The organism is Streptomyces sp. NPDC051109, assembly GCF_044455885.1.
In the GTDB taxonomy this organism is placed as follows: Bacteria; Actinomycetota; Actinomycetes; order Streptomycetales; family Streptomycetaceae; genus Streptomyces.
Genome location: NZ_JBITFF010000015.1, coordinates 114,095 through 169,419, shown reverse-complemented (window position 1 = coordinate 169,419; position 55,325 = coordinate 114,095). Strand labels below are relative to the sequence as shown.

The following is a 55,325-nucleotide window of genomic DNA, read 5'->3' as shown; positions in this document are numbered from 1 at the left end:
GGCGGTTCGGGGTGGGCCGCGAGGGCGATTGTGCTGTGCGACAGCGGGGCGTCCGGGGCGAGCCGGGTCGGTCGGGAACAGCCGGGAGCGGACGGACGGGACCGCCGCCGGCGAGGTCCTGGACGACCTGCGCACCTTCCTCGTCAAGTAGGGACGGACCCGCTCCCGTACGGACGGTAGCCTTGGCCTGTGCCCCGTCTCTCCGAAGTCATCGCCGCGCTGGACGCCCTCTGGCCCCCCTCGCGGGCCGAGCAGTGGGACGCCGTCGGAACCGTGTGCGGCGATCCCGACGCCGAGGTCTCCCGCGTCCTGTTCGCCGTCGACCCCGTGCAGGAGATCGTCGACGAGGCCGTGAAGCTGGGCGCCGACCTGGTCGTCACCCACCACCCCCTCTACCTGCGCGGCACCACCACCGTCGAGGCCGGCACCTTCAAGGGCCGCGTCGTGCACACGCTGATCAAGAACGACATCGCGCTGCACGTCGCCCACACCAACGCGGACACCGCCGACCCCGGCGTCTCCGACGCCCTCGCCGGCGCCCTCGACCTGCGGATCACCGGCCCGCTGGTCCCCGATCCCACCGACCCCGAGGGCCGCCGCGGCCTCGGCCGGATCTGCGAGCTGGACCACCCCGAGACCCTGAGCGCGTTCGCCGCGCGCGCCGCCGCCCGGCTGCCGCAGACCGCCCAGGGCATCCGCGTCGCCGGCGACCCCGAGCAGCTCGTCCGTACCGTCGCCGTCAGCGGCGGCTCCGGAGACAGCCTCTTCGGCCAGGTCCGGGCCGCCGGCGTGGACGTGTTCCTCACCGCCGACCTGCGCCACCACCCCGTCTCCGAGGCCCGCGAGCAGAGCCCGCTCGCCCTCGTGGACGCCGCGCACTGGGCCACCGAGTGGCCCTGGTGCGAGCAGGCCGCCGCGCAGCTCGACGCGATCTCCGAGCGCCACGGCTGGGGTCTGCGCACCCATGTCTCGCGCACGGTCACCGACCCGTGGACGGTGCACGCGCCGTCCGTCACACCCCCTTCTATCTCTGGAGCCCCCAACTGAACGCCGAGCCCGCCGACCAGATCCGACTTCTCGACGTCCAGGCCCTGGACGTCCGGCTGTCTCAGCTCGCCCACAAGCGCAAGTCGCTGCCGGAGCACACCGAGGTCGAGTCCCTGACCAAGGACCTGACGCAGCAGCGCGACCTGCTCGTGGCGGCCCAGACGCAGGCGAGCGACGCCGCCCGCGAGCAGACCAAGGCGGAGCAGGACGTCGACCAGGTGCGCCAGCGCGCCGCGCGCGACCAGCAGCGGCTCGACTCCGGCGCGGGCATCTCCGCCCGCGACCTGGCGAACCTGCAGAGCGAGGTCGTCTCCCTCGCCAAGCGCCAGGCCGACCTGGAGGACGTGGTCCTCGAGGTCATGGAACGCCTGGAGGGTGCCCAGGAGCGGGTCACCGGGCTGACCGAGCGGGTTTCCGCCCTCGAAGCCAAGCTGACGGACGCCACCGCCCGCCGCGACGCGGCCACCGGCGAGCTCGACGCCGAGGCCGCGAAGATCACGAAGGACCGCGAGGTCATCGTCGCCTCGATGCCGGCCGACCTGATGGCCCTGTACGAGAAGATCCGCGTCAAGCAGGGCGGCGTCGGCGCCGCCCGCCTGTACCAGCGCCGCTGCGAGGGCTGCCGTCTGGAGCTCGACATGGCCGAGGTCAACGAGATCAAGGCCGCGGCCCGCGACCAGGTCGTGCGTCACGAGAACTGCGGCCGCATCCTGGTCCGTACGGCCGACTCGGGCATCTGATGCAGAGGCCTGTCCGTTTCGTCGTGGAGGCGGACGGCGGCTCCCGGGGCAACCCGGGGCCCGCCGGCTACGGCGCGGTCGTCATCGACCCGGCGACGGGCGAGACGCTGGCCGAGCGCGCGGAGTACATCGGCGTCGCGACCAACAACGTGGCCGAGTACAAGGGCCTGATCGCCGGCCTCGAGGCGGCCCGCGAGCTGTCCGCGGACGCCGTGGTGCAGGTCCGCATGGACTCCAAGCTGGTCGTCGAGCAGATGTCCGGCCGCTGGAAGATCAAGCACCCGGACATGAAGCCCCTCGCGGCGGAGGCGGCGAAGATCCTGCCGCGCGCGCAGGTGACGTACGAGTGGATCCCGCGCGAGCGGAACAAGCACGCGGACCGGCTCGCCAACGAGGCGATGGACGCGGGCAAGCGCGGCGGGCAGTGGGAGCCGTCGGCCTCTTCGGCGGCCCTGGACGCCTCGGCCGCCCGCGCCCTGGCGACCCCGCCGGCCGGCCCTCCGGGGGATGCCGCGAAGGGGGCCGCGGCCGTACGGGCCGCCCTCGCCACTGCTTCCGGTACGTCGGCCACCGCACCGGCACGCGAGGAGGCTGGGGCCGACACCCTGTTCGCGGAGCAGGGCGCCGGCGCAGCGGGGCGCATCCCCGCCCCGGCGCCGGGCCCGGCCCAGGCCCCCTCGGCCACGCCGGGCTGGGGCCCCGACATGGGGACCCCGGCGACCTTCGTCCTGCTGCGCCACGGGGAGACGGCCCTCACCCCGCAGAAGCGCTTCTCCGGCAGCGGCGGCACCGACCCGGAGCTGTCCCCGGCCGGCCGCCGCCAGGCATCGGCGGTGGCCGGGGCGCTGGCCGCGCGCGGCACCGTCCAGACGATCGTCAGCTCCCCGCTGCGCCGCTGCCGGGAGACCGCGCAGGCCGTCGCCGACCGGCTCGGCCTCACGGTCACGGTCGAGGAGGGCCTGCGCGAGGTGGACTTCGGCGCCTGGGAGGGCCTGACCTTCGCCGAGGTGCGCGAGCGCTTCCCGGACGACCTCCAGGCCTGGCTGGACTCCCCGAAGGCGGCCCCGACGGGCGGCGGCGAGAGCTTCGCGGCCGCCACGCGCCGCATCTCGGCGACCCGGGACCGGCTGCTGGCCGCGCACGCGGGCCGCACGGTGCTGCTGGTCACGCACGTGACCCCGGTCAAGATTTTGGTCCGGCTCGCGCTGGGCGCCCCGCCGGAGGCGCTGTTCAAGATGGAGCTGTCCGCGGCCTCCCTCTCGGCGGTGGCCTACTACGCCGACGGCAACGCCTCGGTGCGTCTGCTGAACGACACCTCGCACCTGCGCTAGCCGGCCGGTTCGAGGACGTACGGCGAAGGGCCCGCCCCTGATGGGGACGGGCCCTTCGGTTTCGTCGAGTGCAGAACAACCGGAGCTGTACGCCGGGTTCTGTCGCCCGGTGACCTCGCGGTCGCCGGGGAGACGGCCATCCATCTAGGACCGGCGTTGCCGCCGGCCTCCTGCGGTCTACCCGCGAACTCGGGCGGGCAGCCCTCGAACGTTCGCGCAGAGCCGTCCGAAGACGACTCCTCTTGACCTTGCTCCGGGTGGGGTTTACCTAGCCGCCTGGGTCGCCCCAGGCGCTGGTGGTCTCTTACACCACCGTTTCACCCTTACCGAGGGCCGAAGCCCCGGCGGTCTGTTTTCTGTGGCACTGTCCCGCGGGTCACCCCGGGTGGCCGTTAGCCACCACCCTGCCCTGTGGAGCCCGGACGTTCCTCGGCGGGATCCGGGGATCCCGACGCGGCCGCCCGCTCCGGTTGTTCTGCGAGTGACCATGCTACCCGCGCCCGGCGCCGCGCTTGACCTTGACGCAGCGGCAGGGTCCCCACCGGAGGGCATGCGGATCGCAGAGGTCGCCGCGCTCGTCGCGGTCACGACCCGGGCGGAAGCCGCAATGTCAGGCCGGGGCGAAGAGGATCTTCGTGGTGCCCGGGTCGGCCTCCAGCAGGCGGACCCGGATGCGGTCGCCCAGCGGCAGCCGCGCGGACGGGGATTCGACCCGGCCGACCACGGCCGGCTCCTCCAGGTGGACCGTGCCCACGAGCGGCTCGTGCTCCTTGACGTCGATCACGGTCGCCTCGAAGGTCTCCCCGACGTGGTCCTTCAGCAGGGCCGCCTCGACGAGGTCCACGCACTCCCGCTCGGCCGTGTTGGCCAGCCTGCTGCCGTCCGCCATCCGCTGCGGGAGTGCGTCCAGCGCGGCCGTCGCCCATCCCGGGGGCTCGGCCCCGGCCACCGCCGCCACGCACAGCTCGCCCGCGTACCGGTCGACGAGCCGGCGCAGGGGGGCGGTGCAGTGCGCGTACGGGGCCGCCACCGCGGAGTGCAGAAGGGGCTCCGGGGTCGCGCCACCGGAGAACACCGTGTAGCCCGCGCCGCGCAGCAGGGCCGTGCACTCCTGGAGGAACGCGGCGTGGGCGGGCAGGTGCGGGTCGAGGGTGCGGACGAGTTCGGCGTAGGGCATGTGGTGCGGCCAGTCGATCCGCAGGGCGGCGGCGGTGCGCCGGAGCCGGCCGACGGCCCCGTCGGGGGCGCTGGGGAGGGTGCGCAGGATGCCGGTGCCGGCGGCGAGCATCAGCTCGGCGGCGGCCATGCCGGCCATCAGGGAGATCTGGGCGTTCCAGCCGTCCGCGGGGAGCGGGGCCCGGTAGGCGAGGGTGTACGAGCCGTCTTGAGCGACGATCTCCTGCTCGGGCACGTTCAGCGAGATGCCGCCGCGCTCCTGCTCCAGGGTCTCGCGGAGCCGGCCGATGTCCTGGAGGAGGGCGAGGGGCTCTTCGGCGGTCCGGGAGTCGATGGCCTGCTGGACGCCGTCGTAGTCCAGCTTGGCCCGGCTGCGGACCAGGGCGCGGCGGACCTCGGTGCTCTCCACGCGTCCGGCGGAGTCCAGGTCGAAGCGCCACAGCAGCGCCGGGTGGGGTTGGCCGGGCAGCAGGCTGGCCGCGCCCTCGGAGAGGACGGGCGGATGGAGGGGGATCCGGCCGTCGGGGAAGTAGAGGGTGGTGACGCGGCGGTGGGCCTCGGTGTCGACTGCGCCGCCGGGGGTGACGAAGGCGGCGACGTCGGCGATGGCGTAGTGCACGCGGTAGCCGCCGCCGCTCGCGCGCTTCGCCAGGTGCATGGCCTGGTCCAGGTCGCGGGAGGCGGGCGGGTCGATGGTGAACAGGGGGAGGTCGGTGGCGTCGAGCTCGGGGAGCCGGGGATCGCGGGCCGCCTCCTCGGCCTCGGCGAGCACCGGCGCCGGAAATTCCCCGGGCACGTCCAGGCTCGTCCGCAGTTCACGCAGCGCGGCCCGCAGGGCAGCCCCGTCTGCGCCGGTCATGTGCATATGACGGCGTGGCATGGATCGAGCGTAGGTCCGGTGGGCGCCGGGGGCGCGGCGAGAGCCTTACCCTGGCTCGGGGGCCGCACCCCCTGCGCCGTGTCGTACTGAAGGAGAACCACCGTGCTCGTGCTGCTGCCGCCGTCCGAGGGAAAGGCCGTCGGCGGCTCCGGCGCGCCCCTGGAGCCGGAGACGCTGTCGCTGCCGGGGCTGGCCGGGGCGCGGGCGGCCGTGCTGGAGGAACTGGTCGAGCTGTGCGCGGGGGACGAGACGAAGGCCCGCGAGGTGCTCGGCCTGAGCGAGGGGCTGCGCGGCGAGGTGGCGAAGAACGCCGGGCTGCGGTCCGCGGTGGCCCGGCCGGCCGGGGAGATCTACACCGGCGTCCTGTACGACGCGCTGGGCCTGGCCGACCTGCCGGCGGCGGCGCGGACAGCGGCGGAGCAGTCCCTGATGGTGTTCTCGGGCCTGTGGGGCGCGGTCCGGGTGACGGACCGGATCCCCTCGTACCGCTGCTCGATGGGGGTGAAGCTGCCGGGGCTGGGCGCGCTGGGGGCGTACTGGCGCGAGCCCATGGCGGCGGTGATGCCGGAGGCGGCGGGGGACGGGCTGGTGCTGGACCTGCGCTCCTCGGCCTATGCGTCGGCGTGGAAGCCCAAGGGCGGGGTGGCGGGACGCACGGCTACGGTGCGGGTGCTGCACTCGCAGATGGTGGACGGGGTGGAGAAGCGGTCGGTGGTGAGCCACTTCAACAAGGCCACGAAGGGGCGGCTGGTGCGGGACCTGCTCGTCGCCGGGGCCGTGCCCGCGACCCCGGCGGAGCTGGTCACGACGCTGCGCGACCTGGGCTACGCCGTGGAGGCGGAAGCCCCCGCGAAGGCGGCCAAGGCCTGGTCCCTGGACGTGGTGGTCACCCAGATCCACTGACCGCCCCGGCCCGGTCCACGAGGCACCACCGGGGGGTGTCCGCAAAGTCCCGCCGGACGCCCGAAGGGCGCCGCCCGCGGGCCGGGCAGGACTTCGCGGACAGCCGCTAGCGGCTCAGGGGCCAGGCCGCCGAGGGGGTTTCGGTGGCCGCGCCCGCGTACGCGGCGCAGGCGTCCGTCAGGGTTTCGAGGAGGGTGAGGGGGTCGGGGAGGGGGTGCTCCATGCCGCGGATCCAGGTCACCGCCAGGTCACCGGGGAGTGCGGCCGGGGGGACCAGCACGTAGCTGCCGCGGCAGTGCCAGCGCAGGCCCGGGTGCTCGTCCATCGTCTCCGGGTGGCAGTCCAGCTCGCAGGGCCACCACTCGTCCTCGTCCTCGGGGGTTCCGCGCGTCGCCGTGAAGAAGAGCATCCGGGCCTGGTCGCCCGAACCGCCCGATTCGGCGACCGGGCCGACCTCCACGCCCGCCGCCAGCAGGCGCTCCAGCGCGCTCGCCCCGGCTTCGAGCGGGACGTCCAGCACGTCGTGGACCATGCCCGTCGCGGTGATGAAGTTCGCCTGGGGCTGGTTGCGCGCCCAGCGCTCGATCTGTGCGCGGTCCGTCGTCGACTGTGTCTGCCAGGCGAAGGAGAGGGGGTGGCGTGCGGGGGTGGGGCAGCCGATCCGGTCGCACGAACACCGGTAGCCGGCGGGATGGGCGGCGGGGGCGAGCGGCAGGCCCGCGGCGGCCGCGGACAGCAGAAGGGCCTCGCGTGCGCGCTCGGGATCTTCGGGGGAGGGTTTGGGCCGCCGGCGCAGCCACTGGGAAATCCTGCTCTGCTCGCCGCGTTTGACGCGGCCGGACTCAGACCCCATCTATCCCCTCACCTCACCGTTTCCCCGGCAGACCCTCACATGCTCCCACCATCCTGCGGTCCGGGTGACCGCTCTCCCCCACCGGGGGGTGGGGGACAGGTGCACGGAGAGCGCACCACGGCAGGCCGAATGCCGTCACATACCGGTGAAATTCCGCCAATTGCCCCCGGCCGGCCACCGGCCCGTCAGTCCTCGGTGACCTTCGACACCCCCGTCACCGCGCCCACCCCGCCCAGTACCCGGTCCACCAGCGCGTCCGCGAACGCGTGCGTCAGCGGTCCCGTCCGCATCAGCCAGCGGTACGTCAGCGGCCCCACCAGCATCTCCGCCGTCAGGCGCAGGTCCACGTCCGGCGCCAGCCCTCCGGCTTCCCGGGCCGCCCGCAACCGCGTCTCGTACAGGGCGAGCTGGGGCTCCAGCAGCTGCTCGGCGAAGCGGGCGCTCAGCTCGGGGTCGGTCGCCCCGGCGGCGGTCAGGGCGCGCGTGGGGGCGGCGTACTTCTCGTCGTTGAACTGGTCCACCGTCACCCGCAGCACCAGCTTGAGGTCCGCGGCGAGGTCGCCGGTGTCCGGGAACCCCGTCCAGTCGGCATCCCTCTCCGCGTCCCCGAAGAGCGCGAGCGACGCGTCCAGCAGGACCGCCGCCTTCGAGGGCCACCAGCGGTAGATCGTCTGCTTGCCGACGCCCGCGCGGGCGGCGATGGCCTCGATGGTCAGCTTGTTGTAGCCGACCTCCGAGACCAGTGCGAGCGCCGCGTCGAGGATGGCCCGCCGGGAGCGGTCGCTGCGGCGGGCGGGGTCGGGGGCCTTCGCGTCAGGTGATCTGCTGCTCATTCGGACAAATTATCAACGCGCGACGTCTCGTCTTTGTGTCATTCCGTAAACCACCCAATCAGTTCACTGCGCGGTTCCCCTTGAGGAGAGACGATTCTCTCGACATCTCTCGTGAGCCGTGAGGAGCCTTCTTTGCGCAGAGTCGCCACACCCCGGCGCTACTTGATGTGCCCACCCGCACACTTCAAGGTCACGTACTCCATCAACCCGTGGATGGACCCCACGAAACCGGTGGACCTGCCCCTCGCACACGCCCAGTGGGAAGACCTCCGGGACCGCTACCGCTCGCTCGGCCACACCGTCGAGACGCTCGTACCGGACCCCGAGCTGCCCGACATGGTCTTCGCCGCCAACGGCGCCCTCGTCGTCGACGGCCGGGTGCTCGGCGCCCGGTTCGCCTACCCGGAGCGCGCCGCCGAGGCGGAGATCCACCTCGACTGGTTCCGCTCCCACGGCTTCGAGCACGTCCACGAGCCGTCCCACGTCAACGAGGGCGAGGGCGATTTCGCCGTCACCGCCACCTACATCCTGGCCGGCCGGGGCTTCCGCTCCAGCCCGCTCTCGCACGACGAGGCCCAGGAGTTCTTCGGCCGCCCGGTCATCGGCCTCGACCTGGTGGACCCGCGCTACTACCACCTGGACACGGCGCTCTGCGTGCTCGACGGCGACGAGGTCATGTACTACCCGCCCGCGTTCTCGCCCGGCAGCCGGGCCGTGCTGGAGCGGCTGTTCCCGGACGCGCTGATCGCCGGCGACGAGGACGCGGCGGCCCTCGGCCTGAACGCGGTCTCGGACGGCCGGAACGTGCTGCTCCCGCAGGCGGCGGCCGGACTGTTCCAGCCCCTGCGGGACCGGGGCTTCGAGCCCGTACCGATGGACCTGGGCGAGCTGCTCAAGGGCGGCGGCAGCGTGAAGTGCTGCACCCAGGAGCTGCGGATGTAGCGGCCGCCGCGCGCCGCGGCCGCGCGGCTACGAGGTGGCCGGCGGCCACTCCTGCCCCCAGTCGGCGTCCCGCGCCGCCTTGTAGAGGTCACCGTGGCGCTTGGTCACGTTGACCCGGGTCAGGCCCTCGCCCTCGGGACCGCACAGTTCCAGCAGGACGAGCCCCTTCCGGATCTGCGGCTTCCGCGTGATCCGGGAGGGGGCCGGCTCCACCGGGAAGCGGGTCGCGGCCACGTAGCTGAACTTCTCGTCCTCGTACGGGAGGGACCCGCCCTTGACCTTCCGGTGCAGGGAGGACCGGCTGACCCGCGCCGAGAAGTGGCACCAGTCCTGGCCGACCTCGATCGGGCAGGTGCCGTCGTGCGGGCACGGGGCGGCGACCTTCAGCCCCGCCGCGATCAGCTGGTCGCGGGCCTCGCGGATGCGCAGGTACCCCTGGGGCGTGCCCGGTTCGATCAGCACCACGGCCTGCCCGGCGTGGGCCGCCTCGGCGACCACGGCCCGGCGGGCCTCCGGCGTCAGCTCGCCCAGTACGTACGAGACCGTCACGAGGTCCGCCTCGGGGAGCGCCAGCCCGGATCCGATGACGGCCCGGCGCCATTCGGCGGTGCGCAGCACCTGCGAGCCGGAGGCGGCCGCGAGCTCCTTGCCGAGGGCCAGCGCCGGCTCCGCCCAGTCCAGGACCGCGGTGTCGCGGGGGCCGTCCCAGATGGCGTCCACCGCCCAGGTCGCCGCGCCCGTGCCGCCGCCGACGTCCACGTGGGAGCGGGGGGACCACTGCGGGGCGGCCTCGGCGAGGGCGTCCAGGGCGGACCGTACGGCCTCGAAGGTGGCCGGCATCCGGTACGCGGCGTACGCCGCCACGTCGGAGCGGTCGCGCAGGACGGGCGCGTCGGTCGGGGTCCGGCCGCGGTAGTTGGCGATCAGCCGGTCGACGGCGGCCGTGGCCTGCTTCGGCGGGAGTCCGTCGAGCAGCCCGCCCAGCGCGGACCGCAGCGTTTCGGCGGTGGTGGGCACGGAGGCGGAGGCGGAGGCGTTCACCAGCGAAGTTTACGGCTCCCGGGGGGTCCGGGACGCCGCGCCGGCGCCCCGGGAGCCCGGATCAGACGGCGGAGTCCCGGTTCTGCCAGGGCCGGCACATACCGGCGAAGCAGGCTGCCGCCAGCAGCGAGCACACCAGCTGGACCAGTGCCATCGGCACCGCCGTGTCCTCGCCCGCGATCCCGACCAGCGGCGAGGCGATCGCCCCGACCAGGAAGGAGGAGGTGCCCAGCAGGGCCGAGGCCGAGCCGGCCGCGTGCGGGGTGCGCATCAGGGCCAGCGCGTTGGTGTTCGGCAGGACCACGCCCATCGCCGACATCAGCACGAACAGCGCCGACGCGATCGGGACCAGCCCGACCTCCCCGAACACCCCGGTGGACATCAGCAGCAGCGAGACCGATGCCGCCGTGATGACGGCGAGCCCGCCGCCGAGCACCTTGTCCAGCCGGACCCGGCCGACCAGCAGCTTGCCGTTGACCTGCCCGGCGGCGATGAGGCCGACGGAGTTGAGGCCGAACAGCAGGCTGAAGGCCTGCGGCGAAGCCCCGTAGATCTCCTGCACCACGAACGGCGAGGCCGAGATGTACGAGAACAGCGTGGCGAAGGCGAAGCCGCCGGCCAGCGTGTACCCGGCGAAGACGCGGTCGGCGAGCAGGCCCCGCATGGTCCGCAGCGCGGAGCCGACGCCGCCGGTCTGCCGCCGCTCGGGGGGCAGGGTCTCGCCGAGGCTGCGCCAGACGACGAGGGTGAGCACGGCGCCGACGCCGGTGAGGACGACGAACACCCCGCGCCAGTCGGCGAAGCGCAGGATCTGGCCGCCGATGAGCGGGGCGATGATCGGGGCCACGCCGGAGATGAGCATCAGGGTGGAGAAGAAGCGGGCCATCTCGACCCCGTCGTACAGGTCGCGTACGACGGCCCGCGCGATGACGATCGCGGCCGACCCGGCCAGGCCCTGGAGCAGCCGGAAGCCGATCAGCAGTTCGGCGGTCGGCGCGAGGGCGCAGATCGCGGTGGCGAGGACGTAGACGACCATGCCGATCAGCAGGGGCCTGCGCCGGCCCCACTTGTCGCTCATCGGGCCGATGACGAGCTGGCCCAGCGCCATGCCGGCGAGGCAGGCGGTGAGGGTGAGCTGGATCGTGGCGGCCGGGCTGTGCAGGGCGCCGGTGACCTGCGGCAGGGCCGGCAGGTACATGTCCATGGACAGCGGGGGGAGGGCGCTGAGCCCACCGAGTATGAAAGTGACGAGCAGTCCGGTACGGCGGGCGGCCGTGAGCGGTGCGGAAGGAGCCCCCGCCGGTACGGCGACGGTCTTCGGCGTGGATGGGGTCTGCGGTGTGGAAGCGGCCTGCGGTGCGGAGGGCGTTTCGGGCGGCGGCTCGTGCGAGGGGGCCGTCGCGGGGCCTCTCTCCGACATGCGGAACTCCAGTCCTCTTGGTCGTCTTTTCACACCCCGACCGGCCCATGCTCTCAGCTATCGGAACGTCCGTGGACCGATGCGACATGTGACGTACCCTGCGGCCCCATGAGCGCAAGTGGGAAGAAGATCGCCGTCGTCACAGGTGCGGGCTCCGGCATCGGCCGCTCCGTCGCCCTGACCCTGGCCGCAGCCGGCTGGTCGGTGGCCCTGGCCGGCCGCCGGACCGAACCGCTGCAGGAGACGGCGAAGTCCGCCGGGGCCGGGGCGGACGTGCTGTGCGTACGGGCGGACGTGAGCGATCCGGAGGACGTGGCCGCGCTGTTCGCCGCGGTCCGCGAGCGGTACGGGCGCCTCGACCTCCTCTTCAACAACGCCGGGACCTTCGGCCCGGGCGGGGTCCCGCTGGAGGACCTCGCGTACGAGGCCTGGCGCCGGGTCGTGGACGTCAACCTGACCGGGGCCTTCCTGTGCGCGCAGGCCGCCTTCCGGCAGATGAAGGCGCAGGACCCGCAGGGCGGCCGGATCATCAACAACGGCTCGATCTCCGCGCACGTGCCGCGGCCGAACTCGATCGCCTACACCGCGACCAAGCACGCGGTGACGGGCCTGACGAAGTCGCTCTCCCTGGACGGAAGGCCGCACCGGATCGCCTGCGGGCAGATCGACATCGGCAACGCGGCCACCGAGATGACCGAGCGGATGCAGACCGGGATCCTCCAGGCGAACGGGCAGCTGGCGGTGGAGCCGGTGATGGACGCCGCGGACGTGGCGCGCACGGTGCTGCACATGGCGGAGCTGCCGCTGGAGGCGAACGTGCAGTTCGCGACGGTGATGGCGACGGCGATGCCGTACATCGGACGCGGCTGATCCCCCGGCCGGAGCCGGACGGGAATGCGCGCGCCGGGCCGGGAGTTGGGGCGATCATGACTGAGGTACTGCGCTACACCGCCTTCTCGGACGACCCGGCCGGGGGCAACCCCGCCGGCGTCGTGCTCGACGCGAGCGGCCTGGACGATGCCCGGATGCTGGAGATCGCGGCCGGGCTGGGCTACAGCGAGACCGCCTTCCTCACCGCCCCGCCGCCGGGCGCGGGCGGGGAGCCGGGCCGGGCCTTCACGCTGCGGTTCTTCAGCCCGAAGGCCGAGGTGTCCTTCTGCGGGCACGCCACCGTGGCCGCCTCCGTGGCGCTGGCGGAGCGGATCGGTCCGGGAGAGCTGGTGTTCGCTACCCCGGCCGGAACGGTGCCCGTCTCGGTCACCGCTTCCGACGGGGGCCTGCGGGCCGTGCTGACCAGCGTCGAGCCGTACGTAGAGGACGTCGACCCGGCCGACCTCGCGGAGGCACTGGCCGCGCTGGACTGGCCGGAGGCGGACCTGGACCCGGCCCTCCCGCCCCGGATCGCCTACGCCGGAGCCCGCCACCTGGTACTCGGCGCCGCCACCCGGGCCCGGCTCGCCGACCTCGCCTACGACTTCCCCCGGTTGGAGGCGCTGATGCGGCGCCTGGAGCTGACCACGGTCCAGCTGGTGCACCGGACGGGCCCGGCGCTGTTCGACGTACGGAACCCCTTCCCGGTCGGCGGCGTCGTCGAGGACCCCGCGACCGGAGCCGCCGCGGCCGCCTTCGGCGCGTACGCGCGCGAGCTCGGCCTGGTCCCGGCGGCCGCCGTCCTCACCCTCCACCAGGGGCGGGACATGGGCCGCCCCGGAGTCCTGACGGTGGAACTGCGCCAGGACGACGCCCGGGTCAGGGTGGGCGGCAGCGCGGTCCGCATCGGATGAGGGCGCTCACCGGCGGGCGCACCGCGCCGCCGGGCTGAGCGCCGTGGTGACCCGGACGTGCGGAAGGGGCCCGGATCGTCTCGATCCGGGCCCCTTCACCTGTCTTACGAGCCGCTCTTGGCCTCCGCGGCCGGCGCCGGCGCGGGGGCCGGGGTCGCCGTGCGGGCGAAGACCCCGGAGAACAGCAGCAGCGTCGGGACCAGGTAGGCCGTCCACACCCCGGCCTGGAGCCAGGTCGGGTCCGGCTGGAAGTTGAACGTGCCCTTCAGCAGGGTCCCGTACCAGCTGTCCGGCGGGACGGCCGCGCTGACGTCGAAGGCCTTGTTCATCAGGCCCGGCAGGAACTCGGCCTCCTGGAGGTCGTGCACCCCGTAGGCGAGCACACCCGCGGCGACCACGACCAGCATTCCGCCGGTCCACGTGAAGAACTTGGACAGGTTGATCTTCAGCGCTCCGCGGTAGAACAGCCAGCCCAGCAGGACCGACGAGCCGATGCCGAGCAGCACGCCCACCAGCGGACCCGCGCCGTTGCCGGCCGCGTGCACCGAGCGCCACACGAACAGCGAGGTCTCCAGGCCCTCCCGGCCGACGGCCAGGAACGCCGTCGTCACCAGGGCGCCCGTGCCCATCGCGAGGGCCGAGTCGAGCTTGTCCTGCAGTTCGGCCTTCATGTGCCGCGCGGTGCGCTTCATCCAGAAGACCATCCACGTCACCAGGCCCACCGAGACGATCGACAGGCTGCCGCCGATCGCCTCCTGCGCCTGGAACGTCAGTTCCGAGGTGCCGAATTCGAGCCCCGCGCCGAAGGCCAGGCTGAGCGCCGCCGCGAGGCCGACGCCGAGCCACAGCGGTCCCAGCTTGTCCTTGTTCCCGGTCTTCACCAGGTACGCGATGAGGATGCAGACGACCAGACTGGCCTCCAGCCCCTCACGCAGGCCGATCAGATAGTTGCTGAACACGTCGGTTCCCTTCCTTTCGCGGAACTACGCGAACAGCGCCCGGCCCCACCAGTCGTCCTTGTCGCGGACGCCCGGCGGGACGGCGAAGACGGCCGAGCCCACGTGCTGGATGTACTCGTTCAGGGCGTCGTTCTTGGACAGGTTGCGCTGGAGCGGGACGAAGCCCTTGCGGACGTCGCGCTGGTAGGCGAGGAAGAACAGGCCCGCGTCGAGCCGGCCCAAGCCGTCCGTCCCGTCGGTGAACGAGTAGCCGCGGCGCAGGATCGTCACGCCGTTGTTGCTGTCGGGATGCGCGAGGCGCACGTGCGCCTGCGGCTTCATCGCCTTCAGGAACGGCTCGTCGCGCTCCTTGGACTTGCCGACCGGGGCGCCCTCGGCCTTGTCCCGGCCGAAGATGTCCTCCTGCTCCTGGAGCGACGTGCGGTCCCAGGTCTCGATGTGCATCCGGATCCGGCGGGCGACCAGGTACGAGCCGCCGGCCATCCACGCCGAGGCGTCCTTGGCCTCGTCCGCGACCCACACGTGCTTGTCGAGGGCGGCGGTGTCGGTGCCCGCGATGTTCCGGGTGCCGTCCTTGAAGCCCATCATGTTGCGCGGGGTCTGCTCGTCCGGGGTGGTGGACGAGGTCTTGCCGAAGCCGAGCTGCGACCAGCGCACCGCTGCCTTGCCGAAGCCGATCCGGGCGAGCTGGCGGATAGCGTGCACCGCGACCTGCGGGTCGTCCGCGCAGGCCTGCACGCAGAGGTCGCCGCCGCTCTTGGCGGGGTCCAGGTTGTCGCCGGGGAACTGCTCCAGGTCGACCAGGGCCTCGGGGCGCCTGCCCTCCAGGCCGAAGCGGTCCTTGGCGAAGAGCGAGGGGCCGAAGCCGATGGTCAGCGTCAGCCGGGACGGCTTGAGGCCGAGGGCCTCACCGGTGTCGTCCGGCGGGGCCTCGGGGAGGCCGCCGACCGCGCCCTCGCCGACGGGGAGGCCGGCGGTCATCCGCTCGGCGGCCCGCGTCCAGTCCTTGAGGAGCTGGACGAGCTCGGCGCGGTCCTTGGTCTTCACGTCGAACGCGGCGAAGTGCAGCCGGTCCTGGACGGCGGAGGCGATGCCGGCCTGGTGCGCGCCGTGGAAGGGCACGGCGGAGCCGCTGAGTGCGGCCGGCACCGGGTCGGTGCCACCGGTCAGCGCGGCGACGGTGCCGCCGGCCGCGGCGGCGCCGAGCGCGAGCCCGGCACCGCCCCAGCCGAGCACGGAGCGGCGGGACGGCCCGCCGGCGGCATCGCTGCCGGCGGCGGACGCCACGGTTTCGGCGGACGTGGCGGACTCGGCGGCCGAGTCGGTGGTGCTGGTGTCCTCAGACATGGTCCGTTACCCCTGATACGCGTTACTTGGCGACGGCGGCGGCAAGCTTCGACAGCGGCTCCCCGAGCGCGCTGACGGCGTCCGCGAGTTCCTTGCGCTGCTCCTGGGCGACGGTCTCGTACGAGGTGAAGTCGTAGGTGTTCTTGTCGGCGCGGTACTTGTCGAGCAGCGTGCTCATGGCGGCGAACTGCTTGTCCAGCTCCGCGGACAGGGCCGGGTCGTTCTTCGCGGTGACGGGCTTGAGCAGCTCGTACGCCTTCTGGGCGCCCTCGACGTTGGCCTTGAAGTCGACCAGGTCGGTGTGGCTGTAGCGCTCTTCCTCACCGGTGACCTTGCCGCTGGCGACCTCGTCCAGCAGCTCCTTGGCACCGTTGGCCATCGAGGTGGGGGTGATCTCCGCCTGGCCGACCTTCTTCTGCCAGTCGGTGAGGTCGGTCATCAGCTGGTCGGCGAGCTTCTTCTCGTCGTCACCGATCTTCTTGTCGGCGAACAGGGCCTTCTCCAGGCGGTGCCAGCCGGTCCAGTCCTTCGCCGGGTCCTGGCCGGCCTCCAGGCCGTCCTCGCGGACGTCGACCTTCGGGTCGATGTCGCCGAAGGACTCGGCGACCGGCTCGGTGCGCTCCCAGCCGATGCGGGAGGCGGCGTACGCCTTCTTGGCGGCCTCCAGGTCTCCGGCCTTGACCGCGTCCGCGAAGGCCTGCGCCTTGGGGAGGGTCTCGTCCGCCTGCGCCTGCACGTACTTGCGGTACTCGGCGACCGCGGCGTCCAGCTCGGGGCTGCGCTTCTCGGCGGCGGCGCCGCCCGTGGCCTTGACCTTCTGGCGGATGCCGTCGCCCTTCATGCCGGGCTTGCAGGCGATCTCGTAGTCGCCGGCCTTGATCTCGGCGGTGATGGAGGCCTTGGTGCCGGGGCCGATGTTCTCCCGCTCGGCGACGATGCGGTCGTCCGGGAAGAGGACGTAGACCTCGGTGACCTTGGATCCCTTGTTCTCGACCTCGAGGGTGACCTTGCCGGCCGGGAACTCCGTCTTGGAGACCTCGCACGCGCTGTCGGAGGCGGAGACCTTGACGGCCCCGTCGCCGCTGCCGCTCTTCTCGGCGCAGCCGGTGACGGCGGTCAGCGCGGTCACAGCGGCGACCGCGGTGAGGACGGTGAGGCGGGCGGGACGCATGCGGGCTCCTGGCTGTCTGGCGTTCGGCAGACGGCCGCCCCGATCAAGGGGGACGGCCGGTGAGGCGGACCTAACTTAACCGAGGCTTACCTGACCCATGCCCGCACGTCCAGTGATTCAGCCCACACGCGGGGCCGCCGGACACGGTGCCGTCACGGCACCTCCAAGGCCGACTCATGGAAAGGTCAAGCGGAGGTCAAGTCGACGAGCCCCTTCCCTTCCGTACCGCGGAACGGCCACGTCACGCAGTCCGGCGGAACGCTCCTCGTCCCGTACGGGGACCACGAGCCGAATCCCGGTCCGCGGATGGGCCGGCACCTCCACCGGCTGCCGGTGGACCCGGCGGGGTCGTCGCGGCGGGTGGAGGCGCCGTGTTCCTCGCGCGCCGGCGTCACGCCGTCCAGATCTGAACCGTGTTTCAATTTCGGCGTGAACGATCTCGATGTGCTCAAGGTCTTCTGTGCGGGCGACGGACGGCACGGCAACCTGCTCGGCGTGGTCCGTGACGGCCGGGCCTGCCCCGACGACGCGTCGCGGCAGGCCCTCGCCGCCGAACTCGGCTACAGCGAGACGGTGTTCGTCGACGACCCCGAGCGCGGAGTCGTCGACATCCGCACGCCCGGCACCCGGATGTCCTTCGCGGGACACCCGCTCGTCGGGGTCGCCTGGCTGCTGGACATCGAGGAGCTCCAGCCCCCGGCGGGGTCGGTATGGGCGCGTGACGACGGTGAGTTCACCTGGATCACGGCCCTCCCCGAGTGGGTCGAGGGCAAGCGCACCGAGCAGTACGCCAGCCCCGCCGAGGTCGACGCACTGCCGGCGCCGCCGCCCGGCGAGGGCTGGCTGTATGCCTGGGCCTGGGAGGACGAGACCGCCGGCCGCATCCGGGCCCGCGGCTTCCCGCGCCGCCCCGACGGGGTCATCGCCGAGGACGAGGCCACCGGATCCGCCGCGATCCTGTTGACCGCCGAGCTGAACCGGGCCCTGAACATCACCCAGGGCGCTGGCTCCCAGATCCTCACCGCGCCCGGCCCGGACGGCACCGTCGAGATCGGCGGCCGCGTCCGCTTCGCCAAGCTGCCGCCGCCGCGAACCGAGTAGCCGAGTGGCCGGGTTGCCGACTGACTGAGTAGGTGCGCACCCGCGATTGAGTACGTGCGCGCTGGGGGCGGGAGCCGTGCGGCGGTTCCATGGCCGTATGAACACGCCATCGAGTGCCGTCCGGCCGTCGCCCGACACGCCGCACGCCACGCCCCAGCCCCAGCCGCAGTCGTGGCTGCTGGTTCCCGCGCTCTTCACCGCGCTGACGCTGGCGGCCGGCGGCCTGAGCTACTCGGTCTCCGAGCTGCCGCGCAGCCCGCTGTGGCTCTCGCTCCCGTACCTGCTCCCGCTGGGCCTGACGGCCCTCACCTGGCGCCGGCCCCGGACCCCGGCGCAGCGTACGAACCGCATCGTGGCGGGCAGCATCGGCGCCGGGCTCGCCCTCTTCTGCGCCCAGGCCGTCGAGGCCGTGCTCTTCTGCGTCGCCCTGGCCCTGTGGCTGATCCACGGCGACTGACGGGGCGCGGGGCCGGGGCAGCCGCGGTACCCCCGGCGCCGAGCGGTGCCGGGGGTGTCGTCCGTACGGGGGAGCGTCAGGCGCTCAGCGGGAACTCCGCGCCCAGCTCCCGGAAGACCGCTCCGTTGAAGTCGAAGGCGCGCTTGCACTCGTCGATGATGCGCTGCTTCTCCAGGTCGTCCGCGGCGATCGCGTCCAGCAGCTCGCGGTAGCTCCGTTTGAAGGCGGCGGGGTTGGAGATGTCGGCGAAGACGTAGAACCGGACGCCGTCGCCCTTGCGGGTGAAGCCCCAGGTCCGCTCCGCCTTGTCGCGGATGATCTGGCCGCCGGAGAGGTCGCCCAGGTAGCGGGTGTAGTGGTGGGCGACGTACCCGCCGGGCCAGGTGGCCGCGCACTGCGCCACGCGGCCCGCGTAGGCCTCGGTCGCGGGCAGGGCGACCAGCGTCTCGCGCCACGACGGGCCGCGCAGATGTGCCAGGTCCCGCTCGATCTCGGCCACGCGCATCAGCTCGGGCCGTATGAACGGGCCCGCCACCGGGTCGTCCTTCAGGGACTCGGCCGCGTCCTCCAGCGCCCGGTACACGAACCACAGCTGCTCGGTGTAGCGGGTGTACGCGTCCACCCCGAGTCGGCCGCCGAGCATGTCGCTCATGAACGTCGAGGTCTCCGCCTCGGTGTGCTGCTCGTGCGACGCGACACGGATGACCGTAGAGAAGGCGTCCAAGACAATCCTCCGAAGACGGGACGAGGAATACCGAGCGGGCCCGGCGGGCGTGACGGAACGGCCGCCGCGCCCGATCCTCGCGCTTGGGGTTCCCTGATCCCATGTCTTCCCGACGCCTTGTCGGTAAAACTCCCCCGGAGGGTTTTCGGGGAGGCATTTCCGGTGGGTCGGGTCGTTACGGAAGGGTGAGGATCTCGGCGCCCGTGTCCGTCACCACCAGTGTGTGCTCGAACTGCGCGGTGCGCTTGCGGTCCTTCGTGACGACCGTCCAGCCGTCCGCCCACATGTCGTACTCGTGCGTGCCCAGGGTCAGCATCGGCTCGATCGTGAAGGTCATCCCGGGCTCGATGACGGTCGTGGCGTGGGGGCTGTCGTAGTGCGGGATGATCAGGCCGGAGTGGAAGGACGAGTTGATGCCGTGCCCGGTGAAGTCGCGGACCACGCCGTAGCCGAAGCGCTTCGCGTACGACTCGATGACCCGGCCGATCACGTTGATCTGGCGGCCCGGCTTGACGGCCTTGATGGCCCGGTTCAGGGCCTCGCGGGTGCGCTCCACCAGCAGCCGCGACTCCTCGTCCACCTCCCCGCACAGGTACGTGGCGTTGTTGTCACCGTGCACACCGCCGATGAACGCGGTGACGTCGAGGTTCACGATGTCGCCGTCGCGCAGGACGGTGGAGTCGGGGATGCCGTGGCAGATGACCTCGTTCACCGAGGAGCACAGGGACTTCGGGAAGCCCCGGTAGCCCAGCGTCGACGGGTAGGCGCCGTGGTCGCACATGTACTCGTGCGCGACCCGGTCCAGCTCGTCGGTGGTCACCCCCGGGGCGATCAGCTTGGCGGCCTCTTCCATCGCCTGGGCGGCGATCCGGCCGGCGATGCGCATGGCCTCGATGGTCGCGGCGGACTGCACCTCCGGTCCGGTGTACGGAGTGGGCGCGGGCTTGCCCACGTACTCGGGCCGGCGGATGTTTCCGGGAACGGAACGGGCGGGAGAGAGCTCGCCTGGTACGAGCAGCGACTGGCCAGACATGCAAGCGAGTGTATCCAGCGGGGATGGGGCAGCATGGCGGCAGAGAGAGGTATCGAGAGGAGCCCGAGGACGATGGCCCTGTTCAAGAAGCGCCAGGTGGGCAAACCCGGCGAGTGGTACTACTGCCTGGTCCACCACAAGGTCGAGGAAGGCCCGGAGTGCCCGGCGAAGGACCGTTTCGGCCCGTACTCCACGCCGGAAGAGGCGGCCCACGCCATGGAGACCGCCGAGGAACGCAACCTGGAATGGCAGAACGACCCCAAGTGGAACGACAAGTCCCGCGAAGAGGGCGAGGGTACGAACGCGCCGTAGGCCCGTAGGCCCGTAGGCCCGTAGGCCCGTAGGCCCGTAGGCCCGTAGGCCCGTAGCGCCCTCGGCGCCGCGGGGCTTCGGGGTCTCGCCACCTACCAGGGGCTGGGCGGCGGCGCGGTCAGCTGGTCGGCCAGCCGCGCCAGCCGGTCCCGCAGCCGCCGCCGCCCGCGCTGCACCGGCAGGCCGTTCTCCCCGGCCGCCGCGCTGACCAGGTGTTGCACCGTGTCCAGGTCCAGCTCGCCGGCGCCCTCCCGAACCGACAGGGCGTCGTGCGCGAGCGCGGCGAGATCCGGGTCCCCGCCGTGCAGCGACAGTACGGTCGCCCCCGCGTGCCGGGCGTCGTGCACCCGCTCCAGCAAGCCCGCCCCGGGCTGCTCCGGGGCCACCACCAGCAGCGTGTGCCCGCGCCGGGCCGCCGCCAGCCGGCCCAGCCCCACCGACAGGTGCGCCGGCTGACCGGGCGGCACCCGGTGCCGTACGAGCGTGGGCGCCAGCTCCGGCAGGCCGGACCAGGCGGCCTCGTCCACCAGGTGCGCCGCCAGGTGCCAGGGCTCGTACTGCTCGGTCCCCACCAGCAGCAGGTTCCCGCCACCCGGCACGACCGATTGCCGCAGCGATCCGGCGAAGCGGCGCGCGGCGCCGGGCCACTGCGTACCGGCGAGCACCTCGCGCAGCAGCGCGACCCTGACGGCGTCCATATCGGCATCCTGCCGCAGGAAAGGGACCTACGGGAGCACTTCGCCCCGGTTCGCCCGATGGTGCAGGTCCGTGTCCGTTCGCCTCTCGGGACCGCGGCATTACCCTCGCCCCCATGACCTCCACAGACAGCACTCAGAATCCGCCCGCCCCGGCCGCGGCGAAGGCGCCCGCCAAGGACCCGTGGGACCTGCCGGACGTCTCCGGCCTCGTCGTCGGCGTCCTCGGCGGCACCGGTGACCAGGGCCGCGGCCTGGCCTACCGGCTCGCCCGGGCCGGCCAGAAGGTGATCATCGGCTCCCGCGCCGCCGAGCGCGCGCAGAGCGCCGCCGAGGAGCTGGGCCTCGGCGTGGAGGGCGCGGACAACGCCGAGTGCGCGCGCCGCAGCGACATCGTGATCATCGCGGTGCCCTGGGAGGGCCACGCCAAGACCCTCGAAGCCCTGCGCGAGGACCTCGCGGGCAAGCTCGTGGTGGACTGCGTCAACCCGCTGGGCTTCGACAAGCAGGGCGCGTACGCCCTCCGGGTCGAAGAGGGCAGCGCGGCCCAGCAGGCCGCGGCCCTGCTCCCCGACTCCCGCGTGACGGCGGCCTTCCACCACCTCTCGGCGGTCCTGCTCCAGGACGAGTCGGTCGAGGAGATCGACACCGACGTGATGGTCCTCGGCGAATCCCGCGCCGACACGGACATCGTCCAGGCCTTGGCCGCCCGCATCCCGGGCATGCGCGGGGTCTTCGCGGGCCGGCTGCGCAACGCCCACCAGGTCGAGTCACTGGTGGCCAACCTCATCTCCGCCAACCGCCGCTACAAGGCCCACACGGGCCTGCGCGTCACGGACGTCTGAGCCGTCGCCGCTGCGCCCGCCGGGCGCAGCGGCGACCCGTCCGCCGTCAGGCCCGGCGGCCGGCGCGCGCCTCCACGGCCCCCAGACGCGCCACGACCCCCTGGTAGAAGCGGTCCACGGCCTCGTCGACGCTGCGGATGAAACCGGACTCCGTGTTGCCGCGGGTGTTGCCCATGCCCTTGATCAGCGACAGCCGGAACCCGGTGAGGGCGGCGCCGCCCCTGGGCAGCAGGTCGCCCGGCTCGGGGCGCAGCCGCTCCAGGGTGCCGCGCGGCCCGTTGCCGCCCTCGACGAGGCTCTCCACGTGCAGGTCCGCCGGTGCCTCGGCGAGCAGCCGCACCAGCCGCTTCACCGTGGTCAGCGGGTACGAGCCGTCCGGCGCCGGCACGTCCACGCAGGTGCGGACCTTGCCCGTCCGCAGATCGGCGGTCACCGCGATGACGCCGCTCGTCCCGTCGACGCGCAGCTCCGCGGTGAGCCGCCCGTCCAGGCACAGCTTCTGCGCCGCGGCCGTGCGGCGGGCCTGCGGATCGCTGCCGCGCCGGACGCGCTGCACCGGGAGGACCTTCTGTCCTAGCTCCCCGCCCAGGCGCAGGCAGACCTGGCGGATCAGCCGCTCCCAGCTCTCGACGACCTCGACGGCACGCGCGTCGTCGCAGGCGAGGGTCTCGTCCTCGATCCCCTTGCGCACGGGCACCCAGGAGGCGCCCATGTTCTGGAACCCGTGGCAGCCCGACTGCTCGTGCTGGAGGTATTCCAGCAGTTCCTGGAGCAGCCAGGCGTGCGCGGCGTTGCCCACGCCCTCGTGGCGGATCAGCATCTGGGCCTGGTGGGCCACCTCGGCCCAGGACAGGTGCCAGAGGCTGACCTTGTGCTTGCGCCGGCCGTCGATCTTGACGTCCACCATGGCCGCGCCTTCGAGGGCCACGTCGTTGGAGAGCGTGATCACGGCCTCGTAGCCGCGGCGGGCGGCGATGTCCATGTACTGCTGCACCTGCTCGGGCCTCAGCGGGTTGCCGTTCGTCTTCGTCTCGACCAGGGCCGTCCACAGCTTCCCCGCGCGTTCGACGCGGATCACGCCGTCCGGGCGGCGCGGGGTGTCGCCGTGGGGGAGGGACACCTCGGTGAACGTCTGCATCCGGCCGGCGGGGGCGCCGAACGCGGCGGTGAGGCGGCGGCCGAACTCCGGCACCTGCGCCATGACGGACAGCAGCACCGAGGTGGCGCGCACCTCCCGCTCCTTGTCGCTCTTCAGCGTCGGCACGGGGAACAGCCGGGCCGGGCGCCAGGAGTCGTTCTCGGCGAGCGAGCTCTTGGCCGCCTTGGGCAGGGTGACCTTCTTCTTGGTCGTACGAGGGCCACGGCCGCGGCCGCGGGTCTGGGCGGGCACGGCGACCGCCTCCACCGGGGCCGGTTCCGGTGCCGGTGCCGGGACCTCGGTCGCGGGCGGGCCGACCGGCCCGGTCTCCGCGGCGGGCACGGCGTCCGGGGCTTTCGCCATCTCGATGGCATCGAGGCCGCCGCCCGCGTCGCCCGCCTCCTCCGCCTCCTCGTCGGCCTCCTCCGCCTCCTCGTTGACGGCGATGCCGAAATCGGTGGCCAGCCCGGCCAGCCCGGTCTCGTAGCCCTGCCCGACCGCGCGGAACTTCCACTCCTCGCCGCGCCGGTACAGCTCACCGAAGATGAACGCGGTCTCCACGCCCGCGTCGTGGATGGAGAACCCCACCAGCGGTTCGCCGGACCGGTCCGCGACCGTCATCCGCAGGTCGTCCAGGTCACCGAACCGGGCGCCCCCGTACTGACTGGCCGCCACCACGATCCGCTCGACCCCCTCGGGCACGGCGGTGAGGTCCACGCTGATGCGGTCCTCGTCCCCGCTCCCGGTCGGTGTCTTCCCCAGCAGCTGCACGCTTCCGTCGGCGGCCGCCGGGTTGTTGTAGAAGTAGAAGTCGTTCTCGCTGCGGACCTTGCCGTCCCCGTCGACGAGGAGCACCGAGACGTCGGCGTCGCCCGCCCCCGACACGCTGCTCCAGCTCAGGCTCACCACCACGGCCCCGGCGTCTTCGCTGAGGGCCGTCAGGCTGACGTTGGCGCCCTTTGAGATCTCCCGCATGTCCATCCCCCCAGTCGCCCGGCTTCGGCCGTGGCGGACCGTACAGGCCGGACTGTCGTTCTTCCGTACCGGCGACCGTAGCGGCGTGCTGCGCGGAAGATCGGGAAACGGCGAAACAGAGGCGGAAGCGGAGTGCGGGGCTCGTGGGGCGGCTTTACGGGAGCACTGCAGGGCATGGGGGACACTGGTGGGGCTCGACCCCGTTCCGTGTTTCCGAGGAGCTGTTCCCCATGCCCCGCCTTGCCGTGTTCGCCGTCGTCGTCTGCGTCCTGTCCGTGGCCGCGGCCGTGGTCGCCTTCGTTGAGGGCAGCTTCCTGGGGATCGTGTGGGTGCTGCTGGCCGGGCTCACCTCGAACATGGCCTGGTTCTACCTGCGCAAGGCGAAGGCGGAGAAGGCGGCGCGTTCCGCGGGATAGGGCTTCGGCCCGCTGCGGGGCCGCTTACCGCGGGGCCGTGCAGAAGCCGTTCGTGTCCTGCCAGAAGCGGTAGAGGTCGCGGCCGCAGTAGGTCTCCAGGTCGGACACGCCCAGCGTGGACAACAGGTTGCGCACCACGTCGAAGAAGTACCCGTTGACCTCCGGGATCCACAGCAGTGCGAAGACGGCGATCAGCCCGAACGGCGCCAGCGGCGCGACCTCGCGGCGGATCCGGTGCGAGAGCCAGGGCTCGATGATCCCGTAGCCGTCCAGGCCCGGCACCGGCAGGAAGTTCAGGATCGCCGCCGAGACCTGCAGCAGCGCGAGGAAGGCCAGCGCGAAGCGGAACGCCATCGGGACCCCGTCGAGGGCGTCCAGCCAGAACGGCGCCGTGCAGACGACCGCGAACGCCACGTTGGTCAGTGGTCCCGCCGCCGAGATGAGGCTGTGCTTCCAGCGGCCCTGGATCCGGTCGCGCTCGATGTACACCGCGCCGCCGGGCAGGCCCAGCCCGCCCATGATCACGAAGATCACCGGCAGGACGATGCTGAGCAGCGCGTGCGTGTACTTCAGCGGATTCAGCGTCAGGTATCCCTTCGCCCCGACCGAGAGGTCGCCGCTGTGCAGGGCCGTGCGGGCGTGCGCGTACTCGTGTAGGCAGAGCGAGACGATCCAGGCCGAGGTGACGAAGAGGAACACGGCGAGCCCGGTGCTCGTCGAGTACCCCGTCCACACGGCCCAACCGGTGACCGCCATGACGGCGAAGATGCCGAGGAATACGGAACTGATCTGCCGCTCGCTGCGGCTGCCCTGATGACCCATGCGGCGAAACCTACCCCGCGCAGGGGGCCAAAAGGAGTACGGGGCCGGGCCCCGGGCCAGCGACAATGGGCCGGTGCGTTACGCGATTCTCGGCACTGCCCAGGCCAGCCGCGACGACGGGAGCCCCGTCGCCGTCGGCGGAGCGCGCCTGCGGGCGCTGCTGACCGCTCTCGCACTGCGCCCGGGGCGGGCCGTGCCGGTGCACCTGCTGGTGGAGCAGGTGTGGGACGGCGACCACCCGGCGGATGCGCCCGCCGCGCTCCAGGCGCTGGTGGGCCGGCTACGCAGGGCGCTGGGACACGGGGCGGTGCGCTCGGTGGAGGGCGGCTACCTGCTCGTCGCGGCCGGCGAGGACGTCGACCTGTACCGCTTCGAGCGGCTCGCCCGGGCCGGCGCCGCGGCGCAGGACCCGGCCGAGGCGGCCGCCCTGTACGACGAGGCCCTCGGGCTGTGGCGCGGCACGGCGCTGGCCGACCTGCCGGACGCGGCGGCCGAGTCGGCCCGCTGGGAGGCCGTACGCCTGGAGGCCCGCCGGGGCCGGCTCGCGTCGGCCCTGGCGCTGGGCCAGGCCGACCGGGCCCTCCCGGAGCTGACCGTCCTGTGCGGGGAGCGCCCGCTGGACGAGCCGCTCCAGGCCCTGCGGATCCAGGCCCTGCGGGACACGGGCCGCCCGGCGGAGGCACTGGCCGCCTACGAAGCCGTCCGGCAGGACCTGGCCGCCCGCCTGGGCACGAACCCGGGCCCGGCCCTGCGCACCCTCCACGCCCAACTCCTGACCCCGCACTCCGCCCCGGCCCCCGGCCCGGGCACCCCGGCCGCCCCCGGGCAGGGCGGCACCTCCGGCGTCCCGGCCGAGGCGGCGCAGCCGACCCCGACCCCGACCCCGACCCCGACCCCGACCCCGGACCCGACCCCCACCCCGGCTTCCGGCCCGGCGGGCGGGCTCGGATGCGCGCGGCCGGGGAACCTGCGGGCGCGGCTGACCAGTTTCGTGGGGCGCGAGGGGGACATCCGGGTCATCGGCGCGGATCTCGGGCGCGCGCGGCTCGTCACCCTGCTCGGGCCCGGCGGGGCGGGCAAGACACGGCTGTCCCAGGAGGCCGCCGAGCACGCCGCCCAGGCCTGGCCCGACGGGGTGTGGTTCGTGGAGCTGGCTCCCGTGGACGACCCCGAGGACGTCGCCGAGGCCGCCCTCACCGCGCTCGGCGCACGCGAGACCAAGCTGCGCGGCGGCGCCGCCGAGGAGCTGCGGGCGCTGACCGACCGCGCGGGGGACCAGCCCCTCGACCGGCTCGCGGAGCACTGCGCCCGGCGGCGGATGCTGCTGATCCTGGACAACTGCGAGCACGTCGTCGGCGCCGCCGCCGAACTGGCCGAGGAGCTCCTCGCCCGCTGCCCCGGCGTCCGGATCCTGGCCACCAGCCGAGAACCGCTCGGCGTGCCGGGCGAGTTCCTGCGCCCGGTGGAGCCGCTGCCCGACCCCGTCGCGCTCCGGCTCCTGGGAGACCGGGGGGCCGCCGCCCGGCCGGGGTTCCGCACCGACGACGACCCCGAGGCCGCCGCCGAGATCTGCCGCCGCCTCGACGGGCTGCCGCTGGCCATCGAGCTGGCCGCGGCCCGGCTGCGGCTGCTCACCCCGCGCCAGATCGCCGACCGCCTCGACGACCGTTTCCGGCTGCTGACCGGTGGCGCCCGTACCCACCTGCCGCGCCAGCAGACCCTGCGCGCCGTCGTCGACTGGTCCTGGGACCTGCTCGACGACAGCGAGCGCACCGTCCTGCGGCGCCTCTCCGTCTTCGCCGGCGGCTGCGACGTGGCCGCCGCCGAAGCCGTCTGCGCCGACCCCGGCACCCCCGACGTCCTGGACCTCCTCGGCTCCCTCGTCGACAAGTCCCTCGTCGTCGCCGCACCCGGCCCCGACGGCACCGGCATGCGCTACCGCCTCCTGGAGACCGTCGCCGAGTACGCCGCCGAGCGGCTCGCCGAGGCCGCCGGGGACCGCGCCGCCACCGAGCGCCGCCACCTCACGTACTACCGCGAACTCGCCCGCACCACGGAGCCGCTGCTGCGCGGCCGCCGCCAGCGCGAGGCCACCGGGCGGTTCGCCACCGAGTACGAGAACCTCCGTACCGCGCTGCGCCGCGCCATCGCCGCCCGCGACACCGACGAGGTGCTCTGCCTCGTCCACTCCCTCGCCTGGTACTGGTCGATGCAGGACCTGCGCACCGAGTCACGGCACTGGTCCAACGCCGCCGGCGCGCTCATCCCCGACCCCTTCCGCGCGCCCGTCGTCCCCGCCGAGCCGGTGTACGCACAGCTCGTGGACACGCCCCCGCCGTACAGCGGGGAACTGCTCACCGAGGCCTGGCGCGGCATCCGGCTGATCCAGCTCGCCTCCCGCGACCAGACCAACGAGAGCTGGACCGCGCCCGAGGTCCGGGACCAGATCGAGGGGGTCGTCGCCGCCTACCGGCCCGGCCTGCCGCAGACCTGCCGGACCCCCGGGGGCCTGTGGATCTACGCCGTGATGATCGCCGGGGACCCCGATCTGCTCCGGCAGGTCCTCGACGCCTCCGTCGACACGGCCCGGGAGCTGGACTATCGCTGGGAGCTGGCCGCCGCCCTCCAAGTGCGCGCCAACGTGCTGGCCAACCGGGCCGACTGGTCCGGGGACGCGGCCCGCGACGCCGACGAGAGCCATGCCCTGTTCGAGTCGCTGGGCGACGACTGGGGTTGCGCCGAAGCCCTCTCCGCCCGGGCCGAATCCCGCGAGAAGCGGGGCGAGTACGCGGCGGCGACGGAGGACTTCCGGTCCGCGATCGAGCACGCCGAGCGGCTCGGCGCCCTGTCCCAGGTCACGGTCCTGCGCGTACGGATGGCCGGGACCCTCGTCGAGAGCGGCGAGGTCGCCCGGGCCGAGGAGATCCTCACCGGGATCCTGGACAAACCCCTCACCTACGGCAATGAGGCCATGCCGGCCGCGCGGATATTCCTCGCGGGCGTCTACGGCCGCACCGGCCGCATCCCCGAAGCCCGCCGGCAGCTCCGGCGGCTGCGCGAGGAGTTCGCGCTGGGCGCCTTCGCCATCTTCGACGGGTTCCTGCTCGGCACGATGGCCTGGCTGGACAACCAGGGCGGCGAATACGCGGACGCCCTCGCCCATCTCCGGAAGGCCATGGGCACCGCCCGGGATCCGATCGCCCTCATGGTCGCCCCGCAGATGCCCGCCGTGTACCTGCTGACGGCGGCCCTCTCGCACGCCAGCCTCGGCGGCGGACGCCACGCTCACGACGCCGCCCGGCTGCTCGGCGCGTACCGGGCCCACCTGCCGGCCCAGCACTTCCCGGTCAGCACGGAACGCGAGGACGCGGCCCGCGCCGAGGAGCTGACGCGCGCCGCGCTCGGCGAGGCCGCGTACGGGGCGGCGTACGCCGAAGGCGGCGGCCTCACCCTGGAGGAGGCCGCCGCCCTCATCTGATCCGGCCCCCGTGCGGGGCCCGTCCGGGACGCGATCCGGAACGGACCGACCGGCCCGGATCAGGTCTTCTGGCGGAACTTGCGGACGGCGAGCGGCATGGTGACCGCCGTGATGGCCACCGACCAGATCAGGGTCACCGTCACCGGGTGGGCGACCGCACCCCCGTTGATCAGGCCGCGGGCCGCGTCGGCCAGGTTCGACAGCGGGTTGTAGTCCGTGAAGGACTGCAGCCAGCCGGGCATGGTCGACGGCGGGGCGAAGATCGAGCTGCCGAACTGCAGCGGCATCAGGACCAGCATCGCCATGCCCTGCACGGCCTGCGCGGTCTTCATGGTGAGACCGAGCAGGATGAAGATCCACATCAGCGAGGCGCCGAACACCGCCGACAGGCCGATGGACAGCAGGAGGTCGAACACCGAGGTCTTGATCGACAGGCCGAGCATGAAGCCCACGGTGAGCAGGATCGCGATGGCGACCATCATGCGGCCGAGCTCGACGACGATCTTGGCGATGAGGACCGACGACCGGGCGATCGGCATGGACCGGAACCGGTCCATCACGCCCTTCTTGAAGTCGTCGTTGACGCCGGTGCCGACACCCATGGCGATGTTCATGCCCATCATGGCCATCAGGCCCGGGACGACGTAGTTGACGTACGCCTCCTGCTGGCCCTTGCCGGAGATCGCACCGCCGAAGACGAACACGAACAGCAGCGTGAAGATGATCGGCATGAACAGGACGTCGAACATCGATTCGGGGTCCTGCTTGATCTGCAGGGCGTTGCGGCGCACCAGGGCGCCGATGTGCCGCAGATTGGCCCGCAGGCCGATCCGGCCCTCGCCGGACGCGGTCGCGGACGGCGCCGGCGCTGCCGCCTCGGCCGCCGCGGCAACCGGCTTCGTCGTGGTTCCGGTGCTCATGCCGCGACCCCCTTGGTCTGCTCGTCGTGCTCGTTCTGCTCGGTGGACTGCGCGTCCTCGACCGAGGCGGGCCGCTGGCCCGTGATGGCCAGGAAGACCTCGTCGAGGCTGGGCAGGTACGTGCCGAGGTCGGCGATCGCGTACCCGCGGGCGGCCAGCAGGCCGACCACGGCGGTCAGCTGCTCGTCGCTCAGGATCGGGACCAGCAGCACGCCCTCGTCCGGGACGGCCTGCGAACCGGCGACCCCGTCGAGACCGGCCTCGGCCAGCGAGCGGGCCATGCCCGGCAGGTCGGACGAGGCGACGGGGCGGATCTTCAAGGTCCGGCCGCCGACCCGGGCCTTCAGCTCGTCGACCTTGCCGTTGGCGATGACCTTGCCCCGGTCGATGACCGTCAGCTCGCTCGCGAGCTGCTCGGCCTCCTCCATGTACTGGGTGGTGAGCAGGACGGTGGCCCCCTCGGCGACCATCCGCTGCACCTCGTCCCACACCTCGTTGCGGGTGCGGGGGTCGAGGCCGGTGGTCGGCTCGTCCAGGTAGAGCACGGCCGGGCGGCCGATCATCGAAGCGGCCAGGTCGAGCCGGCGGCGCATGCCGCCCGAGTAGTTCATCGCGGCCTTCTTGGCGGCGTCGGTGAGCGAGAACCGCTCCAGCAGCTCGTCGGCGCGGGACCGGGCGTCCTTGCGGGACAGGTCGAGCAGCCGGCCGATCATGTAGAGGTTCTCCCAGCCGGAGAGCTTCTCGTCGACCGAGGCGTACTGGCCGGTGAGGCCTATGGTGCGGCGCAGCTGCCGCGGCTGGCGGACCACGTCGTAGCCGGCGACGGTCGCGGTCCCGGCGTCCGGGACGATCAGGGTGGAGAGGCAGCGCACGAGGGTGGTCTTGCCGGCGCCGTTGGGGCCCAGGACACCGAGGACCGTGCCCTCGCGGACGTCCAGGTCGACCCCGTCCAGCGCCTTCGTCTCGCCGTAGTGCTTGACCAGCCCCCGTACCTCGACGGCGTGCGAGCCGTTCACGGGATTCTTGTCGTTTCGCGTCATGTCCGCCATGGGACCATCCGCCACCGACAACGCACCGACAGCCGACCGACAGACGACCGACAGCCGAGCGACGGGGAGCCGGCCGGAAGGCGGCCGGAAACCGACGGCCCGCCGACGTGGCGTCGGCGGGCCGTCGGTCCGGTACCAACCGATCAGTGGAAGCTGTGCTCGGCCTGCGGGAACGTCCCGCCGACCACGTCCTCGGCGAACGCCTTCGCCGCGTCGCCCATGGTGGCGCGCAGGTTCGCGTACTGCTTCACGAACTTCGGCATCTTCCCGCCGGTCAGGCCCATCATGTCGGTCCACACCAGCACCTGCGCGTCGCACTCCGCGCCGGCCCCGATGCCCACCGTCGGGATGTGCAGGGACCGGGTGACCTCGGCGGCCAGCTCGGCCGGGACCAGCTCCAGCACCACCGCGAAGGCGCCCGCGTCCTGCGCCGCCTTGGCGTCGCGCAGCAGCTGGTGCGCGGCCTCGTCGCCGCGGCCCTGCACCCGGTAGCCCATGGCGTTCACGGACTGCGGGGTCAGGCCCAGGTGGGACATGACCGGGATGCCGGACTGCACGATCAGCTCGGTCTGGTGCAGCGAGCGCTCGCCGCCCTCCAGCTTCACGGCCCCGACACCGGCTTCCTTCACGAGGCGGGTGGCGCTGCGCAGCGCCTGCACGGCGCCTTCCTGGTACGAGCCGAACGGCAGGTCGCCGATGACCAGGGCCCGGCTGGTGCCGCGGACGACGGCCGCCGACAGCATGGTCATCTCGTCCATCGTCACGGGGACGGTGTTCTCGTAGCCGAGGTGGCAGTTGCCCATGGAGTCCCCGACGAGGATGACCGGGATGCCGGCCTCGTCGAAGACGGACGCCGTCATCGCGTCGTAGGCGGTGAGCATGGGCCACTTCTCGCCGCGCTCCTTGGCGAGGTTGAGGTCGCGGACGGTGATCCGCCGGGTGCCCGTGCCTCCGTACAGGGTGGGGGAGGCGGTCTCGCGGGCAGGCGAAACGGCATGCGTCATTGCAACTGCTCCTTGATGTCATCTCGAGGCGCCCTTACGGCGTCCCCGGACTCACCACCATGGTGGCACCTGCCAGGGCCGTGGCGAAAGTGGTGAGAGGACCCGTGCGTCACACTCCTGTCGCACGCGAGGAGCGCTCCCTGCACCCTCATGGCCCCCTCTTGGCCCTCTCATGGTCCCCTCACCGGCGGTTCGGCGCGCGCGGGAGGCAATGTGCGCGTTTCGTGACAAGCGGAACCTCGGCCACACGGCCGTTCGTCCTCCCGGACGTACGGCCGGAACAACGGCACGGAAGGCTCCGTCGATCGCCTAGGGTCAAGGTGCGGGGACGGAGCGCGAGCACGGCAGCGAGGGCAGTGGCATGGCACAGGCGTACATGACGGAGACGGGGAACGGCGGCTCGGAGCCCGAGCCCTCCGGATCCCGCCTCCGGCGCCGACTGGCCGGGCTGCGCCGCGACCGGGGCATCTGGCGGCGCGGGATCGTGACCGCGGCCCTGGCCGCCCTGATCTCGCTGGTCATGATCTTCCACGCCGAACTGCCGAACGACGTGGGCAACCTCGGCAGCCTCACCGAGACCTTCCTGCCCTGGCTGGGCCTGGCCGTACCGCTCCTGCTCGCCGCCGCCGTCGTGCGCAAGTCGGCGACCGCGCTGATCGCGATACTGCTGACGGGCGTCGTCTGGGTGAACCTCTTCGGCAGCCTCGTCCTCGACAAGTCCGGATCCGGCGGCAACCTCATGGTCGCCACCCACAACGTCGACGCCGACAATCCCGACCCGCGGGGCACCGCCGCCCAGATCGCCGGGTCCGGCGCCGACGTACTGGCCCTGACCGAGCTCAAGGGCAGCGCCGTCCCCGTCTACGAGCAGGCCCTGGCCGGCGGGTACAAGTACCACTCCGTCGAGGGCACGGTCGGCGTGTGGAGCAAGTACCCGCTGAGCTCCAGCGCTCCCGTCGACATCAAAATGGGCTGGACCCGCGCCATGCGCACCACCGTGGACAGCCCGCACGGCAAGATCGCCGTCTTCGCCGCCCACCTGCCGTCCGTGCGGGTCAAGCTCAACGCCGGCTTCACCGCCAACCAGCGGGACAACAGCGCCGCCGCCCTGGGCTCCGCGCTCGCCGCCGAACCGCTGAAGAAGGTCATACTGCTCGGCGACCTCAACGGCACCATGAACGACCGGTCCCTGTCCGACGTCACCTCGCAGATGCGCTCCACCCAGGGCGCGGCGGGCGACGGCTTCGGATTCAGCTGGCCGGCCCAGTTCCCGATGGCCCGCATCGACCAGATCATGGTCCGCGGGATCAAGCCGGAAGCCTCCTGGAGCCTGCCGCGCACCGGCAGCGACCACCTGCCGGTCGCCGCGCGGCTGACCGTGAAGCAGTAGCCCGTACGTTCCGTTCGCCCGTACGGGTGAGAAAGGGGCCCCCGCGTCGGCGGCGGGGCCCCTTTCCGCCGTTCGACCCCGGCGGCAGCGGCTACGCGTGCTCGCGCCAGCCGTTCGTGATGGGCAGCCGGCGGTCCTTGCCGAAGCCCTTCGCGGAGATCTTCGTGCCCGGCGGGTACTGGCGCCGCTTGTACTCCGCCGTGTCCACCATCCGCAGGGTCTTGGCGACGAGCGCGCGGTCGAAGCCGGCTTCGACGATCGCGTCGATGCCCTGGTCGCGGTCCACGTACAGCGCCAGGATCGCGTCGAGCACCGGGTAGTCCGGCAGCGAGTCCGTGTCCACCTGCCCCGGGCGCAGCTCGGCGCTCGGCGGCTTCACGATGGAGTTCTCCGGGATCGGCGGGGTCTCGCCGCGCTCGGCCGCGGCCCTGTTGCGGTACCGGGCGAGCCGGAAGACGTCCGTCTTGTAGACGTCCTTGATCGGGCCGTACGCACCCACCGAGTCCCCGTACAGGGTGGAGTAGCCGACGGCCAGCTCCGACTTGTTGCCCGGGGCCAGCACGATGTGGCCCTCCTGGTTGGAGACCGCCATCAGCATCGTGCCGCGCAGCCGGGACTGGAGGTTCTCCTCCGCCAGGCCGGTCAGGCCCAGCGAGTCCATGTACGCGTCGAACATCGGCTCGATCGGCACGGTCCGGAAGTTCAGGCCGGTCCGGTCGGCCAGATCGGCGGCGTCGCCCCTGGAGTGGTCCGAGGAGTACTTCGACGGCATCGACATGCCGTACACGTTCTGCGCGCCGATCGCGTCGCAGGCGATGGCGGCGACGAGCGCCGAGTCGATGCCGCCGGAGAGCCCGATCAGGACGGAGCGGAATCCGTTCTTCTTGACGTACGCGCGCAGCCCCACGACCAGCGCGTCGTAGATCTCCTCGTCGTCGTCCAGGCGGTCGGCGTACCCGCCGGTGACCACGGGCTCGTACGGTTCCACCGGCTCCTCGGAGAGGATCACGCGGTCGATCCGCAGCCCGTCGTCGACGAGGCCCTCGGGGGCGTCGGGGCGGGCGGCCGGGAGGTCGAGGTCGACGAGGACGCAGCCCTCGGAGAACTGCGGGGCGCGGGCGATGACCTCGCCGTCGGCGTCGACGACGATCGAGTCCCCGTCGAAGACCAGCTCGTCCTGGCCGCCGATCATCGCCAGGTAGGCGAGGGTGCAGCCGGCCTCCTTGGCCCGCTTGCGCACCAGTTCGAGGCGGAGGTCGTCCTTGTTGCGCTCGTAAGGGGAGGCGTTGACGGAGATCAGCAGGCCGGCCCCGGCGGAGCGGGTGGCCGGGACGCGGCCGCCCTCCTGCCAGAGGTCCTCGCAGATGGCGAGGGCCACGTCGACGCCGCGCACCCGGATGACCGGCTGGGTGCCGCCCGGCACGAAGTACCGGAACTCGTCGAACACGCCGTAGTTGGGGAGGTGGTGCTTGGCGAACCGGAGGGCGACCTTCCCGCCGTACAGCACGGCGGCCGCGTTCTCCGGGGACCCGGCGGGGCGGCCGAGCCGCGGGACGGCGTGCTCCGTACGGTCGAGGTAGCCGACGACGACCGGCAGTCCGCCGAAGCCCTCGGCCTCCAGCCGCTCCGCGAGTTCGCGCAGCGCGGTGCGGGAGGCCTCGACGAAGGAGGCGCGCAGGGCGAGGTCCTCGACGGGGTACCCGGTCAGCATCATCTCCGGGAACGCCACCAGGTGGGCGCCCTGCTCGGCGGAGTGCCGGGTCCAGTGGACGACCGAGTCGGCGTTGGCGGCGATGTTGCCGACCTGCGAGTCGATCTGATTCAGAGCGAGGCGAAGTTGAGGCACGGGCCCAGTGTAATCGTCTTTCTGACGCGATGTCCTGGGGGCCGTGCCGCTTGCCGTGTTTTCCGCAGTGTTTTCCGCCGTGTTCCGGTCAGCCGATCGAGCCGCTGAACTTCGCGCTGGGCAGCCGGATGCCGGGGGAGATGTCGGCCGAGAGGTGGTCGGTGCCCTCGGGGACCTCGTACGCCAGGATCCCGCTGGCGGACTCGCCCGGCAGGATGTCGCCCCTGATCATCTTCGGGGCGTCGCCGCCGTCGAAGGCGAGCTTGGCGGTCATGCCCTTGTCGTCGCGGACGTTGGGCACCGCGTAGATGACGTTGTGGGTCTCGGTGGAGTCGTTGGTGATGGTGAGCGTGAACTCCACCGCGTTCTCGACCGTCGAGTACTTGTTCTTCGTGACGTACTCCTTCGGCTTCGAGAGGGTCACCTTGATGCCGTTCGGGTACGTGTACGTCTCGCCGAACGGCAGTGGGGAAGTGATGCCGGGCACCTGCGAGGGCGTCGGTATCGGAGTCGGCGACGACTTCGGGACCGGCGGCAGGCTGCCGTCGATGTCGTCCGGCACCTCCCAGCCCTCCCTGAGCTTGGCGTCGGTCACCTTCGAGACGACGAGGCCGGTGAGGAAGAGGCCGCCGACCGAGGAGCCGAGGCCGATCACCGCGAGGACCGTGCCGGTGACGGCCATCGACTTGCGGCCGGCGCCCTTCGAGGCCCGGACGAGGGCGCCGATGCCGATGCCGGTGCCGATCACGGCGAGGAGGGCGCCCGCCCAGAAGATGAAGGGGATCACGCCGATGACCACGGCGGCGATGCCGAGGGTGAGGGCGGCGACGGCCAAGCCGTTGGTGGTGGCCTGCGGGGGCGTGCCCCACGGGTTGCCGGGGGTGGCACCGGGGTGGGCGCCCCAGGCGCCGCCGGGCGGTACCGGCGCCGCCGGCGCGCTGAAGGAGGGGGCGGCCGGGGGCATGGGCGCGGGCGGTGCGAAGGCAGAGGCGGGCGCGGGGGCGGCGGCCTGCGGGGGTGCGGTCGCGGGCTCGGGCTGCGGAGCGGGGGCCGGGGCGGCGTCGGCGGGGGCCGGCTCGGAGTGCGCGGCGGCCTGCGGTTCGGCGGCCGGGGCCGAGGCCGGGGCCCGGGCGGGGGCCGGCTCCGCCGTGGGCTGGGGCTCGGGCGTCGGCTCGGGCGTGGGCTCCGGGGTCTTCCGGAGCGAGAGCGGCTGGGCCGGCTCGGGCGCGGAGGGCGTCTCCGAGGCCGGCACCGGTATGGGCGTGCCCGCGGGCTCCGCCGGCGGACCGGACGGGCTGTCGGGCTGGTTCGGGGGCGTGCTCATACCTGGCGGGAGTCCTCACGGGGAGTGGTGTGCGCGGTGATCACCAAGCCTGCCATGCGGCCCGTACGGCTCCAAAGGGGTTTGGCCCCCGGCCGGTCCCCGGCCCCGCGGCCCCGGGACGGGCCGGGGGCCGGGGACCGAACTCCCCGCGGAGGGCTACCGCTGGTAGCCGAGTACCGTCATCATCCCGGCCTCCGAGTGGTACACGTTGTGGCAATGCGCCATCCACAGCCCGGGGTTGTCGGCGTCGAAGTCCACCGTCAGCTTCCCCTTCGGCAGGATCAGCGCGGTGTCCTTGCGCGCGCCGCCCGCGCCGCCGCCGAGGGCGAAGGTGTGTCCGTGCAGGTGGAGCGGGTGCCACATCGTTGTGGAGTTGTGGAACTCCAGCCGGACCCGCTCGCCCGCCTTCACGGGGTGCCGCCGGTCCGGGGTGTACGGCTTGCCGTCGAACGCCCAGTCGTACTTCGCCATCCCCCCGGTCAGCTCGATCCCGATCGTGCGGTCCGGGGTACGGGCCGCCAGTACGGCCGGCTCCGCGGCCCGCAGCCGGTCCGCCGTCAGCGGCGTCCCGTTCAGTTCGGCGGGCCGGGTCGCGGCCGTGGGCGCCGTACCGGGGCCGGTGCGCAGCAGGGCGAGCGCCGACGCCGACCCGCCCTTGCCCTCGGCGAGCGCGGTCAGCGGGAACACCCCGTCCTGCGCGGTGACCAGGACGTCGTACCGCTCGCCCATGCCGAGCAGCAGGGAGCCGGTCCTCGCGTGCTCGACCGGGTAGCCGTCGGTGTGGGTGACCGTCAGTTCGTGACCGCCGAGGGCGATCCGGAAGGCGGTGTCCCCGCCCGCGTTGACGATCCGCAGCCGGATCCGGTCGCCGGGCTTGGCGGTGAAGACCGACGGGTCCTGCGCGGTCCGGCCGTTGACCAGGTAGTACGGGTACGCGACGTCGCCCGGGTCCTTGCCGAGGACGTCGCTCTCCCCGCCCATGAGCAGCCGCGAGGGCGCGCCGCCCGCCGCCGGGGTCCGCGGGGTGGAGGTCTCGGGGGCGGAGGCCTGCGGGGCGGCGGCGCCGCCGTGGCCGGCGTGTCCGCCGCCCGCCCCCATGTCCATGCCCTTGCGGAGTTCGGCGAGGACCGCGTCCGGGGTGGAGCCGTCCACTCCGTCGACCCAGTCGTCGAGGACCACCACCCACTCCTCGTCGTACGAGAGGGGCTCCTTCGGGTCCTCGACGATGAGCGGCGCGTACAGGCCGCGGTCCTGCTGGACCCCCGAGTGCGGGTGGAACCAGTACGTCCCCGGGTGCGGGACGGCGAAGCGGTACGTGAAGGATCCGCCCGGCGCGATGTCCCGCTGGGTCAGGCCCGGGACCCCGTCCATGTCGTTGCGCAGGGCGAGGCCGTGCCAGTGCAGGGAGGTGGCCTGCGGGAGGTTGTTGGCCAGGGTCAGGGCGAGGGTGCCGCCCGCGGTGACCCGGACCTCCTGGCCGGGCAGCCGGTCCCCGTACGCCCAGGAGCGGACGCTGAGCCCGCCGCCGAGGTCGAGCGGGGTGGCGGTGGCGGTCAGCCTGACCTCGGAGACCGGTCCGGTGGCCTTGCGGGCGGCCTCGGCGGCCTGCACCTCGGGCCCGGCGGGGTCTACGTACCCGCCCGGCGAGGCGGCGGGGGAGGGGCCGCCGTGGTTCATGGAGCCGTGGTCCATGCCGGAGCCGCCGGCCATGCCGGAGCCGTCCGAGCAGGCGGCGAGCAGCCCCGATCCGGCGAGGGCGGCGGTGGCGCCGAGCACGGCGCGGCGGGTGGGACGGGTGGGACGAGCGGGAAGAGAGCGCACGGAAGCACCTCGTGGCGTGTGTCGTACGAGCGGATGGGCGCCGTCTGCTGCCGCCGCGCGGGCATGCGCGGGCATGCGGGGGCGGCAGCGGGCCCGTCGCTATACGCGCAGTACCGCCAGCCGGGTGAGGAGTTCGCGGGGTGAGGGCGGGTCGGGGCCGCCGGACCGGCCCGGCGCGCGGGCCGCGCCCCCGAGCGGCGCGGCGTCGCGGAGGCCGGCCGGTCCGGCGCCCAGGATCAGCAGGGTGAGCCCGCCGAGCACGGCCAGGCACACCGACATGGGGTCCATGCCGGAGCCGGCCGGCGGAGCCTCGGCGGCGGGGCCCGGACCGCCCGGGGCGTGATCTGCTGCCGTCCGGCTCGAGGCGTGGCCCGAGGCCCCTCCCGAACCGTGTCCCGAGGTGTGGGCCGCCGCACGCGCGGCCGAGGCAACGGCGGCGGCCGGAGTCGCGTCCTCCATGGTGTGGGACCGACTCGGATGGCCCAGGGTGTGCATGGTGACGATGCCCAGGAGCAGCGCAGCGAGCAGCAGCAGCCGGGGCCACCGGGCGGCTCGCTGTGTGGTGCGCTGGGCAGGGCGCGTCATAGGTGGAACCCTACCCCGGGTGGGTATCCGACCGTAGGACCGGGTCCACCGTGTTGAGGATGATGCGCAGTATGTCCACAAGTCCTGAAAAGGGGCCGTCCAGTCCGTTCAACGGGAATCCGTGGCCGGTCGCCCTCCTCATCGGCCTGGGCGCCGCCGCGTACACCGCCTGGGTGCTCGAAGTCGTGCTGTCCACCGGTCTGAACCCCATCGAGACGTACGTCAGCGAGCTGGCCGCCCAGGACCGGCCGCTCGGCGGACTGTTCCGGGCCACCGACTTCACCGCCGGCCTGCTCGCCTTCGGGGGCGGCCTGATGGGCCTCGCCTGGCAGCTGCGGGACGGCGGATCCCGGCGCCCCTGGTCGGTGGTCGGCTGGGCCGGCGTCACCCTCTTCGGCGCGGCCACCGCCGCCGACGCCTGGCTCCCGCTCAGCTGCACGCCCACCGCGGACCCCGTGTGCGCCGCCCGGGAGACCGCAGGCCTGGTCCCGGCCACCCACCAGGCGCACGCCGTCAGCAGCAGCCTCGCCATGACCGGCGCCCTCGTCGGGATCGTCGCCCTCACCTCGGCCGCCCGCCGCTACCGCCGGCTCGCCCCGCTCGCGCGGTACGGACCCGCCCTCGTCGTACTGGAACTGCTGGCCACCGTCTGGACCCTGACCGCCATCGCACTGTTCACCGCCGGGCGCGGGACCTGGGCGCTCGGCGCCGGGCAGCGCACGCAGGTGCTGCTCGTGGCGCTCTGGCTGGGCCTGCTCGCGTACTCCGTCCACAAGGAGCGGCGCACATGACGCCGGGGTGCTTCGTGCGGGTGGACGGGGTCCCGCTGCACGTGGTCGTGGAGGGGAGCGGAGCGCAGGGGGGCGGGCCGCCCGTGGTGCTGAGCGCCGGGCTCGCGATGGCCTGGTTCGACTGGGATCCCGTGGCCGCGCTGCTCGTCGCGCAGGGCCGTACCGTGGTCCGCTTCGACCGCCCCGGGCACGGGCTGAGCGGCCCCGCCACCGCCCCGCCGACCGCCGCCGGGGAAGCCCGCCGGATGGCCGGGCTGCTCGACGCGCTCGGCTTCGGCGGCCGCCCGGTCACCGTCGCCGGGCATTCGATCGCCGGGTTCCACGCCGAGGCCTTCGCCCGCCTGTACCCCGAGCGCACCGCGGCCCTGGTCCTGGTCGACACCAGCGTCGAGGAGGACCCCCGCACGGTGTTCCCCGCCGGGATGCGCACCGGCGCCGCACGCGTGCTCGGCCGGGCGCTGACCGCCGCGGGGCTGCCCGCCGCGCTGGGTCCGCCCGCGCGGCGCGCCGCCGTACGGGCCTCCCGGACAGGCGGCCCGGACCCGGCGGCGCGGGACCTCGTACGCCGCGTCTACCGCAGCAGCCGGGTCTGGCGCGGCGCCCTGCTGGAGAACGCCCGCTACCCGGAGACCGCCGCCGAGGTGCTCGCGCTGCGCACCGGGCGCCCGCCGGCCGCGCCCGTCACCGTCCTCGCGGGGTACGACGGCTCCTCGGGGCGCGGGGCCCTGCGCTGGCTCGCCCGCCAGGCGGAGCTGGCCGCCCGGCTCGGCGCCCGTTTCGAGGTCGCCCGACCGGCGGGGCACCTGGTCATGCTGGACCGGCCCGGCCTGGTGGCGCGGGCGGTCCTGGACGCGGATCAGCGGCGGGCGTAGACCTTCTCCACGAAGCCCGCCAGTTGCTCCTCGGAGAGGTGCTGGGCCAGGTCGGCCTCGCTGATCATGCCGACCAGCTTCTTGTCCCTGATGACCGGCAGGCGCTTGATCTGGTGGCTCTCCATCTCGTCCAGGACGTCGGTGACGTCCGCGTCCGCGTCGATCCAGCGCGGCGTTCCCCGGGCCATGTCACCGCAGGTGACGTTCGCCGGGTCGTGCCCCTCGGCCACGCAGTTCACGACGATGTCGCGGTCGGTGAGGATGCCGCACAGCCGCTCGTCGGCGTCGCTGATGGGCAGGGCGCCCACATTGAGCCGGGCCATCAGCTGGGCGGCCCGGTCGAGGGTCTCGGTGGCGGGGATCCACTGGGCCCCGGGGTGCATGATGTCTGCGGCGGTCGTCATCGCTGAACCTCCCTGAGCACGCCGTTCACGGCCGGCCGCGGTTGCGCTCGGCCGCGGCGTTCCCACGCGGCGGAGCACACGCCCGTACGGGTGAGAGGACGCCTCCCCACCACCGTACGGGCGTGTCCCGTCACCCGCGCGGCGCAGCCCCGCGCTGTGTGAGCATGTCCGCCATGAGGGTGAGCTCCGACTGCTGCGCCTCGACCATGCCCTGGGCCAGCGCCCGCTCGGCGGGCGTCTCGCACTGCGCCGCGCAGCCCCGGGCCATCGCGACGCCGCCCTTGTGGTGGTCGGTCATCAGCTGGAGGTAGAGCACCTCGGCGTCCCGGCCCTCGGCGGCGCCGAGCTGCGCGAGCTCCTCCCTGGTGGCCATGCCGGGCATGAGCGCCCCCGGCTTGGCGGTGGCGCCGCCCATGTCGTGCCCGGCCGTGCCGTGCCCGGAGTGCCCGCTCGTGTCCTGCCCGGCGTGCCCGGCCGTGCCGTGCCCGCCGTGCTCGTCCGCCGTCCCCATCCAGGACATCGGCGGCTCCTCGGCCACCACCTTCGGCAGCCCCCACAGGTCCAGCCAGCCCAGCAGCATGCCCCGCTGGTTGGCCTGGGTGTTGGCGATGTCGTACGCGAGGGAGCGCACCGGCTCGTCCTTGGTGCGGTCCCGCACGATGAACGACATCTCCACCGCCTGCTGGTGGTGCACGGCCATGTCCCGGGCGAAGCCCGCGTCCGGCGAGTAGAGGCCCGGCGCGCGGGACGACGTACGGGAGCCGTCTCCGTCGCCGCCGCTCGCGGAGGCGACCGTGGCCGCCACCGCGAACAGGAGCGCGAGCAGGACGGCCGTCCCGGCCGCCCAGTACGTACGGGTCACTTCTCGGCCAGCCCGTTGGTGCAGGCGGCGCCCGGCTCGGGGGTCTGCGGGCCCTGCACGTACTTGGTGAAGAACTGCGCGACCCGGGGATCGTCCGCCTTGTCCACCGTCAGCTGCTTGCCCCAGGCACTCAGCATGATCGTGCCGGCCTGCTCCTTGACCGGGCTCATCAGCGTGTACGGGGTCTTGGCCACGGTCCCGGCGAGCGCGTCGAGGTCGCCCTTGGCGGCCTTCTCGTTGTACGTCACCCAGACCGCCCCGTGCTCCAGCGAGTGGACGGCGTTGACCTCGGGGATCGCGTTCTTGTAGACGTCGCCGTTGCAGTTCATCCAGCGCGGGCTGTGGTCGCCGCCGACCGGCGGGTTCACCGGGTACTTCACCGGGGTCTCGACGTGGTTGCGGCCCAGCGTCTTGGCGTCCCAGGTCTGCTCGCCGTTCACAGGGGCCTTGGCGGCCACCGCGGCGGCGTCCTTCTTCTCCTTCTTGTCGATCAGCACCCAGGCGCCGAATCCGACGAGCGCGGCGACGACGGCCACGGAGGCGGTGATCGCGATGGCCTTGTTGCGCCGGTCGCGGGAGCGCTCGGCGCGGCGCATCTCGGCTATGCGCGCCTGGCGGGAGGGGTTGTCGGGAGAGGTCCTGCTGGCCATGTGCCGTGAGTCCTTCTGCTGAGGGGGGTGGAGGGATGGATCCGGTGGAGCGCGGTACGGCGCCCGGACCCGTCAGGTCCGCAGCACTTGGAGGACATGGAGGCCGGGGGCGCGCGCGAGCGTCCCGTGCGGCCGGGCCGGCCCGGCGTCGGCGGCGCGCGCGACGGGATCCGGGGCGGAGCCCGGCACGGTCACGGCGGGCGGCGGGGCGGGCAGCACGCCGGGGGCCACGTGCGAGAAGGGGGAGCAGCCGGGGGGCTCGTCGGGGGCCGCGCAGACGGCGCGCGCCGCGGCCGCCGGGGTGATCGCGGCCCTGGACGACGTCCCGGGTGTCCCGGCGGTCGCGGCGGCACCGGCGGTCGCGGCGTGCGGCTCGCCCGGCCGTACGCACAGGAACAGCGCTCCGAACAGCACGGAGAGGGCGACCGCGATGACGGCACGCCGCCGTACGTGGCGCCCGATGCGCCCGCGCCGTATGTGCTCCCAGCCCCCCATGGGCGCAGATGGTAATGCTCATGACGGCCCCGAGGTCAGTGCGGGGGTGCCGCGAGCTTTCAAGGGTGCGTAATGTGGCGGAAACCGCGGCTGGCGATACTGGGCCCGCCCGACTGTGCCCCCACCCTCGGGGGAGTGGTGCACAGGCCGTCTGAACTGCGAGGATGAAGGCATGGACAAGCAGCAGGAATTCGTCCTCCGGACGCTCGAAGAGCGCGACATCCGGTTCGTGCGCCTGTGGTTCACCGACGTACTGGGCTTCCTGAAGTCCGTCGCGGTCGCCCCCGCCGAGCTGGAGCAGGCCTTCGACGAGGGCATCGGCTTCGACGGCTCGGCCATCGAGGGCTTCGCCCGGGTCTACGAGTCCGACATGATCGCCAAGCCGGACCCCAGCACGTTCCAGATACTGCCGTGGCGCGCCGAGGCACCCGGGACCGCCCGGATGTTCTGCGACATCCTGATGCCGGACGGCTCCCCCTCCTTCGCGGACCCGCGCTTCGTCCTCAAGCGCATCCTGAACAAGACCTCCGACCTGGGCTTCACCTTCTACACCCACCCGGAGATCGAGTTCTTCCTGCTGAAGGACAAGCCGCTGGACGGCACCCGCCCGGTGCCGGCGGACAACTCCGGCTATTTCGACCACACTCCGCAGAACGTCGGCATGGACTTCCGCCGCCAGGCGATCACCATGCTCGAATCCATGGGCATCTCGGTCGAGTTCAGCCACCACGAGGGTGCCCCGGGCCAGCAGGAGATCGACCTCCGCTACGCCGACGCCCTCTCGACGGCCGACAACATCATGACGTTCCGCCTGGTGATGAAGCAGGTGGCGCTGGAGCAGGGCGTCCAGGCCACCTTCATGCCGAAGCCGTTCTCGGAGTACCCGGGCTCGGGCATGCACACCCACCTCTCCCTCTTCGAGGGGGACCGCAACGCCTTCTACGAGTCGGGCGCCGAGTACCAGCTCTCGAAGGTCGGCCGCTCGTTCATCGCGGGCCTGCTGCGCCATGCGGCGGAAACGGCCGCGGTGACGAACCAGTGGGTGAACTCCTACAAGCGCATCTGGGGCGGCTCCTCCCGCACGGCCGGCTCCGGCGGCGAGGCCCCCTCGTACATCTGCTGGGGCCACAACAACCGCTCGGCCCTCATCCGCGTCCCGATGTACAAGCCGGGCAAGACGGGCTCCTCCCGGGTCGAGGTCCGCTCGATCGACTCGGGCGCCAACCCGTACCTGACGTACGCCGTCCTCCTCGCGGCCGGCCTGAAGGGCATCGAGGAGGGCTACGAACTCCCGGCGGGCGCCGACGACGACGTCTGGGCCCTCTCCGACGCCGAACGCCGCGCGATGGGCATCGAACCCCTCCCCCAGAACCTCGGCGAGGCCATCTCCCTGATGGAACGCAGCGAACTGGTGGCCGAAACCCTGGGCGAGCACGTCTTCGACTTCTTCCTGCGCAACAAGAAGCAGGAGTGGGAGGAGTACCGCTCGGAGGTAACGGCCTTCGAACTCCGCAAGAACCTCCCGGTGCTGTAAGGGCAGGTCTGCGCCACTGTCAGAATTTTCTGACACTCCGGGCCGATGGTCACCGACCGTCGGCCCGGAGTCGTCTCGTACCCCTGGGCCGTCTGTGGGCCGTCCGACTGGTCTGCCGCGGCCGGGAAGACCCCGGGCGAACGGGTCGATGCCGGTCCGAGCCTCGGTGCGGCCAGTAACCTCGGCGCGGTGGACGTCGTAGGCAGCCAGGTACGCCAGGGCGCCTCTACGGCCGTAAGTGTGGTTGACCCGCATGACGCGAGCCTTGCCGGGGGCGAGGGTGGGGTGGCAGCGGCAGCGGGCCTGGATGGAGGTCTTCTGCCGGCAGGCCAGCGCCTTGACCTTGGTGGCGTGCAGCGGTGTGAACGAGGCGGGACGGCCGCAGCGTTGACGGTCTTTGAGCCCGGGCAGGCCCGCCTGGGCGAACCGGCCACGCCAGCGGCGCACGGAGTCCAGGTGTAGCCCTGTCTCCCGGGCGATGCGCGCCTTGGAGCGTCCGCGCGCGGCGTACAGCACCACCTGCGCACGTACCCGCAGCCGGCTCGGTCCGTTGGCCGTAGGCCATCTTTTTCAACCGCACGCGGTCGGCGGCGCTCAGGGCTTTCGGACAGGCGGTGCGGACGGACATGGCGGGCGAACCGATCGGCCGAAGTGGATCACTGTCAAGCCACAGCCTGCCCCGCCCGCCGGCGGCGGAGCCCAGACGTCGTGGCTGGGCGCGGCATCGCATGAGCACTGGGTGGGGACAAGATGGCCCTGATGGCAGTTGTGTGAGGCCAGAGAGGCGACTGTCCGGGGCAGCGCGCGTTGCTCAACGAGCGTCATCTCATCGATCGGCCCGGGGCGAGGATGACAGGGAGGTGCTCACGAGATCTGCCATGGCCGCCGCCATGCGCTGGTGGAAGCGCCACAGGAAGGGGTCTTTGGGGCTGGGTGCGCCGAAGAATCCCTGCGGCGTCACCCGCCGGGCGTGCTCGCCTCCCTTGCGCCATTCCACCAGGTCATCGGGGCTCAACCCAGTCGGCTTCAGTCCTGCCATGGCGTCGTAGTCGACGAGTTCGGGGAACCAGCGCATCATAAGGGCGCTCTCGATCTCTTCGGCGTGCACACCGAGTTCGCCCGTCAGCTCCAGGCCCTCGAATAGCGGCTGCATAGCGTAGGAAGCCACGGCCTGAGGCGGTGAGCAGTCGAGCCGGTCTGCGATGAAGTCCGGTTCCAGCAGCACGACACCGGTACGTCCCTGCTCGTGCTGGCGCCGCACCACTTCGAGCAACATCTGATTGTGTGCGGTGTCGCCCTGATGGTTGATCACGAAGATGTGGTCGAACCCGTCGGTGGCCAGCGAGTCCAGGATGTCGGTGTGGAGTGCCACGGCGGTCTCCGGGCGGGTGCGGAACGTTCCGGGGAACGCCGACGACACCTGGTTGATCCCCCAGAAGACCGGCGGAGCGATCAACGCCTCTACTCCGCGCTGCTCCAGCTCCGTCCTCACGAGCAGGCAGAGCTGGTAGGCACCGTAGGCATCGGTGCCCAGAGGCAGGTGCGGCCCGTGCTGTTCGATTACCCCTGTGGGCAAAAGGACGCACGCCCCCCGGCCCGCCGCTGCCTCTACGTCTGGGTAGGTGAGGTCAGCGATCGTTCCAGCGAAGATCGAGTATCCGTTGTTCATTGAAGCTCCCCCGGGTCGGTTCTCCACCGAGCGGTGTCCACTCTGGCCAGGCCATCCTTGCTGGCAGCGTGCGTCGTACACGAGCAGCGGCTCCAACCGGCTTCCGACCAGCGCGTTGTAGAAAGATCACAAACGGCGCTACTGAGGAACTGCCACCAGCCAGCAAACGTTACGAGGCACCGTCCTGCCCACCGGCAGCCCCGAAGACACCCTGGACTTCGACTGCGGCCTCTACCTCGCCGACCCCAACATCTGGTACCACGCATGACACAGGCTCAGGAGTCAACCCCCGAAGAACTTCCGGAGCCGACCACTCAGTCGTGCGTCAAGGAGGGCAGTGCCCCACGCCCATCGAGGTAACGCGCCATCGCCGACCCCCAACCTGTTGCCGTGTCGGACGCACGGGGCCTCCGGGGAAGACGGATCCGTTGGCTTGGTTCTGGAGCGCAGCGACGCCGAGTGATGAGGGGCGCGTGCCCGGCGTGCCGTGATCGGCAGGCTGCTTGGCACGTGAGCTCCGCCGGCGAGACAGTTACGAGCGGTATGACTTCCTGCGCAACACGAAGCAGGAGTGGGAGGAGTACCGCAGCGAGGTCACGGCCTTCGAGCTGCGCAAGAACCTGCCCGTGCCTTAGCGGCGGACGGAAGGCTGGTACGCGTGCGGCCCCGCCCCCTGGAAGGGGGAGCGGGGCCGTGGGCGGGTGGGGTGGGGCCGGGTTACTTCGGGGGGACCGCTTTGTGCCAGGGGGTGCGGGGGGTGGGGGTGTTGGGCCGGGTCGTCGTGATGTGGAGTTCGGCGTCCAGGCCCAGGACCGCCGTCGTCGTCGCGCCCGCCGGTTCGAGGATGCCGGCCGGGGCGCCCGCGTAGAGCATCTGCGACTCCGTCCACGCCGGCGGGCCGCCGAGGCCCGTCGTGCCGACCGTGCCCGTGTCCGCGCGGCCCGACAGGAGGCGGCCCGCGACGCCGACCGCGCCGTAGCCCGCCCGGCCGCCGGCCTCCGCGACACTGGAGACCTGCGGCTTGCCGGCGCCCGCCGTGACCAGGGCCGTACGGACGACCCCCGAGTCGGGGCGCCGGAAGTAGAGCCGGACGCCCGCGCCCTCCGGAGCCGCCGACAGCGGGACCGTGGTGGCCGGCAGGCCCGTCGGGAACGGCCCCTGGAGCGGGGTCCCCGGCTCGGGCTGGGTCCAGGCCAGCACCGACTTCGTGGTGGTGGCGTACACCTGGCGCCGCCCGGCGGCGTCGACCGCCGTCACCGGGTCGCTCTGCAGGTCCTCGCCGCCCAGCTGCTGCCAGGCGCCGAAGACGCCGTCCGGCTGCTGCTCGCGGGCGCGCAGGGTGCGGCGGGAGTCGCGGACGTAGACGGTCAGCCGGGCGTCCGGGGCCACGGCCGCCGAGGGCGCGCTGATCGCGGAGGTGCCCTCCTCGTCGGCGCCCTCGGGGGTGCCGAGCGACTGCCACGGCCCGAACGGGCCGTCGGGCGCGGACTGGACGGCGTACACGATCTCGCGCCGGTAGTCCGCGGCCCCCGGGCCGAGGACCGTTCGGGTGGCGAGGACCGCGACGCGGCCGTCGGGGAGGCGGGCGGTGCTCGCGCCCGGGTCGATGCCGGCGCCGGGGAGCAGGACGGGGCCGGTCCAGGCGCCGCCCGTGCCGCCCGCGCCGCCGGTGCCCGGCCTGGTCCAGAGGGCCATCTGCCCGTCCAGGACCGCGAAGGCGTACAGCCGGCCGCCGGTCCCCGCCGCCACCCAGGAGGTGTTGTCGGCGCGGGCGTAGCGCAGCGACTGGGCCCAGTTGCGGCCGGTGGGGCTGCTCGCCACCTTGCGGTCGCCGCAACCCGAGGGGCTGCCGCAGTAGTTCTCGTGGTCGAGCCAGGCGTACGTCTTGAGGAAGCCGATCTTCGTCTCGGCCGTCTGCGGGTCCAGCGCGTGCGGGAGGGTGCCGTTGTGGTAGCCGAGGTAGTTCTGCACCGAGAACCGCGGGCGGTCCTTGACCTGGGCGGCGTACGCGGCGGTGGCGGCCTGCACGAAGCGGGCGCCGTACATGTGGTCCTGGTGGTCGGTGTACTTGCCGGTGTCGTGGTAGCGGCCCGGCGTCGGGTCCTGCATGCGTATCGTCGTCGGTTTGTACAGCGCGAGCAGCCCGGCTATCGACTGGACCACCTGGTCCCTGGTGTACGTGGACTGCTGCCTGACCGGGGTTCCGGAGGTCAACTGGGTGCCGAGCGCGGGTATCTTGCCGTTCCACAGCCCGCGCAGGCTGTCCGGGTTCTCGGCGGTGGGGTTGCGGGCCTCGCGCATCTGCAGCCAGACCAGGCTGACCTGCGGTCGGGCAACGAGCACGTCGACCTCGGCCTGGCCGCCGCCCGCGGTGGGTATGACCGTGCGCTTCCAGGCGCTGGTGCGGTCCCCGGTGACCATCTGGGCGTACGCGCAGCGGATGCCGTTCTGCCGGGCCTCTGCGTAGTGGGCGCGGTCGGCGGGCTGCTCCGGGTCCTTGGCGCCGGCCCCGTTGGCCTCGTTGCGGCCGTCGGCCTCGCCGGAGGTCAGGTACACGGTGGTGAGTTGGAGGCCGGCGGCCAGCGAGCGGCTGAGGTCCGGGTTCATGAAGAACAGGTCGTCGTCGGGGTGGGCGACGACCTGGACGACCGATCCGGAGGTGGTGCTCGCCGTCAGCGCGACGTCCGGGCTCCGGTCCTTGGTGGCGGTGGCCTCGGCCGAGGTCTGCTGGCCGGTCGCGACGGCGAGCACGCCGGTGGCACCGACGGTGAGCACGGGAAGGAGGGCAGCGAGGAGGAAGCGGCGGCGGGCAATCGGCATCGGTCACGCCTTGGGGTCGTTCCGGGCGGGAAGAACGGCAGTTCAGTCAGCTCATCCACTGAGAGGCCAAATCGGGCGACTTGGTTCACCGTTGTGCCCGATCGCTCCCGCCTTTCGGAAATTCCCTCCCGCCGGAGCGCGTCAGCGGCCGGCGTTGCGCGGGCCGACCGGCAGCCATGGCGCCAGGTGCGCGTCTGCGTCGTCCGCCGACGAGGTCACGTACAGCCGCGCGTCGAGCCCCACCACCGCCAGGCTGACGGTGTTCCTGCCGGTCATGGTCGACGACGGCGCCCCGACGAACATCAGCGGAGACCGCTCCCACGGCCGCCCCGGACCGAGGCCCGAGCCCAGCAGCCCGCCCGCCGAGCGGCCGGCCAGCACGTGCCCGCTCGCCGTCACCGAGCCGAAGCCCTGGAGCCCGCCCAGGTCGGTGAGGTGGTTCACCTTCAGCCCGCCGTCGGCCGTCACCAGGGCGGTACGGACATTGCCCGACCCCGGTTTGCGGAACCACAGCCGCACCCCGCCCTCGCGCCCCTCCGCGGTGAGCGGGAGCGTGGTGTCCGGGAGCCCGGTGGGGGTGGCCGGCCCCAGCGGGGCGCCCGGCTTGGGCTGGGTCCAGCCCACCACCGATTGGGTGGTCGCCGCGAACACCATGCGCCGCCCGGCGCCGTCGGTGGCGGTGACCGGGGTGCCGTGCAGGCCGGCGCCGCCGTACGGGGTCCACGGGCCCCAGCCGCCGCCGGCCGACTGCACCCGCCCGCGCAGGGAGCCCGCGCCGTCGCGCACGTACGCCGCCAACTGCCCGGTGCCGTCGACCGCGACGGCGGGGGCGCTGATGTCGGAGGTCCAGTTCTCGTCGGCGCTCTCGGGCGTGCCGAGCGACTGCCAGTCCCCGAACTCGTCCTTGCCCGGGCCCTTCTGGACGGTGTACACCACCTCGCGCCGGTAGTCCGCGGGCCGGGCGCCGAAGGAGGTACGGGTGCCGAAGGCGGCGATCCGCCCGTCCGCCAGGGTGACCGTGGCCACGCCCGGGTCCATGCCGGTGCCGGGCAGCAGGCGCGGACCGCTCCAGGCGCCGATGGGGCCGGACCGGTGCCAGAGCGCGACCTGGCCGTCGAGGACCTTGAAGGCCCACAGACCGTGCTCCTTGTCGGAGGTCAGCCAGGAGGTGCCGGTGCCGCGGGCGTAGTTGACGGTCGAGGTCCAGCCGTTGCCGGCGGGGTGGTCGGCGACCTTGAGGTCTCCGCAGCCGGCGTTGCTGCCGCAGTGGTTCTGTCTGTCGAGCCAGGCGTAGGTGTCCAGGATGTCCAGCTTCTCCTTGGCCTCGCCCGGGTCGAGGGCGCTGGGCAGGGAGCCGTTGAAGTAGCCGACGTAGTTCTGCACCGCGAAGTGCGGGCGCTCCTTCACGTCGACCTCCTTCGCGTAGGCGGCGAGGGCGGCCTGCACGAAGCGGGCGCCGTAGAAGTGGTCCTGGTGGTCGGTGTACTTCCTGGTGTCGGGGAAGCGGCCGGGGGTGGGGTCCTGGGCGCGGACGGTGGTCGGCCTGTACTGCTCCAAGACGCCGACGAGGGTGCGGACGACCTGGTCCTTGGAGTACGAGAAGCGCTGTTTGACGGGGGTGCCGGAGGCGAGCTGGGCGCCGAGGGCGGCTGTCTTGCCGTCCCACAGGCCGTGCAGGCTGTCGGGGGCGCTGTCGTAGACGGTGCCGGCCTCGCGCAGTTGCAGCCAGACGAGGTTGACCTCGGGCTTGGCGACGAGGACGTCGACCTCGGCGTGGCCACCGCCCTTGGTCGCGACGACGGTGCGCTTCCAGGCGCTGCCGCGGTCGCCGGTGGCCATCTTGGCGTAGGCGGCGCGGATGCCGTTCTGGCGGGCTTCGGCGTAGGCGGGCTTGTTGGCGGGCGTGGAGGCCTGTCTGCCTTCGACGGCGTTGATGCCGTCCGCCTCGCCCGCGGTGAGGTAGACGGTGGTGACGGGGTGGCCGGCGGCTATGGAGTACCGCAGGTCCGGGTTCATGAAGTAGAGGTCGTCGTCGGGGTGGGCGACGATCTGGAGCACCCGGCCGGGGTCGGGCGCGTCGACGGCGGTCGCGGGTGCGGGGCCGTGGAGGTCGCCGATGCCGCTGAGGGCGTCGTTCCCGCGGAGCACGAGCATGCAGCCCGCCGCGACGGCGGCAACGGCGGCGACCCCCTTGACGACCCGGCCCCGGCCCCGGCCCCGTGCGCCCCGACGCCCCGAGGCCTCGGCGGTACGGGCGCGCCGTGCGGCGCGGCGTCCGCCGCGTGCCGGGGCTGGGGCCGGCGCCTGGGCCGGGGCTTGGGCCTGGGCTTGGGCCTGGGCTTGGGCCCGGGCGCCGCCGGAACGGCGGGAGGCGCGTCCGCCGCCCGCGCCCGCTTCGCCGTGCCGCTGCGACGGGGTCCCGCCCGGGGCACCCGGCCACGGCCGGTCCGGCGGCGTGGGGTGTCCTTCGGGCATGCGGGTCCTTCGGGCCGTTGGGCGGGAGCGGCCCGGCGGGAGGGCACAGGGTCCGAATGTATACAGATAATCCGATAAGCGGGATCATGGTACGTGCTCGGCCACGCCGTGAGTCGAACGCCTGCTCCGGCTAGGCTCACCCCAGGCACGCTCCGCCAGTGGCGGCGACGGCGACGTACGCGGGAGGCGGCGGGATGACAGTCCCGGGACGCAGGAGCAGTACCTTCATGCGGCTGCTGCGCAGCGGCTTCACCGACCCCTCGGCGGCCGCCCGGCTGCTCGACTCCGACGCGCTGGCCTGCGTGCGCACCGATCCGGTGCTCCTCGACGCCCTCGGGGCCACCGCCGATCCCGATCTGGCCCTCCTCGGGCTCGTCCGGCTCGCCGAGGCGCAGAGCGAGGACGAGCGGCCCGTACTCCTCGACACCCTCGTCAGCGCCAAGCCGCTGCGCGACCGCCTCCTCGGCGTGCTCGGCGCCTCCGAGGCGCTCGCCGACCACCTCGCCCGCCACCCCCGCGACTGGCACGCGCTGGTGACGTACGAGGCCGCCGATCTGCACCCCGGGCTCGCCGAGTTCGAGCAGGGGCTCGCGCAGGCCCACGACCCCATCGCCCTGCGCGTCGCCTACCGCCGCTGCCTGCTCTCCATCGCCGCCCGCGACGTCTGCGGCACCATCGACGTCGCCCAGACGGCCGCCGAGCTCGCCGACCTGGCCACCGCCACCCTCCGCGCCGCCCTGCGGATCGCGTCCGCCGCCGCCCCCGAGGACGCCGCCGCCTGCCGGCTCGCCGTCATCGCCATGGGCAAGTGCGGCGGCAACGAGCTCAATTACGTCTCCGACGTCGACGTCATCTTCGTCGGGGACGCACCGGCCGGCGCCGACGAGGGCAAGGCCGTCCAGGCCGCCACCCGCCTCGCCTCCCACCTCATGCGGATCTGCTCCGAGACCACCATCGAGGGCACCATCTGGCCCGTCGACGCCAACCTGCGCCCCGAGGGCCGCAACGGCCCCCTCGTCCGCACCCTCGCCTCCCACCTCGCCTACTACCAGCGCTGGGCCAAGACCTGGGAGTTCCAGGCCCTCCTCAAGGCCCGTGCCGTCGCCGGCGACCCGGAACTCGGCGCCCAGTACATCGACGCCATAACGCCGCTGGTCTGGCACGCCGCCGAACGCGAGAACTTCGTCGCCGACGTCCAGAAGATGCGCCGCCGCGTCGTCGACAACATCCCTGCCGCCCAGGTCGACCGCGAGCTCAAGCTCGGCCCCGGCGGCCTGCGCGACGTCGAGTTCGCCGTCCAGCTGCTCCAGCTCGTCCACGGCCGCAGCGACGCCACCCTGCACTCCGGCTCCACGCTCGACGCCCTGCACGCCCTCGCCGCCGGCGGCTACGTCGGCCGCACCGACGCCGCCCAGCTGAACGACGCGTACCGGTTCCTGCGCGCCATGGAGCACCGCATCCAGCTGTACCGGCTGCGCCGCACCCACCTCGTCCCCGAGGACGAGGCCGACCTGCGCCGCCTCGGCCGCTCCCTGGGGCTGCGCACCGAACCCGTCGCCGAGCTCAACAAGGCCTGGCGCCGCCACGCCTCCGTGGTCCGGCGCCTGCACGAGAAGCTCTTCTACCGGCCGCTCCTCGACGCCGTCGCCCAGCTCGCCCCCGGCGAGGCGCGGCTCTCCCCGCGCGCCGCCGGCCAGCGCCTCGAAGCCCTCGGTTACGCCGACCCGGTCTCGGCCCTGCGCCACCTCGAAGCCCTCGCCTCCGGCGTCACCCGCAAGGCCGCCATCCAGCGCACCCTGCTCCCGGTCATGCTCGGCTGGTTCGCCGACTCCGCCGATCCGGACGCCGGCCTGCTGAACTTCCGCAAGGTCTCCGACGCCCTCGGCAAGACCCCCTGGTACCTGCGCCTCCTGCGCGACGAGGGGGCCGCCGCCGAGAACCTGGCCCGGGTCCTGTCGGCCGGCCGGCTCGCCCCCGACCTGCTGATGCGCGCCCCCGAGGCCGTCGCCCTGCTCGGCGACCCCGGCGGGCTCGCCCCCCGTACGCACGAGGCCCTGGACCAGGAAGTGCTCGCCGCCGTCGGGCGCGCCGACAGCGCCGAGGCCGGCGTGGCCGCCGTCCGCGGGGTCCGCCGCCGCGAGCTCTTCCGTACGGCCGCCGCCGACATCATCCGCTCCTACGGTACGGAGGACAGCCCGGCCGAGGAGGACCCCGGCGCCCTCGTCGACCGGGTCGGCAGCGCCGTCTCCGACCTCACCGCCGCCACCATCGCCGGATCCCTGCGCGCCGCCGTCCGGCACCACTGGGGCGAGACCCTGCCCACCCGCTTCGCGATCATCGGCGTCGGCCGCTTCGGCGGCCACGAGCTCGGCTACGGGTCCGACGCCGACGTCCTGTTCGTCCACGAGCCCCGCGAGGGCGTCGACGAACAGGAGGCCGCGAAGGCCGCCCAGGCCGTCATCGCCGAAATGCGCAGGCTGCTCCAACTCCCCACCGCCGACCCGCCGCTGCTCATCGACGCGGACCTGCGCCCCGAGGGCCGCTCCGGCCCCCTGGTCCGTACGCTGGCCTCCTACGCCGCGTACTACCGGCGCTGGTCCCTGACCTGGGAGAGCCAGGCCCTGCTGCGCGCCGAACCGGTCGCGGGCGACGCCGAGATCGGTGCCCGCTTCATCGAGCTGATCGACCCGCTGCGCTACCCGATGGAGGGCCTCGGCGAGGACGCGGTCCGCGAGATCCGCCGCCTCAAGGCCCGCATGGAGTCCGAGCGCCTCCCGCGCGGCGCCGACCCCACGCTCCACACCAAGCTGGGCCGCGGCGGCCTCAGCGACGTCGAGTGGACCGTCCAGCTGATCCAGATGCGGCACGCCTGGTCGGAGCCCGGCCTGCGCACCACCCGGACCCGCGAAGCCCTGGCCGCAGCCCACGCGGCCGGGCTGATCCCGACCGAGGAAGCGCAGATCCTGGACGAGGCCTGGGTACTCGCCACCCGGGTCCGCAACGCCGTGATGCTGGTCCGCGGCCGTGCCGGGGACACCTTCCCGTCGGAGGCCCGCGAACTGGGGGCCGTCGGCCGCTACCTCGGCTACGCGGAGGGCACGGCGGGCGAACTGCTCGACGACTACCGCCGCATCACGCGCCGCGCCCGCGCGGTCGTGGACGACCTGTTCTACGGGGCGTAGTCCCCCCTAGTGCAGCGGCGGGTAGTACGGCTCGGGTTGCGGCCGGTTCTGGCAGTTGGCGTTGTTCCATTCGCGCTGGTAGGACCGGTCGTACCCGGTCTTGAACCCGCGCTGCTTGGCGCTCGACACGTCGTCGGGGTTGGGTACCCACAGCGGGTAGTTCTTCGAGCGGCACTGCCGGCCGTCGTCCGCCCCCCGGGCCTCGCCCTGCCTCAGCCCCTCGCAGTAGGCGCGGGCCTTCTGGTTCGTGGAGACATGCCCCGTGGAGTAGTCCCAGACCGTGCCGTCCAGCTTGCAGAGCGTCGTGGTCGGTGCGACGGAGACCTGACCCGACGAGGGCTGCGCGGCGACGGCTCCCGGTCCGAGGGTGAGCGAGGCCGAGAGCGCCAGGCCTGTCAAAGCGAACAGTGGTGAGTAACGCATAACGTGCCTCCCCGTCCAGTTCACTCCAATGGGCGGGACCCCGCCACTCGGCTAGGCCGCGTGTGCGTCCGCGGGTGGGCAGTCGCGGCAGCGGCCGGGGGTGGGGGAGCGGAAGGCGCGGTCGCAGCCGTCGCAGGTGCGGAGCGGGTAGATCTCGCGGTCGGGCGGTACGGGGCGGGCCTCGCCAGGGTCGGGCAGCCGGGGCGGGAGCAGCTCCCGCAGGCGGTGGGCGGTCAGCGCTGCCGGGGAGTGGATGGGTGTCGTGGGGAGCGAGCGGGTCAGGGCGTCGATGACGGCGCTCGCCGTCAGCCCCCGCTCCAGCCAGACGCCTGCGGCGGGCGCCAGGCGTACGGTGTCCCGCTCGGACAGTACGAGCCGGGGATCCCGCAGCCGCAGCCGGGCGAGCAACTCGCGGGCCTGGAGCTCGACTTCCGGGGCGGGCGGGGCCGGTGCGGGTTCGGCGGCTGGTTCGGGCTCCGGATCGGGCTCCGAGGCGGGCGCCGTTGCGGGGGGTTGTGCGGGGTTGGCCGGGCGCTCCAACGCTGCCTGCCGCCTGGCGGGAGGGTTGTTGTACGACACCGTACGGGTGACGATCTGCCCCGAAGGGAGCCGCTCCCGCGTGCGGGAGAGGTAGCCGTGCGCTTCCAGCTCCCGCAGGGCCGAGGCGATGCGGGTCTCGCCCTCGGTGAAACGCTGTGCCAGGGCCTTGATCGACACGTCTGTGCCGGTGGGCAGGGACTGGATGTAGGTGGACAGGCCGATCGCCGTCAGGCTCAACTCGCGGTG

Annotated in this window: 47 protein-coding genes, 1 other RNA gene and 2 pseudogenes (1 of these 50 cut by a window edge); 19 read left to right on the top strand and 31 right to left on the bottom strand. The window is 73.0% G+C overall.

Annotation, left to right across the window (positions count from 1 at the left end; translation table 11 throughout):
• Positions 1-189: 189 nt before the first annotated feature.
• The 3 genes from ACIBAD_RS26230 to ACIBAD_RS26220 are packed head-to-tail and all read left to right on the top strand — an operon-like array spanning position 190 to position 3,118.
• Positions 190-1,047 (top strand): Nif3-like dinuclear metal center hexameric protein, encoded by an 858-nt coding sequence (locus tag ACIBAD_RS26230; protein WP_398908829.1) that lies wholly within the window; start codon positions 190-192, stop codon positions 1,045-1,047.
• Complete coding sequence (locus tag ACIBAD_RS26225) at positions 1,044-1,787, top strand: C4-type zinc ribbon domain-containing protein (RefSeq protein WP_208329165.1); 744 nt, start codon at positions 1,044-1,046, stop codon at positions 1,785-1,787. Before ACIBAD_RS26230 ends, ACIBAD_RS26225 begins: the two co-directional genes overlap by 4 nt.
• Positions 1,787-3,118: a bifunctional RNase H/acid phosphatase gene (locus ACIBAD_RS26220; protein WP_398908827.1), complete on the top strand. Its 1,332-nt coding sequence runs from the start codon at positions 1,787-1,789 to the stop codon at positions 3,116-3,118. Before ACIBAD_RS26225 ends, ACIBAD_RS26220 begins: the two co-directional genes overlap by 1 nt.
• 72 nt (positions 3,119-3,190) lie before the next feature.
• Here ACIBAD_RS26220 and rnpB read toward each other — a convergent pair.
• An RNA gene (rnpB, locus tag ACIBAD_RS26215) (RNase P RNA component class A) lies at positions 3,191-3,591 on the bottom strand.
• 137 nt (positions 3,592-3,728) lie between these two features.
• Positions 3,729-5,174 (bottom strand): RNB domain-containing ribonuclease, encoded by a 1,446-nt coding sequence (locus ACIBAD_RS26210; protein ID WP_134075220.1) that lies wholly within the window; start codon positions 5,172-5,174, stop codon positions 3,729-3,731.
• A 102-nt stretch (positions 5,175-5,276) separates the two neighbouring features.
• Between ACIBAD_RS26210 and yaaA the strand changes: the two genes are divergently transcribed.
• Positions 5,277-6,077, top strand: a complete 801-nt coding sequence (yaaA, locus tag ACIBAD_RS26205) for a peroxide stress protein YaaA (protein WP_134075219.1) — start codon at positions 5,277-5,279, stop codon at positions 6,075-6,077.
• 106 nt (positions 6,078-6,183) lie between these two features.
• Here yaaA and ACIBAD_RS26200 read toward each other — a convergent pair whose 3' ends face one another.
• Positions 6,184-6,930: a bifunctional DNA primase/polymerase gene (locus ACIBAD_RS26200; RefSeq protein WP_134075218.1), complete on the bottom strand. Its 747-nt coding sequence runs from the start codon at positions 6,928-6,930 to the stop codon at positions 6,184-6,186.
• 185 nt (positions 6,931-7,115) lie between these two features.
• A complete protein-coding gene (locus tag ACIBAD_RS26195) occupies positions 7,116-7,763 on the bottom strand; it encodes a TetR/AcrR family transcriptional regulator (RefSeq protein WP_134075217.1) in 648 nt (215 codons plus the stop codon).
• Positions 7,764-7,874: 111 nt separating this feature from the next.
• Between ACIBAD_RS26195 and ddaH the strand changes: the two genes are divergently transcribed.
• Positions 7,875-8,705: a dimethylargininase gene (ddaH, locus tag ACIBAD_RS26190; protein WP_398908824.1), complete on the top strand. Its 831-nt coding sequence runs from the start codon at positions 7,875-7,877 to the stop codon at positions 8,703-8,705.
• Between the two features lie 27 nt (positions 8,706-8,732).
• Here ddaH and ACIBAD_RS26185 read toward each other — a convergent pair whose 3' ends face one another.
• Together ACIBAD_RS26185 and ACIBAD_RS26180 are read right to left on the bottom strand one after the other, a co-directional pair.
• Positions 8,733-9,746 carry a small ribosomal subunit Rsm22 family protein gene (locus ACIBAD_RS26185; RefSeq protein ID WP_398908822.1) on the bottom strand — a complete coding sequence of 338 codons (1,014 nt, stop codon included), beginning with the start codon at positions 9,744-9,746 and terminating at the stop codon, positions 8,733-8,735.
• Between the two features lie 61 nt (positions 9,747-9,807).
• On the bottom strand, positions 9,808-11,166 hold the full coding sequence (locus ACIBAD_RS26180; RefSeq protein ID WP_134075214.1) for a Bcr/CflA family efflux MFS transporter: 1,359 nt from the start codon (positions 11,164-11,166) through the stop codon (positions 9,808-9,810).
• Positions 11,167-11,274: 108 nt separating this feature from the next.
• Here ACIBAD_RS26180 and ACIBAD_RS26175 point away from each other — a divergent pair, with 108 nt between their 5' ends.
• A complete protein-coding gene (locus tag ACIBAD_RS26175; protein WP_398908819.1) occupies positions 11,275-12,036 on the top strand; it encodes an SDR family oxidoreductase in 762 nt (253 codons plus the stop codon).
• Between the two features lie 56 nt (positions 12,037-12,092).
• Complete coding sequence (locus ACIBAD_RS26170) at positions 12,093-12,950, top strand: PhzF family phenazine biosynthesis protein (RefSeq protein WP_398908817.1); 858 nt, start codon at positions 12,093-12,095, stop codon at positions 12,948-12,950.
• A 104-nt stretch (positions 12,951-13,054) separates the two neighbouring features.
• Here the strand turns inward: ACIBAD_RS26170 and efeU are convergent, their stop codons facing one another.
• From efeU to efeO, 3 genes are read right to left on the bottom strand one after another with little or no spacing between them, the layout of a single operon-like run.
• Entirely contained in the window at positions 13,055-13,909 is an 855-nt protein-coding gene (efeU, locus tag ACIBAD_RS26165; RefSeq protein ID WP_398908815.1) for an iron uptake transporter permease EfeU, read from the bottom strand.
• A 24-nt stretch (positions 13,910-13,933) separates the two neighbouring features.
• Complete coding sequence (gene efeB / locus ACIBAD_RS26160; RefSeq protein ID WP_134075210.1) at positions 13,934-15,256, bottom strand: iron uptake transporter deferrochelatase/peroxidase subunit; 1,323 nt, start codon at positions 15,254-15,256, stop codon at positions 13,934-13,936.
• A gap of 22 nt (positions 15,257-15,278) precedes the next feature.
• Positions 15,279-16,427 (bottom strand): iron uptake system protein EfeO, encoded by a 1,149-nt coding sequence (gene efeO / locus ACIBAD_RS26155; protein WP_398908812.1) that lies wholly within the window; start codon positions 16,425-16,427, stop codon positions 15,279-15,281.
• A gap of 429 nt (positions 16,428-16,856) precedes the next feature.
• On the opposite strand from efeO, the gene ACIBAD_RS26150 reads away from it, so the two are divergent.
• Together ACIBAD_RS26150 and ACIBAD_RS26145 are read left to right on the top strand one after the other, a co-directional pair.
• Complete coding sequence (locus ACIBAD_RS26150) at positions 16,857-17,528, top strand: PhzF family phenazine biosynthesis protein (RefSeq protein ID WP_134075208.1); 672 nt, start codon at positions 16,857-16,859, stop codon at positions 17,526-17,528.
• Positions 17,529-17,625: 97 nt separating this feature from the next.
• A complete protein-coding gene (locus ACIBAD_RS26145) occupies positions 17,626-17,985 on the top strand; it encodes a hypothetical protein (RefSeq protein WP_398908810.1) in 360 nt (119 codons plus the stop codon).
• Positions 17,986-18,061: 76 nt separating this feature from the next.
• Here the strand turns inward: ACIBAD_RS26145 and ACIBAD_RS26140 are convergent, their stop codons facing one another.
• Both ACIBAD_RS26140 and map read right to left on the bottom strand, forming a co-directional pair.
• Complete coding sequence (locus ACIBAD_RS26140; RefSeq protein WP_134075206.1) at positions 18,062-18,709, bottom strand: biliverdin-producing heme oxygenase; 648 nt, start codon at positions 18,707-18,709, stop codon at positions 18,062-18,064.
• A 175-nt stretch (positions 18,710-18,884) separates the two neighbouring features.
• Positions 18,885-19,742, bottom strand: coding sequence for a type I methionyl aminopeptidase (gene map, locus ACIBAD_RS26135; RefSeq protein WP_099892814.1), 858 nt, complete (start codon positions 19,740-19,742; stop codon positions 18,885-18,887).
• 72 nt (positions 19,743-19,814) lie between these two features.
• Between map and ACIBAD_RS26130 the strand changes: the two genes are divergently transcribed.
• Complete coding sequence (locus tag ACIBAD_RS26130; protein WP_134075205.1) at positions 19,815-20,054, top strand: hypothetical protein; 240 nt, start codon at positions 19,815-19,817, stop codon at positions 20,052-20,054.
• 92 nt (positions 20,055-20,146) lie between these two features.
• Here the strand turns inward: ACIBAD_RS26130 and ACIBAD_RS26125 are convergent, their stop codons facing one another.
• The gene (locus tag ACIBAD_RS26125) at positions 20,147-20,752 is read right to left on the bottom strand and encodes a hypothetical protein (RefSeq protein WP_134075204.1); all 606 of its coding nucleotides are present in this window, start codon (positions 20,750-20,752) and stop codon (positions 20,147-20,149) included.
• A gap of 113 nt (positions 20,753-20,865) precedes the next feature.
• Between ACIBAD_RS26125 and npdG the strand changes: the two genes are divergently transcribed.
• The gene (gene npdG / locus ACIBAD_RS26120; RefSeq protein WP_134075203.1) at positions 20,866-21,594 is read left to right on the top strand and encodes an NADPH-dependent F420 reductase; all 729 of its coding nucleotides are present in this window, start codon (positions 20,866-20,868) and stop codon (positions 21,592-21,594) included.
• 46 nt (positions 21,595-21,640) lie between these two features.
• On the opposite strand, the gene ACIBAD_RS26115 is transcribed toward npdG, so the two are convergent.
• On the bottom strand, positions 21,641-23,707 hold the full coding sequence (locus ACIBAD_RS26115) for a TerD family protein (protein WP_398908806.1): 2,067 nt from the start codon (positions 23,705-23,707) through the stop codon (positions 21,641-21,643).
• A 230-nt stretch (positions 23,708-23,937) separates the two neighbouring features.
• On the opposite strand from ACIBAD_RS26115, the gene ACIBAD_RS26110 reads away from it, so the two are divergent.
• On the top strand, positions 23,938-24,123 hold the full coding sequence (locus ACIBAD_RS26110) for a hypothetical protein (protein WP_134075201.1): 186 nt from the start codon (positions 23,938-23,940) through the stop codon (positions 24,121-24,123).
• A gap of 24 nt (positions 24,124-24,147) precedes the next feature.
• Here ACIBAD_RS26110 and ACIBAD_RS26105 read toward each other — a convergent pair whose 3' ends face one another.
• Positions 24,148-24,945: a site-2 protease family protein gene (locus ACIBAD_RS26105; protein ID WP_398908803.1), complete on the bottom strand. Its 798-nt coding sequence runs from the start codon at positions 24,943-24,945 to the stop codon at positions 24,148-24,150.
• On the opposite strand from ACIBAD_RS26105, the gene ACIBAD_RS26100 reads away from it, so the two are divergent.
• Positions 24,944-28,423: an AfsR/SARP family transcriptional regulator gene (locus tag ACIBAD_RS26100; protein ID WP_398908801.1), complete on the top strand. Its 3,480-nt coding sequence runs from the start codon at positions 24,944-24,946 to the stop codon at positions 28,421-28,423. The genes ACIBAD_RS26105 and ACIBAD_RS26100 overlap by 2 nt on opposite strands.
• A gap of 59 nt (positions 28,424-28,482) precedes the next feature.
• Here the strand turns inward: ACIBAD_RS26100 and ACIBAD_RS26095 are convergent, their stop codons facing one another.
• The 3 genes from ACIBAD_RS26095 to panB form a co-directional block, all read right to left on the bottom strand.
• On the bottom strand, positions 28,483-29,343 hold the full coding sequence (locus ACIBAD_RS26095) for an ABC transporter permease (protein WP_134075198.1): 861 nt from the start codon (positions 29,341-29,343) through the stop codon (positions 28,483-28,485).
• Positions 29,340-30,392, bottom strand: a complete 1,053-nt coding sequence (locus ACIBAD_RS26090) for an ATP-binding cassette domain-containing protein (RefSeq protein ID WP_134075197.1) — start codon at positions 30,390-30,392, stop codon at positions 29,340-29,342. The genes ACIBAD_RS26095 and ACIBAD_RS26090 overlap by 4 nt, the downstream gene beginning before the upstream one ends.
• A 143-nt stretch (positions 30,393-30,535) precedes the next feature.
• Entirely contained in the window at positions 30,536-31,396 is an 861-nt protein-coding gene (gene panB / locus ACIBAD_RS26085) for a 3-methyl-2-oxobutanoate hydroxymethyltransferase (protein WP_398908798.1), read from the bottom strand.
• Positions 31,397-31,757: 361 nt separating this feature from the next.
• Here panB and ACIBAD_RS26080 point away from each other — a divergent pair, with 361 nt between their 5' ends.
• Positions 31,758-32,786 carry an endonuclease/exonuclease/phosphatase family protein gene (locus ACIBAD_RS26080; protein WP_134075195.1) on the top strand — a complete coding sequence of 343 codons (1,029 nt, stop codon included), beginning with the start codon at positions 31,758-31,760 and terminating at the stop codon, positions 32,784-32,786.
• A gap of 91 nt (positions 32,787-32,877) precedes the next feature.
• On the opposite strand, the gene ACIBAD_RS26075 is transcribed toward ACIBAD_RS26080, so the two are convergent.
• The 4 genes from ACIBAD_RS26075 to ACIBAD_RS26060 all read right to left on the bottom strand — a co-directional run bounded on the left by ACIBAD_RS26075 (position 32,878) and on the right by ACIBAD_RS26060 (position 38,362).
• On the bottom strand, positions 32,878-34,632 hold the full coding sequence (locus ACIBAD_RS26075; protein WP_398908796.1) for an NAD+ synthase: 1,755 nt from the start codon (positions 34,630-34,632) through the stop codon (positions 32,878-32,880).
• An 88-nt stretch (positions 34,633-34,720) separates the two neighbouring features.
• Positions 34,721-35,956 carry a hypothetical protein gene (locus ACIBAD_RS26070; protein WP_398908794.1) on the bottom strand — a complete coding sequence of 412 codons (1,236 nt, stop codon included), beginning with the start codon at positions 35,954-35,956 and terminating at the stop codon, positions 34,721-34,723.
• Between the two features lie 156 nt (positions 35,957-36,112).
• On the bottom strand, positions 36,113-37,777 hold the full coding sequence (locus tag ACIBAD_RS26065) for a multicopper oxidase family protein (RefSeq protein WP_398908792.1): 1,665 nt from the start codon (positions 37,775-37,777) through the stop codon (positions 36,113-36,115).
• Between the two features lie 99 nt (positions 37,778-37,876).
• Positions 37,877-38,362: a hypothetical protein gene (locus ACIBAD_RS26060; RefSeq protein WP_398908790.1), complete on the bottom strand. Its 486-nt coding sequence runs from the start codon at positions 38,360-38,362 to the stop codon at positions 37,877-37,879.
• Between the two features lie 71 nt (positions 38,363-38,433).
• Here ACIBAD_RS26060 and ACIBAD_RS26055 point away from each other — a divergent pair, with 71 nt between their 5' ends.
• Both ACIBAD_RS26055 and ACIBAD_RS26050 read left to right on the top strand, forming a co-directional pair.
• Complete coding sequence (locus ACIBAD_RS26055; RefSeq protein ID WP_134075190.1) at positions 38,434-39,153, top strand: DUF998 domain-containing protein; 720 nt, start codon at positions 38,434-38,436, stop codon at positions 39,151-39,153.
• A complete protein-coding gene (locus ACIBAD_RS26050; RefSeq protein WP_398908788.1) occupies positions 39,150-40,025 on the top strand; it encodes an alpha/beta fold hydrolase in 876 nt (291 codons plus the stop codon). Before ACIBAD_RS26055 ends, ACIBAD_RS26050 begins: the two co-directional genes overlap by 4 nt.
• Here ACIBAD_RS26050 and ACIBAD_RS26045 read toward each other — a convergent pair.
• From ACIBAD_RS26045 to ACIBAD_RS26030, 4 genes are all read right to left on the bottom strand, one after another.
• Positions 40,010-40,429 carry a CBS domain-containing protein gene (locus ACIBAD_RS26045; RefSeq protein ID WP_134075188.1) on the bottom strand — a complete coding sequence of 140 codons (420 nt, stop codon included), beginning with the start codon at positions 40,427-40,429 and terminating at the stop codon, positions 40,010-40,012. The two genes, ACIBAD_RS26050 and ACIBAD_RS26045, sit on opposite strands and share 16 nt — an antisense overlap.
• Positions 40,430-40,559: 130 nt before the next feature.
• The gene (locus tag ACIBAD_RS26040; RefSeq protein ID WP_134075829.1) at positions 40,560-41,291 is read right to left on the bottom strand and encodes a DUF305 domain-containing protein; all 732 of its coding nucleotides are present in this window, start codon (positions 41,289-41,291) and stop codon (positions 40,560-40,562) included.
• Complete coding sequence (locus ACIBAD_RS26035; protein WP_134075187.1) at positions 41,288-41,941, bottom strand: DUF3105 domain-containing protein; 654 nt, start codon at positions 41,939-41,941, stop codon at positions 41,288-41,290. The genes ACIBAD_RS26040 and ACIBAD_RS26035 overlap by 4 nt, the downstream gene beginning before the upstream one ends.
• 72 nt (positions 41,942-42,013) lie before the next feature.
• On the bottom strand, positions 42,014-42,436 hold the full coding sequence (locus tag ACIBAD_RS26030; RefSeq protein ID WP_398908785.1) for a hypothetical protein: 423 nt from the start codon (positions 42,434-42,436) through the stop codon (positions 42,014-42,016).
• A 172-nt stretch (positions 42,437-42,608) separates the two neighbouring features.
• Between ACIBAD_RS26030 and ACIBAD_RS26025 the strand changes: the two genes are divergently transcribed.
• Positions 42,609-43,970, top strand: coding sequence for a glutamine synthetase family protein (locus ACIBAD_RS26025; protein ID WP_030156261.1), 1,362 nt, complete (start codon positions 42,609-42,611; stop codon positions 43,968-43,970).
• Positions 43,971-44,348: 378 nt separating this feature from the next.
• Here ACIBAD_RS26025 and ACIBAD_RS26020 read toward each other — a convergent pair.
• Positions 44,349-44,507, bottom strand: a pseudogene (locus tag ACIBAD_RS26020) (helix-turn-helix domain-containing protein); the annotation flags it as partial.
• A 289-nt stretch (positions 44,508-44,796) separates the two neighbouring features.
• Complete coding sequence (locus ACIBAD_RS26015; RefSeq protein ID WP_398908783.1) at positions 44,797-45,639, bottom strand: creatininase family protein; 843 nt, start codon at positions 45,637-45,639, stop codon at positions 44,797-44,799.
• A 548-nt stretch (positions 45,640-46,187) separates the two neighbouring features.
• On the opposite strand from ACIBAD_RS26015, the pseudogene ACIBAD_RS26010 reads away from it, so the two are divergent.
• A pseudogene (locus ACIBAD_RS26010) lies at positions 46,188-46,274 on the top strand (glutamine synthetase); the annotation flags it as partial.
• Between the two features lie 82 nt (positions 46,275-46,356).
• On the opposite strand, the gene ACIBAD_RS26005 reads toward ACIBAD_RS26010, so the two are convergent.
• Together ACIBAD_RS26005 and ACIBAD_RS26000 are read right to left on the bottom strand one after the other, a co-directional pair.
• Positions 46,357-48,459, bottom strand: a complete 2,103-nt coding sequence (locus ACIBAD_RS26005) for a PIG-L family deacetylase (protein ID WP_398908781.1) — start codon at positions 48,457-48,459, stop codon at positions 46,357-46,359.
• 141 nt (positions 48,460-48,600) lie between these two features.
• Positions 48,601-50,934: a PIG-L family deacetylase gene (locus ACIBAD_RS26000; protein WP_398908779.1), complete on the bottom strand. Its 2,334-nt coding sequence runs from the start codon at positions 50,932-50,934 to the stop codon at positions 48,601-48,603.
• Between the two features lie 194 nt (positions 50,935-51,128).
• Between ACIBAD_RS26000 and ACIBAD_RS25995 the strand changes: the two genes are divergently transcribed.
• A complete protein-coding gene (locus ACIBAD_RS25995; protein ID WP_398908777.1) occupies positions 51,129-54,116 on the top strand; it encodes a bifunctional [glutamine synthetase] adenylyltransferase/[glutamine synthetase]-adenylyl-L-tyrosine phosphorylase in 2,988 nt (995 codons plus the stop codon).
• A 6-nt stretch (positions 54,117-54,122) separates the two neighbouring features.
• Here ACIBAD_RS25995 and ACIBAD_RS25990 read toward each other — a convergent pair whose 3' ends face one another.
• Both ACIBAD_RS25990 and ACIBAD_RS25985 read right to left on the bottom strand, forming a co-directional pair.
• On the bottom strand, positions 54,123-54,539 hold the full coding sequence (locus ACIBAD_RS25990; RefSeq protein ID WP_134075180.1) for a hypothetical protein: 417 nt from the start codon (positions 54,537-54,539) through the stop codon (positions 54,123-54,125).
• A 51-nt stretch (positions 54,540-54,590) separates the two neighbouring features.
• Positions 54,591-55,325, bottom strand: the 3' portion of a protein-coding gene (locus ACIBAD_RS25985; RefSeq protein WP_398908775.1) for a helix-turn-helix domain-containing protein. It continues 60 nt past the right edge of the window; 735 of the gene's 795 nt are visible here — the last part of the coding sequence; its start codon lies beyond the right edge, outside the window — the gene reads right to left on this strand; the stop codon is at positions 54,591-54,593.

What these genes read in the sequence shown, in the direction of transcription:
- ACIBAD_RS26220 (WP_398908827.1), top strand. Translation starts at nt 1,787, where the DNA reads ATGCAGAGGCCTGTCCGTTTCGTCGTGGAGGCGGACGGCGGCTCCCGG.
- ACIBAD_RS26210 (WP_134075220.1), bottom strand. Translation starts at nt 5,174, where the DNA reads ATGCCACGCCGTCATATGCACATGACCGGCGCAGACGGGGCTGCCCTG.
- ACIBAD_RS26200 (WP_134075218.1), bottom strand. Translation starts at nt 6,930, where the DNA reads ATGGGGTCTGAGTCCGGCCGCGTCAAACGCGGCGAGCAGAGCAGGATT.
- ACIBAD_RS26195 (WP_134075217.1), bottom strand. Translation starts at nt 7,763, where the DNA reads ATGAGCAGCAGATCACCTGACGCGAAGGCCCCCGACCCCGCCCGCCGC.
- ACIBAD_RS26180 (WP_134075214.1), bottom strand. Translation starts at nt 11,166, where the DNA reads ATGTCGGAGAGAGGCCCCGCGACGGCCCCCTCGCACGAGCCGCCGCCC.
- ACIBAD_RS26175 (WP_398908819.1), top strand. Translation starts at nt 11,275, where the DNA reads ATGAGCGCAAGTGGGAAGAAGATCGCCGTCGTCACAGGTGCGGGCTCC.
- ACIBAD_RS26170 (WP_398908817.1), top strand. Translation starts at nt 12,093, where the DNA reads ATGACTGAGGTACTGCGCTACACCGCCTTCTCGGACGACCCGGCCGGG.
- efeB (WP_134075210.1), bottom strand. Translation starts at nt 15,256, where the DNA reads ATGTCTGAGGACACCAGCACCACCGACTCGGCCGCCGAGTCCGCCACG.
- efeO (WP_398908812.1), bottom strand. Translation starts at nt 16,427, where the DNA reads ATGCGTCCCGCCCGCCTCACCGTCCTCACCGCGGTCGCCGCTGTGACC.
- ACIBAD_RS26145 (WP_398908810.1), top strand. Translation starts at nt 17,626, where the DNA reads ATGAACACGCCATCGAGTGCCGTCCGGCCGTCGCCCGACACGCCGCAC.
- map (WP_099892814.1), bottom strand. Translation starts at nt 19,742, where the DNA reads ATGTCTGGCCAGTCGCTGCTCGTACCAGGCGAGCTCTCTCCCGCCCGT.
- ACIBAD_RS26130 (WP_134075205.1), top strand. Translation starts at nt 19,815, where the DNA reads ATGGCCCTGTTCAAGAAGCGCCAGGTGGGCAAACCCGGCGAGTGGTAC.
- ACIBAD_RS26125 (WP_134075204.1), bottom strand. Translation starts at nt 20,752, where the DNA reads ATGGACGCCGTCAGGGTCGCGCTGCTGCGCGAGGTGCTCGCCGGTACG.
- npdG (WP_134075203.1), top strand. Translation starts at nt 20,866, where the DNA reads ATGACCTCCACAGACAGCACTCAGAATCCGCCCGCCCCGGCCGCGGCG.
- ACIBAD_RS26115 (WP_398908806.1), bottom strand. Translation starts at nt 23,707, where the DNA reads ATGCGGGAGATCTCAAAGGGCGCCAACGTCAGCCTGACGGCCCTCAGC.
- ACIBAD_RS26110 (WP_134075201.1), top strand. Translation starts at nt 23,938, where the DNA reads ATGCCCCGCCTTGCCGTGTTCGCCGTCGTCGTCTGCGTCCTGTCCGTG.
- ACIBAD_RS26100 (WP_398908801.1), top strand. Translation starts at nt 24,944, where the DNA reads ATGCGGCGAAACCTACCCCGCGCAGGGGGCCAAAAGGAGTACGGGGCC.
- ACIBAD_RS26105 (WP_398908803.1), bottom strand. Translation starts at nt 24,945, where the DNA reads ATGGGTCATCAGGGCAGCCGCAGCGAGCGGCAGATCAGTTCCGTATTC.
- ACIBAD_RS26095 (WP_134075198.1), bottom strand. Translation starts at nt 29,343, where the DNA reads ATGAGCACCGGAACCACGACGAAGCCGGTTGCCGCGGCGGCCGAGGCG.
- ACIBAD_RS26090 (WP_134075197.1), bottom strand. Translation starts at nt 30,392, where the DNA reads ATGGCGGACATGACGCGAAACGACAAGAATCCCGTGAACGGCTCGCAC.
- panB (WP_398908798.1), bottom strand. Translation starts at nt 31,396, where the DNA reads ATGACGCATGCCGTTTCGCCTGCCCGCGAGACCGCCTCCCCCACCCTG.
- ACIBAD_RS26080 (WP_134075195.1), top strand. Translation starts at nt 31,758, where the DNA reads ATGGCACAGGCGTACATGACGGAGACGGGGAACGGCGGCTCGGAGCCC.
- ACIBAD_RS26070 (WP_398908794.1), bottom strand. Translation starts at nt 35,956, where the DNA reads ATGAGCACGCCCCCGAACCAGCCCGACAGCCCGTCCGGTCCGCCGGCG.
- ACIBAD_RS26060 (WP_398908790.1), bottom strand. Translation starts at nt 38,362, where the DNA reads ATGACGCGCCCTGCCCAGCGCACCACACAGCGAGCCGCCCGGTGGCCC.
- ACIBAD_RS26055 (WP_134075190.1), top strand. Translation starts at nt 38,434, where the DNA reads ATGTCCACAAGTCCTGAAAAGGGGCCGTCCAGTCCGTTCAACGGGAAT.
- ACIBAD_RS26050 (WP_398908788.1), top strand. Translation starts at nt 39,150, where the DNA reads ATGACGCCGGGGTGCTTCGTGCGGGTGGACGGGGTCCCGCTGCACGTG.
- ACIBAD_RS26045 (WP_134075188.1), bottom strand. Translation starts at nt 40,429, where the DNA reads ATGACGACCGCCGCAGACATCATGCACCCCGGGGCCCAGTGGATCCCC.
- ACIBAD_RS26035 (WP_134075187.1), bottom strand. Translation starts at nt 41,941, where the DNA reads ATGGCCAGCAGGACCTCTCCCGACAACCCCTCCCGCCAGGCGCGCATA.
- ACIBAD_RS26030 (WP_398908785.1), bottom strand. Translation starts at nt 42,436, where the DNA reads ATGGGGGGCTGGGAGCACATACGGCGCGGGCGCATCGGGCGCCACGTA.
- ACIBAD_RS26025 (WP_030156261.1), top strand. Translation starts at nt 42,609, where the DNA reads ATGGACAAGCAGCAGGAATTCGTCCTCCGGACGCTCGAAGAGCGCGAC.
- ACIBAD_RS26015 (WP_398908783.1), bottom strand. Translation starts at nt 45,639, where the DNA reads ATGAACAACGGATACTCGATCTTCGCTGGAACGATCGCTGACCTCACC.
- ACIBAD_RS26005 (WP_398908781.1), bottom strand. Translation starts at nt 48,459, where the DNA reads ATGCCGATTGCCCGCCGCCGCTTCCTCCTCGCTGCCCTCCTTCCCGTG.
- ACIBAD_RS26000 (WP_398908779.1), bottom strand. Translation starts at nt 50,934, where the DNA reads ATGCCCGAAGGACACCCCACGCCGCCGGACCGGCCGTGGCCGGGTGCC.
- ACIBAD_RS25995 (WP_398908777.1), top strand. Translation starts at nt 51,129, where the DNA reads ATGACAGTCCCGGGACGCAGGAGCAGTACCTTCATGCGGCTGCTGCGC.
- ACIBAD_RS25990 (WP_134075180.1), bottom strand. Translation starts at nt 54,539, where the DNA reads ATGCGTTACTCACCACTGTTCGCTTTGACAGGCCTGGCGCTCTCGGCC.